Consider the following 41,688-nt stretch of genomic DNA (forward strand, 5'->3'; position numbering starts at 1 on the left):
ATAAAAGAGATGAAATAGTAAATGATTATATATATAATATCAAAAATGTAGATAACATGGTAAAAGCTATAAAAAATAATATAGAAAGTAATGAAAATTTACCATTTGATAAAAAAGATAAAGTTATTAAAATAATAGAAGAAATATACGGTATAAGCAAAGAAGATATAAATAAAAATTTAAAGTGGGATAAATTAAAAAAATATTTGATTTGGGCCACTTATAATGAATTATATATATCTATGAATATTATAGAACTAATAAACTTAGTAATTAAAACATCAAAATAAAACAGGGTTTAACACCCTGTTTTATCTACAAATATAAGAATTTACATCTACTGATTGAATTATACCTAATCCAGGTGGGTTACCTATAGCGTACACTGTATAAATTCTATTTGCTTTTAAAATTGCATTACTTGATAAAACTATATCATTAGTGCCAGTTAAAACAACGTCTATATCATATGAACCGGCAGGAACTTTTACATAATCAGTAGCTTCTTTAAATTTTAAATCCTTAAATAATATATTATTATTAGCTAATATATCTACAGCAGGAGCATTAGGTGATAAATGAACAACTCTAACTGTAGCTTCCTTAGTTGAAGGAATTTCATCTATATCATCCTCTATTAAAAATAACTCAATATTAGCTAAATTATTTATAGCTGATATAGTAAATATTCTATCATCGGGAACATCAACCATTTTACTTAATACAATAGTTTTTTCATCTCCAGCTGGATGCAAATCTATTGTATGGATGCCTTCTTCAAGATATGAATAATCGGATATATCAGAATAAGCTAAATCAGATACAGTAAGCTTACCATCTATATAAATATCAACGGGTGGCGCATCAGGAGACGCATGAAAAACTCTAACGATAGAATTACCATCCTTAGTTTTAAAACAATCCATATATATTTCCCCCTTAACAATAAAATTTAACTTATTAACACTTTATGAAAGGTGAAAACATTATGTTCTTAATTTAATACATAAATTCATGATAAAAATATTTAAAGACAAAATAAGTGGGTATAATATGAATATAATAAATATAAAAAAGATTTTAAATAGGAGGGTTATTATGTCAGAAAAAATATGTTTATGTAAAGGAATAACAAAAGATACTATAGTAGAAGCTATAAAAAATGGAGCAAATACAGTAGAAGATGTTAAAGAAGCAACAGGAGCTACAACAGGATTTTGCCATGGTGGTAGATGTAAATCTAAAATAGAATCTTTAATAGAAGAAAACAAATAAATTATATAAAAAATTAAAAAAGGATACCGTTTATTCTAAGCATTTATGAATAAATGGTATTTTTTTATGCAATTAATTGGAAATAGCATGATATAAATTTAAAATATTGGGTATAAGCATATTAAGTAATTAATTGTCGAAAAGTACAATTAAAATAAGATTTAAAATTTGACGTTATGAATTAAATCACAATGAAGGAGTAATTAACATGAAACACTTATTTACAGAAAAAGTAGTTCCAATAGAACTAGACAATCCATCGATACAAATAGACTATGATAAATGTATTAAATGTGGATTATGCAAAAGAGTTTGTGCAAATGAAATAGGAGTTAATGGTTATTTCGACTTAGAAAAAACTGGAGATATAGCAATATGTATAAATTGTGGTCAATGTGTACAAGCTTGTCCTAAAAAAGCTATAACTCAAGTAGAAGATATAGACAGAGTTAAAGAAGCTATAAATGATCCTGAAAAAATAGTTATATTTAATACTGCACCAGCTGTTCGTGTAGCACTTGGTGAAGAATTTAACATGGAAGAAGGATCTTATGTTGAAGATAAGATGGTTCAATCATTAAGAGAACTTGGTGGGGATTATGTATTTGATGTAACTTTCGGAGCAGATATGACAATAATGGAAGAAGGTAGTGAATTAGTAAGTCGTCTTTTAAGTGGAAAAGGTAAACTGCCTCAATTCACAAGTTGTTGTCCATCTTGGGTTAAATTTGCAGAAACATTTTATCCAGAATTAATACCAAATTTATCTACTACAAAAAGCCCAATAGCTATACAAGGAACTGTTGTAAAAACATACTTTGCTCAAAAGGCTAATATAGATCCAAGTAAAATAGTGAATGTTACTATAACACCTTGTACTTCTAAAAAATATGAAATAGATAGACCTGAAATGAATGCATCAGCTAAGTTTAACAATGTTGAAAATATGAAGGATAATGATATAATATTAACAACTAAAGAACTTGCTAAGTGGTTAAAAGAAGATGAAATAGATTTTGAAGCCTTAGAAGGATCAAAATTTGATAATATGTTAGGTCTTGGAAGTGGAGCAGGTGTAATCTTTGGTAATAGTGGTGGAGTTATGGAAGCTGCGGTTAGAACTGTATACAATATACTAACACATGAAAATCCACATAAAGATTTCCTACATTTCCATCCAGTTAGAGGACTTGAAGATGTTAAGGAAGCTACGGTAAATATAGAAGGTACAACTTTAAGATTAGCAGCTGTTCAAGGAACTGAAAATGCTAGAAAATTAATAGAAAAGTTAAAATCTGGCGAAGTTGAATATGATTTTGTTGAAGTTATGACTTGCAAGGGTGGATGCATAGGTGGTGCAGGACAACCTAAGATGAAAGCTAGAATTACAAATGAAATGAGATTAAAACGTATAGAAGGGTTATACGATAAAGATAAGCATATAGCTATAAAATGTAGCTATGAAAATCCAGATGTAATAAATGTTTATAAGGAATTTTTTAAAGAACCTCTATCTCATATGTCACATGAACTTTTACATACTACTTTCGAATCTAAGCATGATATGTTAGGATTAGATAAGGATGTAAATCAAAGCGAGATAGGTTAGTCATTGTTTAGCTGAAGGTTTGGGGTTATATATTTTGTTTCATTCTTATTAAAAGTTCTTCAACAAAGTATATAACCCCAGTGCCTTCAATCTAAATAATATATGTTAGAAAGAAAAAAATTGATGTTTAAATATAGCATTTAAAAAAATTTTTAAATACTATATTTGGGTATTAATTATATAATGATTAAAATCGAGGTGAATATATGGATGTTAAAGCGATTATAGAAAAACTGTATAAAACAAATGATGCAAGTAAAGAGGAGTTACTATATTTATTAGATAATATAGATGAAGAGTCAAAAGTGTTATTAATGAAAAGAGCTCATGAAACTAGAATGAGAACTTATGGTAATAAGGTTTATATGAGGGGACTTATAGAACTTACGAGTTTTTGTAAGAAAGATTGTCTATATTGTGGGCTTAGAAGACACAATAAAGATGCAGAAAGATATAGACTGACATTAGATGAAGTTTTAGAATGTGTTAGAAAAGGGGACAAGCTAGGATATAAGACTTTTGTTCTTCAAGGTGGAGAGGATTCTTACTTTACAGATGAAAAAGTTATAGAGATAATAAAAGCTGTTAAAAGTGAATTTCCAAACAACGCGATAACGTTATCCTTAGGTGAGAGAAGTTATGACTCTTATAAAAAAATGTATGATGCAGGCGCTGATAGATATTTACTAAGACATGAAAGTGCTAGCAAAGATCTTTATGAAAGTATACATCCAGGTGAACCTTTTGAAACAAGAAGAAATTGTTTGAAAAATTTAAAAGAAATAGGATATCAATCAGGTGCTGGATTTATGGTTGGAATACCTAATCAAACTAATGCAGACTTAGTTAATGACTTAAGATTTATAAAAGATTTTGAGCCTGCAATGTGTGGAATAGGTCCTTTTATACCGCATAAAGACACACCACTTAAAGATTATGAACATGGAAGCTTAGAAACGACTGTAATTTGTTTAGCTATTGTTAGATTATTACTTCCAAAAGTATTACTACCAGCAACGACTGCTTTATCTAGCATTGATTCAAATGGTAGAGAGCAAGGTTTAAGAGCTGGAGGAAATGTTATAATGCCGAACTTATCTCCTATGTCTGTTAGAAGAAAGTATTCTTTATATGACAATAAAGCATATATATTAGATGAAGATGCAGAGTATAGAACTATGATAGAGAAAAAGATAAATGAAGCAGGTTTTGAAATTGAAGTAAGTAGAGGAGATAATCCTGAATTTAGAAAATAATAAAGGAGATTAAGTTATGTTTATAAACCATGAAGAAATATATAAAATTTTAGAAGAAACTAAAAATCCATCAAATGAAGAAATAAAAGAAGTTCTAGAAAGAGCTAAAAAAAGAGAAGGATTATCATATAAAGATATAGCAATTTTACTTCAAACAGAAGATAAAAAAGATTTAGAAGAAATATATTCTTTAGCAGGAAAAATAAAAAGAGATATATATGGAAAAAGAATAGTTGTATTCGCTCCACTTTATGTAAGTGATTATTGTGTAAACAATTGTGTTTACTGTGGTTATAGAAGAGATAATGAGTTTTGTAGAAGAAGATTAACAATGGATGAAGTAGCTGAAGAAGTAAAAATATTAGAACAAATGGGACATAAGAGATTAGCACTTGAACTTGGAGAAGATCCAGTTAATGCACCTATAGATTATGCTCTAGAATGTTTAGATACTATATATAAAACTCAAAATGAAAATGGAGAAATAAGAAGGGTTAATGTAAATATAGCAGCTACAACTGTAGAAAACTATAAAGCTTTACATGAAAAAGGAATAGGAACTTATATATTATTCCAAGAAACATATAATAAGCCAACTTATGAAACTATGCATCCAAAATCACTTAAGGGAGATTATAATTACCACTTAACAGCTTTTGATAGAGCTATGGAAGCTGGTATTGATGATGTTGGGGCTGGTGTTTTATTTGGATTAGCAGATCCTAGATTTGAAGTATTAGGACTTATGATGCACAATGCTCACCTAGAAGAAAAGTTTGGAGTAGGATTCCATACTATATCAGTGCCAAGACTTCAAGAAGCAACAGGGGTTACTCTTGCAAATTATCCACACTTATTAGATGATGAAACATTTAAAAAAATAGTAGCAGTGCTTAGAATAGCAGTACCGTTTACAGGCCTTATATTATCAACTAGAGAAACTGCATCTATGAGAAAAGAGTTATTACACTATGGAGTAAGTCAAATTTCTGCTGGTTCATCAACTGGGGTTGGAGGATACAAGGAAAGAGAACAAGGAAAAGAAAGTAAACAATTTAAAACTAATGATGAAAGAAGTCCAATAGAGATATTAAAAGAATTATTAAGCGATGGATATATACCAAGTTACTGTACAGCTTGTTATAGAAAAGGAAGAACTGGAGATAGATTTATGCAACTTGCTAAATCTGGAAATATAAAATATGTTTGTGAACCAAATGCTCTTATGACATTACTTGAATTCACTCTAGATTATGGAGATAAAGAATTATACGATAAAGCACAAGAAATAATAAAAACTGAAGTTGAAAACATAGAAAGAGAAGATATAAAAGAACGTACTAAAGAAAGCATGGAAAAGATGAAAAAGGGAGAAAGAGATTTCTACTTATAGGAGGCATATATGAACATTACTCCAAATGCAAATAGAAAACATATAGGGATATATGGAAACACTAATAGTGGTAAATCATCACTTATGAACAAAATATTAAATCAAGATATATCTTTAGTATCAAGTGTTGAAGGAACAACTACCGATCCTGTTCAAAAAGCTATGGAATTAATACCTTTTGGACCAGTATTATTAATAGATACGGCAGGGCTTGAAGATAAAAGTGAGCTTGGTGAAGTAAGAATTAAAAAAAGTTATGATTATTTAAAAAGACTAGATTTTGCTATATATGTAGTTGATGGCAAAAATGTAGATATAGATACATATAAAGTTTGGAAAAAAGAAGCTAATAAATATAATGTTAAGCATATAGTTGTTGTTAACAAACTAGATATATTAAATGAAGAAGAAATTAATAATATAAATAAGCTATTTAATAATTCTATATTTATATCAGTAAAAGATAATAAAGGTATAGATACTTTAAAAGAAGAACTTGTTAAAAACTTAGAACAAGAGGAAGAAGATAAGCCTATAGTTGGAGATATACTACCTTATGGATCTAAAGTTATTTTAGTAGTTCCAATAGACTCAGAAGCTCCAAAAGGAAGAATAATACTACCTCAAGTTCAAGTTATAAGAGACTGTCTAGACCATGGTATAAAAACTTATGTAGTAAGAGACACTGAACTTACTGAAGCATTAAGTGACTTAAAAGATGTAGATTTAGTTATAACAGATTCGCAAGCTTTTAAAGAAGTAGAAGCTATGATTCCTAAAACTATGAACTTAACTAGTTTTTCTATATTATTTGCAAGACAAAAGGGTGATCTTAAAGATTTTTTAGAAGGAACTAAAAAGTTAGATTCTCTAAAGCCTAATGATAAAATACTTATATGTGAAAGTTGTACACATAATGTGTCTCATGAAGATATAGGTAGAGTTAAAATACCAAATATGTTAAGAAAAATAGCAGGTGGAAACATTAATATTGATTATAAGGTAGGCTATGATTTTAAAGAAAACATAGAAGATTATGATCTTATTATTCACTGTGGAGCATGTATGGTAAATAGAAAAAGTGTATTAAATAAAATTGATATATGTAAAGAAAAAAATGTTCCTATAACTAATTATGGTATGGTTATAGCATATTTTACAGGAATATTAGATAGATCTGTAAGTATATTTAAATAAAAAGCAACTTCCTTTGAATGAATTTATAACTATTTACATTCGAAGGAAGTTGTTTTTTTGTTGCCTAATTTTATTTTTGAAAATTAGGATTTAATGTATTTTATTTCTATATTCTAAAGGCGTTATTCCAGTTATTTTCTTAAAAACTATAGTGTAGTAATTTTGACTATTAAATCCAACAGATATAGCTATATCAAGTAGTGACATATCAGATGAAATTAATAATTTTTTGCTTTTTTCTATTCTTAAGATATTTAAAAAACTAGAAAAGGTATAATCTGTTTCTTGTTTGAATTTTTTGCAAAAATAACTTTTATTTATATTTAAGTATTCACATATAGAATCAATACTTATATTTGAATCATAATTTTCAAGACAATACTCTATTGATTTTTTTACATAAGAACTAAAATTCAAATTAGCACGACCTCTACTAAATTTATCTTCATGTATAGTATTTAATAAATTTAATAAATACTCAATAGCATACCTATCATTAGAATCATATGGTCCAAGCACATAATATCCACTATTATTATCATACTTAGACATTGTGGTAATTAAAAAACTAGTATTATTATCATAGGATAAAGTTGCCTTAGGTAAATCATGATATTCACTTTTAAATTTTGAAATGATATCAAGTTCATTAAACAATGTTTCAAATTTATTGTTATATCCCTTAGTATATATATTTTTAAAGTTTAAATCTAAAGCCTTTATAGGTAATTTAGAGCAGTTATAAAAGTCTTCTAAGACTAATTTTATTGTTTTCATAAAAATCCCCTTTAATTTTTGAAAAATTATTAAAATTATAAATTATGCCAAAATATTTATAAAAAAGCGAATATATTTTAGAAAATACATCCAATTCAAGATAATATAAATATATAAATGAAAATCACTATCAATTAATTATTCAATAAAAATGACAAAAACTCAACAATAATGAGTAATGATTAATAATGAATATCATTAACGTAAATGAAGATATAAAAAAGGGGAGAATTAAAAATGTTATTAAAAAGAAAAATGTATAAAACTACAGCTATGGCTTTAGCTGTGATATCAATATTTGGAAGTAGTCTTACACAGGTAAGTGCATATGATGGAGATACAAATATAAAGCCTATAGCTCAATTTGCAGATGGAGTATATGAACTAAATACAACTTTAAAGAATTTATCAGATGAGAATAAAGATTCTATGGCTAATGGATACTTACAATCTAGTAATCTAGAAATACGAGATGGAAAACAATATATGAGGTTGGAATTTACATCTGGAAATATGATAAAAGAAGTTACAGCAGACGTTGATGGAAGCGGAGTAGAAGTAAAAAATACTTTAAATGGAGATATAAGAACGGTAGAATTTGAAGTTGTTTCTATAGACTCTAATATAGTTTTAGGAGTTAAGATAAATCCATTTGGAGATTTTGTTGTAGATGCAAATTGTATCGTAAAGAGTGATTTTAAAACACAACCACCTGTACTACCAGAAGTTCCAGAAACACCAGAGGTACCAGAACAACCAGAAGTACCAAGCACTCCAGAGACACCAGAAAATCCAGAAGTTCCGGAAACACCAAGTAAGCCAGAAACACCAGAGAATCCAGAACAATCACAACAGCCAGAACAACCAAGCAAACCAGATAATCAGCCATCAACTGATAATCAAGATGGTAAATATAAAAATGGATTTTATGAGTTAAAAAATACTGTAAAGTGTGACAATCCTACAGGGTATGCAATGGTTAGAAATTTATTAAATGAAAATACAGTGATGGAAGTTAAAGATAATAAGACTTACATAACTTTTGAAATGTCAGGATATGACATGATGGGAGATGTGAAAATTAAAGTAGATGGAAAAAATATGAACTTTACAAAAACAGACTTGGGAAATAATAATGTTAAATTTAAAGTGGAAGTACCTAGTGTAGATTCTAATATAAGTATGAATATATTTGTAAAAGCGATGAATAAAGATGTTGAATTTGGAATAGGGTTAGAAAAATCTACTATAAAATTTGTAAGTTCAAATGAAGAACCAACTATACCTAATAATCCATCTAGTAACAATACAAACACAGGAAATAACTCAGGAAATAGTTCAAATAATAATTCAGATGATAGCTCAAATAAATCAGAAAATACAGCTGGAAATGCTACAGTTAAAGGTAAGCTATATACTATAAAAAATGAGATAATAGAAGATAACCCAACAGGAAAAGAAATGGCTAGAAAATACTTAAATGAAACTAGTAAGATAGAAGAAGAAAATGGTAAAACTTATGCTACGTTAACATTTACAGGGGTTGATCTTATGAAAGACCATAAAATATATGTAAATGGAAGTAAAGTTAATCACGAGGTAGTATCTAAAGATTCTAACAGTATAAGTATAAGATTTGAAATACCAAATGTTGATGCAGATATAAAAGTTGAATTATTCGTTATACCTATGGGTTCTAACATAGATTTTGGAGTTAAGTTACTTAAAGATACTTTAACATTTGTTAAAGACTACGAATCAAATAGTAAATTACCTCAAACAGGAAGCTTATTAAATGGTGATACTATGCTTATGGCAGGTAGTATGGCTACAATAGGTGGATTAACAATAGGTAGAAAGAAAAGAAAGTAGAGGAATAATTAATGAAAATTATAAAATCTATGTTTTCATTTATGTTAGTTAGTGTAATGCTATTAACGTCTATGATAACTGTTAGTGCAAACGAACTTGATAAACTAGAAAGTGGTATATATGAAGTTGAAAATGATGTTTATCATGAAAATGAAATAGGAATGTCAATGTCAAGAACATACCTAAAACCTACTATGAAGATAGAAAAGAGCAAGGGTAAAGTTTATTATACTGTTGGATTTACAGGTACAGATTATATGGAGAACTACAGAATAATATTAGATGGTAAAGATATAGGAGCTGAAATTGTTTCAGAAAATCCAGAAGAAAAAAGTATAGATTTAAAATTTGAAGCAAATTCGTTAGAACCTAAAATAAAGGCTAACATATATGTAGATGCTATGGGTAGAGATGTTGAATTTGACATAATAACAAAAACAGATACTTTAAAGTTAATAGAAAAGATAGACGAACCTAAAGAAGAAGTTAAAACAACTGATGAAAAGACTACTAATAAGAAAACTACTAAACAAGAAGAAAAATCTAGTGAGAATGATTCTAATAATCTGTTATTTATAGGTTTAGGGATAGCAGTTGTAGCTGGAGTTTCTACATTAATATTTAATAAATCAAATAAGAAGAGTAAGTAATATGAGAGATAAATTAACTAAATTACTTATTATAGTGGGCCTAGCTTTAATTGTAGGCTCACTATCTCTAAAAATATATTCTAAAAGCATGGAAAATAAAGCAATTAAAAATTTTGAAAATAAAATATCAAGTAAACGTAGTAGTGAGTCTATAAAAAATCCTAAACTAGGTGACGAGATAGCAATTATAAAAATACCTTCTATAAAGTTAAACACAGCAGTAGTTCATGGGATAGAAAATAAATATTTAAAGCATTATGTATGCCATTTTGAAACTAGTGCTATGCCAGGGCAAAAAGGTAACTTTTCTTTAGCAGGACATAGTAGCTATATGTATAATGAGGTTTTTAATGAACTCTATAAAGTAAAAGTAGATGATGAAATCGTTATAAAAACTGTTAATGATGAATTTACATACAAAATAACTAAAGTATTTGAAACAGATTCTAAGGATTTATCAGTTTTAGAACAAAATATGGATAAAAAAGAAATTACTTTAGTTACTTGTACAGACGATGGCAAAAATAGGCTAATAGTCAAAGGGGAATTAATAACAAAATAAAATGTAGATAAATATAGGAGATTTAGGATATGAAACTTAAAAGATATATAGCTTCTACAATAGGAGTACTAGCACTTAGTTTAATGGTTGGATGCACTAGTAGTGGTGAAGTTAAAAATAATAGCAGTGTTAAAGATGAAAATAAAGGTGAGGTAGTAGTAACTACATCAGTTGCTATTACTGAAATATTAGATAAATTAGGAGTTAAGGTAGGTGGAGTTCCAAAAACTTCATATGAATTGCCTAAAAGTACTGAAGGTGCAGTCGAAGTTGGAAATCCTATGAACCCTGACCTAGAAATAATAAAATCTTTAAATCCTAGTGTAGTTGTATCTGTAGATACATTAGGAAAAGACTATGAAGAAATGTTTATTCAAAATAATATACCAAGTGAATTTGTAAATTTAAGCTCAGTTGATGGATTAAAAGAAACTATAAAGTCATTAGGAAATAAATTCGATAAAAGCGATAAAGCAAGTGAAATCTTAAATGATTTAGAAAATAAAGAAAATGAATTAAAAGATAAGACAAAAGATAGTAAAGAAGATGTAATGATAATATTTGCAGCACCGGGGTCTATGATGATAGGAACTGATAAATCCTATGTTGGAAATTTAGTTGATATAGCTGGTGGAAATAATTTATTTAAAAGTGATAAGTCATCATTTCTACCTATAAATATAGAAGAGGTTATAAAAGCTAATCCAAAAAAAATTCTGGTTATGACTCATGCAGTACCTGAAGAATCTAAAAAGATGGTTGAAGATGAATTAAGTAAAAATACTTCTTGGCAAAGAGTTGATGCTGTAAAAAATGGAAATGTACATTATTTAGAAAACGAATACTTTGGAATGAGTGCAAATTTAAAGGCTGTAGAAGCAATAGATAAGTTAGGAGTTATACTTTATGAATAAGGCGTGTTGTAGTGAAGAAATACATTATGAAAAAAAGAGTATAAGCGAAAATAGTAAAAAATTGATGTATATAGGAGTAGGATTAATATCACTTGTATTTATAATGCTATATTCTATGAAAACAGGAAGTATAGAAATTGGGTTTCTAGAATTAATAAGTGGATTATTTTCAAGTGAAACTACTGGAAATATAGGGATTATAAAAGATCTAAGGCTACCAAGAGTATTAATTGCTGTATTTGTTGGAATCAATCTAGCTGTAACAGGAGTTCTTTTACAATCTGTAATGAGAAATCCCCTAGCAGATCCTGGTATTACAGGGATATCAGCAGGAGCTAGTTTAGTAGCCATAATAGTAATGGTGTTTTTCCCACAATTAAATGGATTTAAATCTATATTGGCTTTTGGTGGAGGTTTAATTGCAGCAATACTTGTTTATAGTGTAGCCTATGATAAAGGGTTTACACCTATTAGAATAGTTTTAGCGGGAGTTTGTATAAATGCACTTTTAAGTTCTCTAGCTTCAATAGTTACCATGATAAATGGAAATGGAGCAAATAGTATACAAATGTGGTTAAGTGGAAGTTTAGCTACTGTTTCGTGGATAGATGTAAAAACACTAGCTATATATACATTAATAGGAATAATAATGACTATACCACTTTCTAAAACTTGTAACTTAATAGTACTTGGAGATAAGACAGCTAAGAGTTTAGGTATAGATACAGATAAACAAAGGATAGTTATATCAGCAGTTGCAGTATTTTTAGCTAGTATATCAACAGGAGTTGCAGGTATTATATCATTTGTAGGACTTATAGTGCCTCATATAGCTAGATTTATAATAGGCTCAGACCATAAGTATTTAATACCTTTTAGTGGAGTTATGGGAGGTGTACTACTTCTTTTAGCAGATACACTTGGAAGAAGCTTATTAAAACCATATGAAATACCTGTAGGACTTGTTATGTCTGTAATAGGAGCTCCATTTTTTATATATCTACTTAGAAGAGGTGAAAGTAAATGTTAAGAGGAAAGAATTTAGAGTTTTCATATATTAAAGGAAAGAATTTTATAAAGGATTTAAGTTTAGATGTACCTAAGGGGAAGATAACTACTATACTTGGGCCTAATGGATGTGGAAAGTCGACACTACTTAGCTTACTTTCTTGTTACAACAAGGTTAAAAGTGGAGATGTGTTTATAGAAGATACTAAATTAAATAATATGAAATACAAAGAAATAGCAAAACGTATAGCAACAGTTCATCAACAGAATCAATCTCCAGAGGATATAACCGTGAAAACTTTAATAAGCTATGGTAGAGTACCACATAAAAATTCATCTAAAGAAGAAGATGAAAAAATTGTTAGGTGGGCAATAGATGCAACTAATTTAAATGATTTATCAGATAAATTAGTTATGAGTTTATCTGGAGGACAAAGACAAAGAGCATTTATAGCTATGGCACTTGCACAAAATACAGAAGTTTTATTACTTGATGAACCTACAACTTATCTTGATATATACCATCAAATAGAAATATTAGAAATGGTAAAAAACTTAAATAAAAAGCATAATATAACTATAATAATGGTACTTCACGATATAAACCAGGCTATAAAATATAGTGATAATATTATAATAATGAAAGATGGATCTATAATAAAACATGGTGAACCTAAGCGTATTATAAATAAAGAAATAATAAAAGATGTATATAATGTAGATGGATTTATAGGGGAAAATGATAGTGAGATGTATTTTATACCTTTAAAGGTATGTTAGGAGGAGAAAATGAAAAACTTAAAAAAAATTATGTATTTAATAGTAGCTTTAATAGCACTTACACTAGGTATAATAGGTATATTTTTACCATTACTTCCGACGACTCCCCTATTACTACTTACATCATTTTGTTTATTAAAAAGTAGTGATAGATTAAATGAAAAATTTATGAAAACTAAAGTTTATGAAAAGTATGTAAAGTCATTTAGAGAACAAGGAGGCATGACTTTAAAAGCAAAACTTTGGTTAACAATACCTGTATCTATACTATTAATATTCATGTTTATAGTTATTAATAACTCTACAATGAGAATGATAATTATTGCGATGTGGATAGTTAAGGTAGCAGTTTTTACAAAGATGAAGACAATAAAAAGGGAGGCATTATAATATGGTAAACAAAAGATTACTATCACTTAGTGAAGATTCTAAAAAGTGGGTAGGACTTACAGTTTTAATGAATTGGATATCTATAATTTGTAATATATTAATAATAGTTTATATAGGTAATATTGTAGATAAACTATATTCAAATAATTTAAATATAAACATATTAAAATCATCTGTATTTATATTTTTAGTTTTAATTATAAGATTTATATGTAATTATATATCAACTAAATTTTCTTATCATGCATCAGCTAATGTTAGAAAGAGCATAAGAGAAAAGATTTATAAAAAATTATTGGATTTAGGTGTGAATTATATAGATACAATATCAACATCATCTATAGTGCAAATAACTGTTGATGGAGTTGAAGCATTAGAAATATATTTTGGAAGATATCTTCCTCAGTTGTTTTATAGCTTATTAGCACCTATAACTTTATTTTTTATAGTATCATTTATAAGTTTTAAAGCAGCTATAGTATTACTTTTATGTGTACCATTAATACCAGTATCTATAATAGCTGTAATGAAGTTTGCGAAGAAGCTACTTAGTAAGTACTGGAATGTATATACTAATTTAGGAGATTCATTTTTAGAAAATCTTCAAGGACTTACTACACTAAAGATATTTAGTTTAGATGAGAGTAAAAATGAAGAAATGAATAAAGAAGCTGAGCACTTTAGAAAAATAACTATGAAAGTATTATCTATGCAGTTAAATTCTATAACTATAATGGATTTAGTAGCATTTGGAGGAGCTAGCTTAGGTATTATTATAGCTATATTAGAATTTAATAAAGGTAATATAACTATAGGTGGTGTTTTAATAATAATATTATTATCCTCTGAGTTTTTCATACCTCTTAGATTATTAGGTTCATATTTCCATGTTGCTATGAATGGAATAGCTGCAAGTGATAAGATATTTGATTTATTAGATAGTGAAGTTAACAAAGAACAAGACTTAACTAAAGAAGAGTTAAAATCATTAAACAATATAAATATAAAAATAGATAATGTAGACTTTAGTTATGATAAGGAAAGAAAAGTACTTAACAATATAAACATTGATATACCTAAAAATAAAATGGTAGCTTTAGTTGGTGAAAGCGGATGTGGAAAGAGTACAATAACAAACTTATTATTAAAGCAAAGAAAAGTAGATAGTGGAAGTATAAAACTAAATGGACTTAATGTAGATGATATACCATTTGAAGTATTAAATAAGAAGCTAGGATTTATAAATCATAATGCATATATATTTAATACAACTATAGAAAAAAATATAAAAATGGGTAATAAAAATACAAATGAAACTGATATTAAATTAGCCCTTAAGAAAGCAAACTTATATGATTTTGTAATGAGCCTACCTAATAAGCTTAAAACTAATGTAGGAGAAGGAGGATCTTTATTATCAGGAGGGCAGAAGCAAAGATTAGCTCTTGCTAGAACTATAATATCTAATCCTGAAATATATATATTTGATGAAGCTACATCTAATATAGATGTTGAGAGTGAAGAAAAGATATGGAAATCTATTTATGAAATATCTGATAATAAAACTGTTATAGTAATATCTCATAGATTGGCTAATGTTAAAAATGCAGATGTTATATATGTACTAGATAAAGGTAGAGTAGTTGAAAGTGGAAATCATAAAAATCTTATGGATGGTAATGGAAAGTATTATGAACTTGTTAGCCATCAAAATAATTTAGAGAGTATATATAAAGAAAAAGCATATTTGGAGGTGGCTATAAGTGAATAGAGAATCAGGATTTAGTATAATGTTAAGGCTTATAAAGGTGTTAAAGCCACTAACACCAGTAATGTGCATAACTATAACTTTTGGAGTATTAGGATTTTTAGCATCTATGGCTATAACGACTTTTGGAGCTGTAGCAATAGGCACTAGTATCGGAATAGATATGGGAATCACTTTTAAAACTTGTATAATTATAATGATTTTATGTGCTATTTTAAGAGGAGTTTTAAGATACATAGAACAATATTCAGGTCACTATATAGCATTCACTATACTTAAGGTACTTAGATATAAAGTATATAAAGCTCTTAGAAAGTTAGCACCAGCAAAACTTGAAACTAAGGAAAAAGGTAATTTAATATCTGTAATAACAAGCGATATAGAATTATTAGAAGTATTTTATGCTCATACTATAGCTCCTATAGCTATAGCAATAATTACTTCTATAGTAGTAACATTTATATTATTTAGTATAAATATATACTTTGGAATAGCAGCTTTTGAGTTTTATATAATAGTAGGATATATTATACCTGTAATATCTTCTAAGTATGGGAACGAATATGGGGTTGAATACAGAGAAGAATTTGGAAGAACTAATAGTTTTTTATTAGAGTCGTTAAAAGGTATAAAAGAGATATTATTATTTAATCAAGGTGAAGTTAGATTAAATGCTATAAATGAAAATAGTGATAAATTAAATGATAAGTTAAAAGGAATTAAAAAACATGAAGGTATAGTTAAAGCTTTTACTGATGTTACTATAATGATAGCTATATTAGTATTTTTATTCATAGGCATACATCTATATCAAATAGGAAGCATAAATATGGGTGAATTATTAGTAGCTATAGTGTTACTATCTAGCTCTTTTGGACCGGTTGTTGCACTTAGTAACTTATCTAATAATTTAGTACATACTTTTGCCTGTGCACAAAGATTATTTAATATATTAGATGAAGTACCTTCAGTTAAAGAAGTTGATGGTGAATGTGATTTAAGTTCACATGATATGAATATTAAAGATGTTGAATTTAGTTATGATAAAAGAGATGAAGTATTACTTAAAAATATAAATCTTGATATAAATAAAGGTGATAAAATAGCTATACTTGGAGAAAGTGGATGTGGTAAAAGTACACTTTTAAAACTTATGATGAGATTTTGGGATGTTAATAAAGGTAATATATCTATAGATAATAAGAATATAGAAAGTATACCTACTAAAACTTTAAGAAAATCACAATCATTAGTAACTCAAGAAACATTCTTATTTAATGATACAATAAAAAATAATATAAAAATAGGGAATATAGATGCTACTTTAGATGACGTTATAAATGCTTGTAAAAAAGCTTCTATACACGAATTTATAAAAACATTACCTAATGGATATGAAACTAATGTAGGTGAACTTGGAGGGAATTTATCTTCAGGAGAAAAACAAAGATTAGGTATAGCTAGAGCGTTTTTACATAATGCAGATATATTAATACTAGATGAACCTACAAGTAATTTAGATACATTAAATGAAGCTGAGATATTAAAAAGTATAAATAATGAATGCATAGATAAAACACTCATAATGGTTTCGCATAGAAAATCTAGTGCAGCTATATGTGACAAGAAAATTTATGTTAAAAATAATACTCTTAGTTGTAGTTAATTAGGGGGATTTTATGACTAGAATAGAAAAAGAGAAAAAAACTATCAAACTTATGATAGCTATATACTGTAAAAAAAAGCATAAGAACAAAGTTGGATTATGCTTAGAATGTGAAGAATTATTAAATTATGCAAATAAAAGGTTAGATTTTTGTAAGTTTGGTAATGATAAAAAATTTTGTAGTAAGTGTCCTATACACTGCTATAAAAAGGATATGAGAGCTAAGATAAAAGATGTGATGAAGTTTGCAGGACCAAGGCTTATAATATATAGTCCTATAGAATTTATTAAACATATATTTGAATAAATTATTTTTAAATTAAAAAACACAGTAAATTTTATTTACAGATAGGGGATCTATATTAGAATTTTATATCATAAAAAATAATATGTAATATAAAAGACTATAATTTACAATAAATTATAGTCTTTTATATTTTTAAAATAAGAATTTATTCACTGTCTTCATCAGTTTCAATATATTGTCGTATAATTCCATACTGAGATATTTTATTAAACTCAGCATATTTAGATATGAATCTAACTAAAACTGGAGTATTAAGAAGAACTGGTCTATTTTCTAAAAATTTCATATCTCCATTAACTATTGCGCTTATAGATATAGGCATTTTTTCTAAAAATTGATTATATCTAAGTTTGGAAATTTCATAAGGATAATCACCTACAAAAGCAAATAAATTAAGCTGATAAATATCATTAAAAAACCAAACCCATTGACCATAAATTATATCAGTACTCACAGTACTAAATTTAAGCATTTCAAATTCAGAACTAATTACTACATTAATAGAACTAGAATCTTCACTATGAATAACGGTATATCTTCTAAAACGTATAGGTTCAGTACTTGTATAAGGTTTAACTATCTCTACATTTACTTTAACAGAGTCTAAATTGCTCATCAAAATCACATCCTAAAATAATTATGTAATTTATTATATTTTAATCTTAAAAATTTGTGATAGATGTTTAAATTTCAAAGCAAAACCAATTATGAATTTATATTTATTATTTTGAAAAAATTTTGATATATATAACTATACTTAAGGAATATATTATTAATATCATAAATTTATAAGAGGTGATTACTATAGAATATGAAGTAATAGTTAAATATAATTCAGACGTAAAAAGGTTAGAAGATGAACTTGATGTACTTGTTGAAATATTAAGCCCTTCTTATGCAATAATAACATCAAAAAATATAGATGATATAAATAGATTAGTAGAATATCCAGAAATAGAATATGTAGAAAAACCATTTACTTTAGAATCTCAGGATATACAAAGCTTTTCAATTACAGGCATAGATACATTTAAAAAAAGAAATCAACTAACAGGAGAAGGAACATTAATTGGCATTATAGATTCAGGAATTGATTATACTCTTCCTATATTTAAAGATGAAAATGGAGAATCTAAAATATTGTATTACTGGGATCAATCTATAGATGGTAATCCACCAGAAGGTTTCAATAGTGGAACATTATATACAAAAGAAAATATAAACGAAGCTGTAATTCACACAACAAGTACACATGGTACTCATGTTTTAGGAATTTGCGCAAGTATTGCAAATAAAGCTAATATAATAGCTGTTAGAGTAGGAAGAAGACAAACAGATGTATTTTCTAAAAGTACGGAATTTATGAGAGCTATAAAGTTTATGCTAGATAAATCTTTAGAGCTTAAAATGCCTATTGCCATAAATATAAGTTATGGAAGTAATGAAGGTTCACATAAAGGACTTTCTTTATTTGAGGAGTATATAGATGAAATGAGCTTATTTTGGAAAAATAATATAGTTGTAGCAGCAGGAAACAATGCTTTAAAAGGTAGTCATAAAAGAATTAAACTTACTAATGACAAATCAAAAGAAGTTGAATTTATAGTAGGCGAGAATGAAAAATTAATAAATATAAATATATGGCCACACTATATTGATGATTTTAGTGTATATGTAAAAAGTCCATCCAACCAAAGAACCCAGATAATGAACCAAAATTCTCCAAGCATAAATAACAAATTAGAAAATACAAAAGTTATAGGATATTTTTACCAGATACCACCTTACTCTTTAGTAAGAAGAGTAACTATACAATTAAATTCAAATACGCAAATTACTCCTGGCATATGGACCTTAGTATTTACACCAATTGATATAATAGATGGAAACATAGATATGTATTTACCAACATCTGAATCATTATCAAAGGATACTAAGTTTTTAGAAGCAGATGAAATATTAACAGTTACGGTACCGGGTACTGCTAATAAAGTTTTGACAATCGGTAGTTTTAATTCTAAAACAGATACAAGATCAAGTTTTTCAGGAGAAGGAGATATTACAAACGGCATATATAAGCCAGATATATTAGCTCCAGGAGAAGATATAGTATCTTTTTTACCAGGAGGAAGTTTAGGTGCATTAACTGGAACCAGCATGGCAACTCCACATGCAACAGGAGTATGTTGCCTTTTAATGGAGTGGGGGATTATAAAAGGAAATGATCAATTTTTATATTCTCAAAAAACGAGGGCTCTTATAAATGAAAGTGCAAGGAGAAACAATGATAGGATATATCCAAATTCTTCTTATGGATATGGTTTTTTAGATTTAAATAATTTACAACTTGAAAAATTAACTAGAAAATCAAGAAAGAAAAGACAAAAAAAAATAGAAACAGATATAGCTAATGCTATTTATATAAAACATAGTATAGGATTTAATGAAGATTTAAAAAATTTAAAAGTACCATATGAAATCATAAGACTCAGTGAAACGAGTACGTTAATGTTCTTTGATGCATTAAGTAGAAAAAATATAGAAGCAATTTTAAATCTAGAATCTGTTCAAATTATTGAAAATGTAATAAAGGTTACGCCTTTAGGTGAAATAACAAGAGGTATTGACAATGGGGTAACAGGTCAAGAAGACATAGGCGTTAATTTTTTTAAAAATAATCCTAATATACAGTTAACAGGCCAAGGAACTATAATAGCTGTTATAGATACAGGCATTGATTATTTGCATGAAGACTTTATATATCCAGATGGAACTAGTAAAATTCGTTATTTATGGGACCAAACAAAAGATGGAAATCCACCTAAGGGATTTTTCTTAGGAACTGAATATACAAAAGAAGATATAAACAAAGCTATAAAAGATAATGATAAAAGCTTATCAACTGATGAAGACGGAAATGGAACTATGATTAGTGGAATTTGTGCAGGTCTTGGAAATATAAATAAAGCATATGAAGGAGTAGCACCAGGAGCGGAACTTATAATTATAAAGGTTGCAAAAATAAATGGGGTATATAATAGTGCGATGTTATCTGTAGCATCACAGTATGTAAACCTTAAATCAGAAGAATTAGATATACCAACAGTATTAAATGTATCAATGGGAAGTAATGGTTTAGCAGGATATGCAAGTAGAGTAAATAGTAGAGAAACTTATTTTTCAAATGGCAGATGTATAGTAACTGGAGCAGGAAATGAAGGAGATACCAGTACTCATACCTCTGGGACATTAAAAAGAGATGGAGATACTGTTGATATAGAAATACAAATACAAGAAGAAGAACCAAATTTAAGGATAGAGATATGGTTAAGTAAACCAGACAGAGTAAATTTGTTTATAATATCTCCAAGTGGGGAAGAAACTAAAGCTATAGATTTGTCAAACTATGATTTGGTAAGTGGAATACTAGATTTAGAAAATACAGAGTATTCTATTAGATATTTTTTCCCAACAACATATTCAGGTCAAGAACATACTATAGTATATTTAAAAAGGGCAAAACCAGGTATATGGAAACTACGATTAGAAGGTGCATATATAACTGGTGGGCAGTATAATGTTTATCTTCAAAATAGAGTATTTATAAATAATGGAACCAAGTTTAAAGAATCTACTCCGAATTATACAATAAATTATCCAGGGGTTCAACAGGATGTACTTACTATAGGAACTTATAACTCTATTACTAGAAGTGTATGGGCATCTTCATCGAGAGGTCCAAATTTAATAAATACAATAAAGCCAGATGTTATAGCACCTGGAGTAAATATAATAGCTCCATATTTAAACAATAGTTATGCAAAGATAACAGGAAGTGCAGCAGCTGCAGCACATGTATCAGGAGCATTAGCTCTATACTTTGAATATACCATAGTTGGAGATAGATATCCTAATAAAGGATTTGTTCAAAAAATAAGAACTTTTATGCAAGGTGGAGCAAATAGACTTGGAGATATAGTATATCCAAATAATATATGGGGATATGGAGTTTTTAATTTTAAAGGAATGTTTGAGCAATTTAAATAGGAGGTAAGATATTGTATAAAAATGAAAAATCTTTTTATTTATTATATAGAGGTAATATAATAGACGCTTTTAAAAAAAATAATATAAATCAATATGTTATATTAAACGATAAGCTTGCCTCCATATATGTACCTATGAATTTTGATGAAAGTGTATTAGATAATATTAAAGAAGTTAAATGGTGGAGTGGTTCAGATCCTATGAGCTCTTTAATAAACATTACAAATAATGTTGAAAATGGAGAGTCAGCTGCAGATGCTGCAGGAGCAAATTATATATATACAAATCCATATATAAATGTTTCTGGAAAAGGAATACTAATTGCTGTAATAGATTCAGGGGTTGATTATTTACACAAAGACTTAATGAATAACGATAATAGCAGCAAGATAATATACTTATGGGATCAAGAAAATGATACGAAAACACCACCAAAAGGAATGATATTTGGAAGTGAATTTAATAGATCAGAAATAAATCAAGCTATATTAGAAAATAATTCCAATTTAAGTGTTGATACCACAGGAACTGGAACTACAGTTTGTGGGATTTTAGTAGGGGAAGGAAAGGTAAATAAAGAATACAAAGGTATTGCACCGGATGCTGATATAGTAGTTGTAAAATTGAGAAGTTATAATGGTATTTATTACCCAGGAAAAATAAGTTATACAGCATCAGACTTTTTAGCTGCTATAACATATGTAACTGAAATAGCCAGAAAAGAAAATAGACCTATGATAATCAATTTGACAGTAGGAACAAAGGCAGATATAAGTATAGAAGCATCTATACTAGAAACATATGCAGCATTTGAAGTATCAGGCAATATCTTGGTAAGTGGAGCAGGTAATGAAGGAAATACAGATATACACTATCATAATAATATTAAACTTGTAAAAGATTATGTAGATGTTGTTTTTCAAAATGGGGAAAATAACAATTTAGATGTGATTTTTAGTGGTTCAGGACCTGATAAAATAGGAATACAAATAATATCACCATCTGGGGATGTAAGTCAAAATGTTATATATAGTCCAGATGATCAGATATATACTGGAAAGTTTTATATAGAAAAAACATTGTATAGAATAGTAAATAGATTTCCTTGGTTAGAAACAGCAGAGCAGTCAGTTGAGATAAATTTAAAAGATATAAAACCAGGAATTTGGACTCTTAGGCTAAGACCAGAATTTATAATAAATGGAAACTATGATGTATATCTTCCTAATAAAGTTTTGATATCTAAAGATACTAGATTTTTAGATCCTAAATCTACAGGTACAATAACTCAATTAGCTTTATCTAGAAAAGTAATAACTGTTGGAGGCTACGATGGAAAGACTAATGGATTATGGATAGGATCTTCTAAAGGAAGTTTAAATGGAAATAGAATAGCTCCAGATATATTAGCACCTGCAGTTGATATTATATCTACCTATATAAACGGAGGGTATAATACGTCAACTGGAACTGGAGTTAGTTCTAGTATAGTATGTGGAGCGATTGCATTAATAATGGAATACTTAGAAAAAGAAAGTAGTTTGCCTAAGTTATCTTTATTTACGGATGTTTTAAGGACATATTTAATGTTAGGAGCAGCTAGAAATGATATATATACATATCCAAATATATCTCAAGGATATGGAGTATTGAATTTAAAAAATACTTTTAGGCAAATTGCTAGAAATTTATAAAAAAAATATTTAAAAAAATAAATAATGGGTAATAGTAATATATAGTTATAATAAGTGCATAATAATTGAAATAAGAAAATAAGCGAGGCAAAAAATATGAAAAAACAACATGAGAGCAATTCACCAATTGAAAGTAATTCATATGAGGAATTATTTATACCTAAAAAAAGAGGATACGAAGAATTATTTAAAGGTGGGTCTATAGAAGAATTATCAGATGATACTCCATATTCTTTTATTCATCCAAATAAATATGAAATAGATGAGCTTTTAGAAAAAAATAGAAAAGACAAGTAAAATAAGCCATGAACAAAACCTATCGCAAATTAATATAATGAATATTAATTATATTTATAATTTGTGAAGGAGAATTAATATGAAAATAAGTTATAAAACATCAGGTTGTTGTTGCAGCAGAATAAATTTAGAAATAGATGAAAATAATATAATAAAAGATGTTGAATTTATTGGCGGTTGTGCTGGAAATCAGTTAGGAATAAAATCATTAGTTATAGGAAAAAAAGCTGATGAAGTAGCACAAATATTAGAAGGTATAACTTGTGGAACAAAATCTACATCTTGCCCAGATCAATTATCAAGAGCTATAAAATCAAGAAAAAAATAATTTTACAAAAGACAGGTTAAGAATGCTTAACCTGTCTTTTATTGTCGAAAATATAGACTATTTTAAATAATGGTGATATAGTTTGTAGTAATAATTAATAGGGGAGAGAATTATGGTGGAATTAAAGCGGGCAAAGAAATTTGAAGTTAACAATAGACTAGCTACTAAGTTAACTATAGGAATATCAGTTTTCTTAGTTTTATTATACATATTTAGCTTAGTATTTATATTGAAATTTAAATTAAGTATGAGTATTAAGCCAGAGGATTTTATAAGAGTATTTAATATAATGCTTTCATTTTTAGCAATTGTGAGTTGCTTGCTTTGTTATAGCAGCACTAAAAAAGAAGAGTTATTTATAATTTCTTTGATGTATATGATATTTTTTATAGATATATTATTAGGTGTATTTGATAATTTAACATTAGAAAATACTATTATAAGCATGAAGGGTTATATTGCTATATCTACATCTCTAATGAGAATAGTGATTATTTTGATAGCAGCATTTCCATTAAAAAAAGTAAGATTATATATTATGGAACATAAATTTAAAGCTATAGGATTAGTTTTAATATTAGCTGTAATAGTTGGATATTTAGAGAGGGAAAGTATATTATTTCCTATGAATAAAGATACTTCATTTTTTAGGATGTATAATTTAGCATTAATACTTACTTATACACTAACTAGTATAATATTTTTTAGAAAAAGTATTAAGGAAAATGATTATACATATTCAGTTATAGGTGCTAGTATATTGATGCTTTGGATTAAAGCAATATATGCGATTGTGGGTTCTGACATGCCTGTAATGGATATTAAATTTATCTCAATATCAATAACTTATATGGCATTTATTGTACTTATAATAGGTTTGTTTTTAGAACTTATTATAATTGTTAAGAAAAATAGGGAATTAAAAGAAGAAGTAAAAGTATTTTATAATTTAGTTGAAGAAAATAAGCATAGTTGTATATATATTAGTAATTTAGATGGGCAAATAATATATGCAAATAAAAAAATGAAAAGTCAATTTTTTGAAAATGAAGAAATCACTGAAGAAATGTTGACTAAAAAAATTAAAGAAATATTAAAAACCGGAGATGAAGAAGTAATAAATGAAATAAAAGAACACATTTTAAAAGATGGTTGTTGGAATGGAAAAATAAACTTAAATTATGGAAATTTAATAATTGATTGTAGTATACAAACTATTATGGATTCTAAACTTTCAAATATAGATAGTCAAGGAAAGTACATAAATTTTGTAGTTACATTTACAGATATAACAGAAAAATATAGGATGGAAAGTCATATGATGGAGTATGAAAAAATGAAAAATCATGAAAAGGTTAAAAGTGAATTTTTCGCAAATATAAGTCATGAACTTAGAACTCCTTTAAATATATTTTATTCAACTGTTCAATTATTAGATATTAAGATAAATAATACAGAATTAGATTTTAGAGAGTCATACAATAGTTATAGATCAAGCTTAAGATTAAATTGTCAAAGAATGCTAAGACTTATAAACAATATAGTGGATATAACAAAGATAGATGTAGGATATACGAAACCCAATTTTAAAAATTGCGATATAGTTAGATTAGTAGAAGAAATAACTATGTCAGTTATAAGTTATGCTAAGCAAAAGGGTATAAATATTGTATTTGATACAGATGTAGAAGAGCTTATAATTAAATGTGACCCTGAAATGATTGAAAGGGTAATGTTAAATTTATTATCGAATGCTATTAAATTTACAAATCCAAATGGAAATGTTTTTGTAGATATACACATAAATAAAGAATGGGTTCAAATAATAGTTGAAGATAATGGAGTAGGTATTCCAATTAGTATGCAAGATTTAGTATTTGAGAGATTTGTACAAGCAGATAAATCTTTAAATAGAATGAATGAGGGTAGTGGAATAGGACTTAGTATAGTTAAATCTATAATAGAACTAAATGAAGGAGAAATATATTTAGAAAGCGATGGTAAAAATGGTACAGAATTTGAAATTTTACTACCAAATAAAAAATTATTAGGCGATATTATGGAAGATGAAATTAAAGAGTATAAAATAGATGTTCAAAAAATAGAATTAGAGCTTTCAGATATATATGAGTTGCATTAAATAAATCAAAAATTTTGAAAATATTGTTAAAATTTGGGAATTGCTATATAATATTAGTATAAATTTTATTTATTTCTTTGAAAGGAAAGTATATGGGGAAAATCAATTTATTTAATAGAGTTAGTATGTTTATTTTAATTAATATTGTTGTTTTTGCATACTATGGAATAGGTGTATATGCAGAAGCTAGAAGGATAACCTTTAATAACTTAAATATAGAACAAGGAATTAGTCAATCTACAATAGATGTAATCTTTCAAGACAGCAAAGGGTATATATGGTTAGGTACTAACGATGGATTAAATAAATATAATGGGTATGAATTTAAGGTATATGATTATCAAGATGGTGAAAATAGTATTAGCAATAGTCATATAACAGATATAGCTGAAGATAGACAAGGGAATATTTGGATAACGACAATTGACGGAGTTAATAAGTTAAATCCAGATACAGATGAGATTAAAAATTATACAAAAGAAGACAAATTGATAAACAGTAACAATACAACTGAGGTAATAAACACTAAAGATAATAAGATATTAGTATCAACAGATGAAGGGTTAAGTTTATATGACGAGAAAAGCGATAAATTTAACAAGGTATTAGGATTAAATGATGGATTAGAATGTCAATTTATATATTCTATAGATGAAGATAATGAAGGTAATATATGGGTTGGAACTAAACGTGGAATTTTTAAAGTATCTAAGGACTTCAAACTTTTAAAAACGTTTTCAGCTGGTGATGCAGAAAGTTCTTTAGGTGAAGGAGATATATACACTGTTTGCTATGATAATGATGGATATATTTGGGGTGGAAGTTCTAATTCTGGACTATATAAAATAAATATTGAAAATGATGAAGTGACTAACTATAAACCAGATTTATTAAATTCAAAATCTATACCAAACTCTAATATAGAAGCAATAACAAAAGATAGTAAAAATAACATGTGGATTGGAACTTCAGATGGACTTGCCAGGTATAATAAACAAAAGGATAATTTTGATGTATACCAACATAAAATATATGATAAAAATAGTTTAGTTAATAATAATATAAAAAGCTTGATGGAAGATAGTACAGGCCTTATTTGGGTAGGTACTTATTCTGGAATAAGTATATTCGATACAGAAAGTAAAATAAATCATTATAAAGCTGGATTGGATAAAGAGTACTTATTAAATGAAAATATAGTACATGGAATTTATGAGGATGAAGAGGGATACTTGTGGGTAGGTACAAACTCAAATGGAGTAAATATAATAGATAGAAAAAATAATATATCTAAATATTTAAATTCAAGTACAGACAAAGAATTTAAAAGTAATTCTGTAAATGATGTAATAGGAAAAGGAAATATTATCTATATAGCTACAGATGATGGACTTATAAAAGTTGATAAATCAAATAAGACATTGAAAAATTATAATATAGAAGATGGATTAATAGATGAAAAGGTAAAAGATATTTTTATAGATAGTAAGGGATATTTATGGATTGGAACGTCTGATGGACTTAGTATATTAGACATTAAAACAGACAAAATTGTAGATATAAATAAATATATAAACAATGGTAAATTTCAAAATAAATATGTAAAACATATATATGAAGATAGCGAAGGTAACTATTTCTTAGGATTTTTAAAGCAAGAAGGATTATGTATGATTAATCCAAAAGAAAAAACTATAAAAAATTATAAATATAATAAAGAAGATAAAAATAGTTTAAGCAATAATCATGTAAGATTTATAAATGGAGATAGTAAAGGAAATATATGGATTGGAACTAGCTATGGATTAAATAAATTTGACAAGAAAACAGAAACCTTTGAAAGATATACTACTAAAGATGGTATAGCTAATAATACTATATACGGAGTATTAGTAGATGATAAAGATAATGTATGGGTAAGTTCTAATAAGGGAATAGCCAAATTAGATATTAATAAAAATAAAATAGTAAATTTAAGTATAACAGATGGATTACAAGGTAATGAATTTAATGGAAATGCTGCATATAAAAATACCAAAGGGGAATTTTTCTTTGGTGGAGTAAATGGGCTAAATTCATTTTATCCAGAAAAAATAATAAAATCAGGAGAAAAACCGGAATTGTTATTTGATAAATTTACTATAGATAATAAAGAGTATTTAAGTATAGAAAATATGAAAATTAATGAAAGTACAGATACAATAACTATTAAATTTTTCACACCAAATTATTCAAGCTATAAAAATACTATATATGAGTATATACTAGAAGGAACAAGTGGAGATTATGTGAAAACTAAGGATAATTATGTTACATACAATGATTTACCTCCAGGTAAATATACGTTTAAGGTAAGGGCTATAGATACAAGTGGAAATATAAGTGATGAAAATAAAGTAAACTTTACTATAAAACCACCATATTGGCTAAGTGGATATGCATGTTTTATATATATATTAATAATAATAGCATTTATAATAAATCATAAATATAAAGTTAAAAAGTTAGATAAATTAGTACAAAAGAAAACATTAAGGTTAAGAGAAGAAATGGAAAGAAATACTGTATTATTAAATAAAAATATAAAGTTAGAAAAAAATAAAAACAGTTATTTTGTAAATTTATCTCATGAATTAAGAACACCATTAAATGTTATAAGTAGTACTAATCAATTAATAGTAGGATTAATGAAAAAAGATGGAAAAATAAAAGAAGAAAGCTTAAGTCACTATATAGATGTATCACAACGAAATTGTAAAAGATTATTAAATTTAATAAACAATATAGTTGATAGCACTAAGTTAGAAAATGATATGTATGTAATTTCATTAAAAGAGGTAGATATAGTTTATTTAGTAGAAGAAACTGCATTAACATTAATAGACTATGTAAGTACAAAAGGAATAGAGTTAATAATAGATCCTGAGATAGAAGAAAAAAATATAATGTGTGATGGATATGAAATTGAAAGATGTATAGTTAACTTAGTTGGAAATGCAGCTAAATTTACCCCTGATGGAGGAACAATAACTATCACTATTAAAGATTTAAATGATAAAGTTATGATTAGTGTGTTAGATACGGGTGTTGGAATAGATGAAAAACATCATAAAATAATATTTGATAGATTTAGCCAAGTTGTAGATTTGAATAATGAAGTTAAAGGTGGTAGTGGATTGGGCCTTACTATAACAAATCATATAATTAAGCTACATAAAGGTGAAATATATGTAGAAAGTAAAGTGGGAGAAGGTAGTAATTTTGTTATAATACTTCCAGTTAATCCTAATATAGAAAGTAAATGCATAGAAGCTAATGTAGAACGAATTTAATAAATTATAAATAAAAGCAATAATAATAATGGCTAAGATATATATAAGTTTTAACTTATGTATTTATTCTTAGCCATTTATTAAAAAATATTTACAAAATACACTAATATATGGTATATTATTTATATAAGATTGTGAAATACGGAGAGGTGTCCGAGTGGTTTAAGGAGCTGGTCTTGAAAACCAGTGATTCCGAAAGGGACCGTGGGTTCGAATCCCACCCTCTCCGCCAGTTTAAGAAGTACCTATGATTTAGGTGCTTTTTTTATATCAAATTTTATATCAGCTACATAATATTAACAATAAAATGTAAACTAATAATAAAATATATTGGTAATATGAAAGGAAGATATATATGAATAATAAAAACAAAAGCCAAAAAGATGATGAGGCTGTAGAAGAAGCTATATATGATAATATAGCTTTTAGTAATTTAGATAATGTAAGTGGAGAGATGGATAGTTCATTTGAAAACTTATATCTAAGTTTGAACTTAGAGGAATTAAAGGATAATATAAAAAAAGATAAAAAAACAAATAAAAAATAAGGCCTGTAATATACAGGTCTTTATATTTTTAAAATAAAGCAGGTGAAAAAATTGAAAATAAGTGAAGTTAAAAATATTATTGAAACAAATACTGACAAAAACAGATATAATACAGGTGTTGTAATGTATAAAAATAATTTAGTTAGCAATGCTTATGTAAAAAAGGATACTAACAATGTGAATTTTTATGCAACTGTATCTAATGAACATTATAATGAATTAAACACAACTTTAATTATTATAAATGATAAAACACACAGACTTGTAAGCACTAGTTGTGATTGTAATGATTGGTTAAGTAAAAGTGGTGAAAATCACACATTTATATGTAAGCATATGGTAGCTACAATCTTTAAATGTATAGATGAGTTAAGCAAGAAAAAATCTCAAAAGAGTACTTCTATAAAGCCTTTAAACAATAATGAAATATCTTATGCAAAGTTAAAAGTAGTAGCTAATATAGATGTTAATGAAAACAACCAAATGAATTTTAATTTTAAAATAGGAAATTTAAATAAATCTAGATATAAAGAAATATATAATACATATAAGGAAAATAAACGTTTATATAAATTAAAAGATTCAATATATTTAGATTTACATGATAAGGAAATAAGAGCCTTACTTGAACTAATAGATATTATTGGAGTATCAGATGAAGTAGATAATATTAAACTTGAAAACAATAAAGCTCTATATATAGATAACTATATAAAAGAAAATAAGATAAATTTTGTAACTGGAAAGCAACATATACAAAATATAACAGACAGATTTGTTAATGAAGAAAATTATGAAAGTATAATACCTAAAGATTTAGAAAATATTTTAAGAGATTATCAAAAAGATGGTGTTAATTGGTTTAATAATATAAGTTATTATAAATTTGGTGGAATATTGGCTGATGAGATGGGACTTGGAAAAACTATACAAACTATAGCCTTTACTATGAATAATAAAGGGGCTAAAAATATGATAATAACACCAACATCACTTATACACAACTGGAAAAGTGAATTTGATAAATTTGCACCTAATATAAATGTTGGAATAGTTCATGGAGATAAAAAAAATAGAGAAAAGATAATAGAAAATACAAGTGAATATGATGTTTTATTAACAACATATTCAACAATAAGAAATGATTTAGATAAATATAAGGATAAAATATTTGATTGCTTAATTATAGATGAAGCTCAAAATATTAAAAATCCTGATGCAATAAGCACAAAGTCAGTTAAAAGTATTAATTCTAATGTAAGATTTGCACTTACAGGAACTCCTATAGAAAATAATTTAATTGAGTTATGGTCCATATTTGATTTTATTATGCCTGGATATCTTTATGATAGAGTATATTTTCAAAATAAATTTTTAAATAAGGACAGTAATAAAGAATTAAAATCCTTAATAAAACCATTTATATTAAGAAGAACTAAAAAACAAGTTATAAAAGAGTTACCTGATAAAATAGAGAAAAAATTCATTGTAGAATTAAATAAAGAACAAAAAAAATTATATGATATTTACAATAAAAGTATTTTAGAAAAATTAGAAAACAATAGTGTTGAAAATGATAAGATAACTATTTTTTCATACTTAACAAAGTTAAGACAATTATGTTTACATCCAGGGACTATATTAAAAGATTATAAAGGTAAGAGTTCTAAAGTTGATGTGTGTATGGATATTTTAAAAGAAGCAATTGAAAGTAAAAGAAAAATATTATTATTCTCTCAATTTACTAGTGTTTTAAAACTTATACAAAATGAAATAGAAAAAGAAAATATAAAATTTGTGTACTTAGATGGAAAAACTAAAGCAGAAAATAGAGTTGAATTAGTAAATGAGTTTAATGAAAATAATGAAATAAGTGTATTTTTAATATCATTAAAAGCAGGTGGAACAGGATTGAATTTAACTAGTGCAGATATGGTAATTCATTTTGATCCATGGTGGAATATAGCTGTTGAAAATCAAGCAAGTGATAGAGCTCATAGATTAGGTCAAAAAAATGTAGTTGAAGTTATAAAGTTAATTTCAAAAGATACAATAGAGGAAAAGATTATTGATTTACAAGAAAATAAAAGAGAGCTTATAGAAAATATAATTGATGATAAACTATCAAACTCAAAAACACTAAATAAATTGAGTAAAGAAGAATTAATAGAATTGTTTAAGTAAAAACTAAGCACCTGTAACAAAACCACAAAATAGCACATATTATTATATAAGTAGACATGTCTACTTATATAATAATATTGGAGATGAATATTATAATGGGAAGTAAAAAATTAGAAAAAGGTATTAAAAAAGTTACAAAGCCTGTAACAGATGTAGGGAAAGAAGTTTTAAATGGAGCTGGTAATATAGGGAAAGAAACTATAAATACTGGTGTAAATGTAGGTAAAGATGTTTTAAATGGTGTAGGAAATATTGCAAAAGAAACTATAAATACTGGCGTAAATGTAGGTAAAAAAGTTAAAAAAAATATTAAGGGGAAGTAAATATTTAAAAGGGAGCATTTATGCTCCCTGTTTTTAGTTATTTGTGTAAATGTTGGAATACTCCATAAAAAGCTTAAATTTCGAATAAAATACGTTATAATATTCAAGAAACATATATTTTGATAGGAGAGTACAACAATGGGGAATAAAATAGAAATATTACAGGAATCATACAAATTACTTTTAAAGGCAGAGGATGAACTGAAAAATAACTTTGACTATGAATCTAATATTAAAAACAGCTTTTTAGATAAAGAAAATGAAGTCATAGTTATAGAAGATAAATTAGGAAGTTACATACAATATGATGTTTGTGATTGTTATACAGCATTGATAAAAATAAGAAAACTTTACAATAATTTTGAAATACATAGAATATCTAATAAGTTAAAAAAAATAAGTATAGAAGTTGATATGATACAGTAATAAATTAAAATAAAAAGCAATTTTGATTTTCCTAATTAAACTAGGTAAAAATCAAAGTTGCTTTTTATATTTTAAAATAAATTAAGCAATATAATTTATCCTAAAAAGGAATATGGACAATAGTCTGTTATAATATATAATAAAAGTAAATATAAAATATATAATTTAAAAAATAAAAAGGAACGTTTAAAATGATGAAAGTTACTATAAAAGATGTAGCAAAAGAAGCAGGGGTAGCAACGTCTACAGTATCAAGGGTATTATCTAATAATTCAAAGATAAGTGATGAAACTAAAGATAGAGTTAATGAGGCAATAAAAAAATTGAATTATAAACCAAATGCTATAGCTAGAAGTCTAGCAAATAATAAAACAAGAATACTTGGAGTTATATTGCCTAATGAAGCACAGGATCTTCTTACTAATTCATTTTTTATAAATGCAATGAAAGGTATAAGTATTTATGCTCAAAGCAAAGACTATTACATAACTTATGTATTTACTAAAGAAAATAAAACGGAATTAGATAGTATTAAAGATATAGTAGGTGCAAATTTAATAGATGGTATAATTTTATTAAGAGCTAAAGAAAATGATAAAGGTATAAGCTATTTAAAAGAAATTAAATTTCCTTTTTCAGTTATAGGTAGACCAGAAGATTCAAGCGATGTTTTATGGGTAGATAACGATAATTTTCAAGCTACGTATAATGTTGTAAATAAATTTATACAAAATGGACATAAGACAATTGGATTTATAGGAGCTATTGAAAGTTTAAACATGTCTAAAGATAGATTAAAAGGGTATAAAATGGCATTAGAAATAAATGGAATAGAAATATGTAAAGATCTAATTTTACATGGAAAAGATTTTAATGAGCTTGAAGGATATAATTGTATGAATGAATTAGCAAATCATAATGTAAGTGCAGTTATAACAACCGATGATTTACTTGCATTTGGTGTTAGAAAATTATTAGTAAATAAAAATTTAAATAACATATCATTAGTAGGATTTAATGATACACAGCTTGATAAATATCAAGAACCTCCATTAGCATCTGTAAATATTAATGCAGATGAACTTGGATATTATGCAACTAAACTACTAATAGAAAAATTAGAAGACAAAAATCTTGAAAATAAACACTATATAGTAAAAACAGAGTTTATTGAAAGAGAATCATTTATATAATAAAAAACTATGTATTTTATATAGTTTTTTATTATATATGCAAGCGATTGCTTTATGATTTAGAAAAAAATTAAAAAAATAAATAAAAATATTGAAAACATTTTCATGAGGTGTTATACTAAACACATAAATTGAAAGTTTTAAATAAAAGCGTTATATTTTTTTACATAATAATGCAATCGGTTGCATAATAAAAAGAAAGAGGGAATTAATATGAGCAATAAAACTAAATTAATATCTTTTGATTTTTGGCAAAAGTTAGGGAAGGCACTTTTAGTAGTTATAGCAGTTATGCCAGCAGCAGGACTTATGGTTTCTATAGGAAAGCTTATAGGAATGTCATCAGATGCACAATTAATAATGACTATAGCAAAAGTTGTAGAAGATATAGGTTGGGGAATAATTGGAAACTTACATATATTATTTGCTGTAGCAATAGGTGGTTCTTGGGCAAAAGAACGAGCAGGTGGAGCTTTTGCAGCTGTAATTGCATTTATATTAATAAATCGTATAACTGGAGTTATACTTGGAGTAACACCAGATATGTTACTAGATCCGCAAGCAACAGTAACATCATTAACAGGGTCTACACTTTTAGTTAAAGATTACTTTACATCTATACTAGGTGCACCGGCACTTAACATGGGAGTATTTGTAGGTATAATATCAGGATTTATGGGAGCTATGTTATACAATAAGTTTTATAACTTTGATAAGCTTCCTAAAGCATTAGCATTTTTCAACGGAAAACGTTTTGTACCATTTGTGGTTATACTAGGTTCTGTTGTAGGAGCTATTGTATTGGCTATAGTTTGGCCATTTGCACAAGGAGCATTAAATGCTTTTGGTATGTGGATAGCATCTTCTAAAGATACAGCACCAGTATTAGCACCTTTTGTATATGGAACACTTGAAAGATTATTATTACCATTTGGACTTCATCATATGATAACAGTTCCGATGAACTATACAGAATTAGGTGGAGTTTATCAAATAGCTACAGGAGCAGCAGCCGGAACTACAGTTGCAGGGCAAGATCCATTATGGCTTGCATGGATTACAGATTTAATAAATTTAAAAGCAGCAGGAGATACTTCAGCATATAATCATTTATTAACAAGTATAACACCAGCACGTTTTAAGGCAGGTCAAGTTATATTATCAACAGCTTCACTTGCTGGAATATCTTTAGCAATGTATAAAAATGTTGATAAAGATAAAGCAAAAAATTATAAACCTATATTTATATCTGCTATGTTAGCTTGTTTCTTAACAGGAGTTACAGAGCCTATAGAATTTATGTTTATGTTTATATCACCAATTTTATATTTAGTATATGCATTACTTACAGGATTTGCATTTGCACTTGCAGATTTAATAAACTTAAGAGTTCATGCATTTGGATTTATAGAGTTTTTAACTCGTACACCAATGCTTATAAAAGCAGGACTTACTATGGATTTAGTTAACTTCTTTATATCATGTGTAGTATTTTTCTTATTAAACTTTACAGTATTTAACTTCTTAATTAAGAAATTTAATATTGCAACACCTGGGCGTAGAGGTAACTATATAGAAGAAGGTACTGAAGATGAAAATAATAAAGTAAATAACAATACTAATGTCTCTCAAGATGTATTATCAAGTAAGATAATTAACTTACTTGGTGGGGCTAATAATATAGAAGATGTAGATGCGTGTATGACACGACTTAGAGTTACAGTTAAAGATGTTAGCTTAGTTGGAAGTGAGAAGGAATGGAAATCACTAGGTGCACTTGGACTTATTGTTAAAGATAGAGGTGTTCAAGCTATATACGGACCTAAAGCTGATGTTTTAAAATCAAACATACTAGACATGCTGGAGGCGTAGCAAAATTGAAACTTTTAACATTAAATTGCCATTCATGGCAAGAAGAAAATCAAATAGAAAAAATCAAATATATAGCTAAAATAATAAATGAAAAAAGTTATGACACAATAGCTTTACAAGAAGTTAGCCAATTAATAGATAAAGAAATAGTATATAACAATATTAAAATTGATAATTTTGTATTATTACTAAAAGAAGAGTTGGGGAAATTAGGAAATAGTGATTATGAGTTTTATTGGGATATGGCTCATATAGGATATAATATCTATGAGGAGGGGCTTTGTCTTATGACAAAGCTTCCTATAGTTAATAAAGAAAGTTTTTATATATCTGAAAGTGAAGATCTAAATTTTTGGAAAACTAGAAAGATAGTAAAGCTAGATGCTTTATATAACAATAAGCAAATTAGTTTTTACTCTTGCCATCTTGGATGGTGGGAAGATGAGGAAGAGCCATTTATACAACAAGCAAATAAGCTTATACAAAAAGTTCAAGGTGATAAATTAGCATTTATAATGGGGGATTTTAATAATAATGCTAATGTAAACTCTGAAGGTTATGATTACCTGTGTTCTAAGTTCTTAGATACATATAATTTATCTAAAAATAAAGACTTAGGGGTAACTGTAAAAGGTAAAATCGCTGGTTGGGATAAAAATAAAGAAGATTTAAGATTAGATTTAATATTTACCAATAAAGAAGTTGAAGTTATAAGTTCTAATGTGATATTTAATGGAATAAATAAAAACGTAGTATCAGACCACTATGGGGTAGAAATAGATGTAGAGATTTAATTCGTTTAGTGAAAATAAAAATAAAATTGGAAGTTATGGAGGTTGACATATATGAAAAAAGTTTGGTGGAAAGAAGCTGTAGCTTATCAGGTTTATCCAAGAAGCTTTAATGATTCTAATAATGATGGAATTGGTGACTTAAGAGGAATTATAGAAAAGTTGGATTATATAAAAAATCTAGGGATTGATGTTATATGGGTTTCTCCTTTTTATAAATCTCCAAATGATGACAATGGATACGATATAAGTGATTACAAAGCTATTATGGATGAGTTTGGAACTATGAATGATTTTGATGAGCTATTAAATGAAGTGCATAAAAAAGATATGAAATTAATAGTTGATTTAGTTATTAACCATACTAGTGATGAACATCCATGGTTTGTAGAATCTAGAGAATCAAAAGAAAGTACAAAGAGGAATTGGTATATATGGAGAGATGGTAAAAATGATAAAGAACCAAATAACTGGGAGAGTATATTTGGCGGATCTGCATGGGTTAAAGATGATAAAACAGATCAATATTATCTTCATTTGTTTACTAAAAAACAACCAGACTTAAACTGGGAAAGTGAAGATATGAGACTTGCTATATACGATATGATGAATTGGTGGTTAGATAAAGGAATAGATGGATTTAGAGTAGATGCTATAAGCCATATAAATAAAGAAAAAGGACTTTTAGATATGCCTAATCCTAATAATTTAAAATATGTTTCATCTTTTGATAAGCACATGAATGTAGATGGAATCCATAAATACTTAAAAGAGATAAAGGAAAATACTTATGGTAAGTATGATGTAATGACAGTTGGAGAAGCAAATGGTGTAACTCCAGAAGATGCTCATCTTTGGGTTTCACAAGATGAAGGCAAGTTTGATATGGTATTTCAATTTGAACATTTAGATTTATGGAACAACAATATGGACAAAAGTCTTGATTTAGTTAAATTTAAAAAAGTATTATCTAAATGGCAATATAATTTACATAATATAGGATGGAATGCGCTATTTATAGAAAATCATGATATTCCAAGAATTGTATCTATGTTAGGGAATGACACTAAATATTGGTATGAAAGTGCAACTTGCTTAGGACTTATGTATTTTATGCAAGAGGGAACACCTTTCATATATCAAGGTCAAGAAATTGGTATGACAAATGTTGAATTTGAAAAAATAGAAGATTATGATGATGTGAAAACTAAAAATAATTACTATTTAGGATTAGACGCTGGAGAAACTCATGAAGAACTAATAAAAAGAGCTTGGAGATTATCAAGAGATAACTCAAGGACTCCAATGCAGTGGGATGATAGCGATTATGGAGGTTTTAGTAAGAATAAGCCTTGGATAAATATAAATCCTAATTATACAACTATAAATGTGAAAAAACAATTAAATGATGAAAATTCGATTCTTAATTTTTATAAAAACATGATAAAGGCAAGGAAATCAAATGAAGCATTGATATATGGAGAATATAAGTTAATATTAGAAGCAGATGAAAAAATATATGCATATAAAAGAATTTTAGAAAATGATGAGTTTTTAGTAATTACAAATATTTCAAATGATAGTGTTATATATAATTATGAAAATCTAAAATTGAAGTATGATAACTTAATAATATCTAATTTAAAAGTAGAAAAGCATGCATCAATAAACAAATTTGAATTGAAGCCATGGGAATGTAGAATGTATAAAATTTAATTGGAAGGTAGGTCACCTATGAGTGAAAAAGAAAAAATGTTAAATGGAAAAGCTTATATAGCCTCAGATAAGGAACTTGTTGAGGATAGAAAACGTGCTCGTAAGTTAACTAGATTATTTAATCAAACTATAGAAACAGATGAAAAAGAGAGAAGCATCTTATTAAAAGAATTATTTGGATCTACGGGGGAAAATATTTATATAGAGCCGAATTTTAGATGCGACTATGGAACTAATATTCATGTTGGAGACAATTTTTATGCTAACTTTGACTGCATAATGCTAGATGTTTGTGAAATTAAAATTGGGGAAAATGCTATGTTAGCACCAAATGTTCAAATTTATACTGCATATCATCCAGTAGATGCAACTCTTAGAAATTCTGGTATTGAATATGGGGCACCAGTAAATATAGGAGATAATGTATGGATAGGTGGAGGCGCTATAATAAACCCAGGCATAACTATAGGCAATAATGTAGTTATAGGTTCTGGGAGTGTTGTAACTAAAGATATACCATCTAATTGTGTAGCTGTAGGAAATCCTTGTAATGTTATGAAAAATTTATAAAAAATAGTATATTTAACTAGTTGGAGAAACAGTTAAATATACTATTTTTTTATAATAAGATAATTTATTAAAATATAGAAAAAATAATAAAACTAGTAATAAAGTTTGACTTAGCACATATAAAAACTAATAAAGATTTTTATATGTGGAGGAGCTATGGAAAATTTATTATCTAAAATAGATGAAATGAAAAGTAACTTAATTTTAAAAAATATAGAGTCTATAAAAAAAAATAAATACAAGACTATATCCACAAAAGATATTAATAATGAAAATAAAGATGTTGTTAATACATACAACTATTATGTGAAATTAATTAAGAAAGTAAAAAAATATTTAAACACAGAAGAAGAAGTGATGTTTGAAGTAAAAAAACATGTAAATAGAAAATTGGTTTGTTTGATGACTAAATTAAATAAAAATGAAATCGAAATTTTTATGAAAATAGATATAAGAATATTAACAGGAAATACAAAAGATACATATATGAACTGTACTTATTACAATATAAAAGATGAAGGGATGTTATATATTAATGAATTTTCATCAGGAAAACCTAACAATGGATATGGAAAGATTATACTTGAAAACTTAGAGTATATAGTCAACAATATAAACAGAAAGTTAGATTCATACAATCATTATTTTGAAGACTATACATTTAAATATATAAATAGAATAGAAGGAATAGCTATACCTTATAAACCTATAATCAGCCAAGAATCACTAAATAAAATATATAGAAAATACAACTTTGAAGTAGATGAAAAAAATAATATGAAAATAATTAAATATATAAACTGTAAAGAATTGATGTGTAATTAGAATATGAATTTGGATTTTGGATAAATTAAATATGAAATTAATTAAGCATCAAGGAGGTTTATTATGAAAAATAATAAAAATAGACATAAAGATAGACCAAAGAGCAATGCAGAAAAAAGAAAGATGTTATTTGAACATGGTTCTGAAATTGGAATAGAAGATGGCAAAAAAATAGGTGCTAGAAATTCCGGTTCAACAAAAACTAGGGATGAAAAACTATATGACAAGATAGAAAAAAAAGGAACATATTAATCTGAAAATAGGTGTGATAATGAAAATATCACACCTATTTTTATTTTTTATATTACTTTTAATTAACCAATAAACATAAAAATCATAGTATATATAGAATGGATTTTATTGGAGGTGAAATGTATGGATATGAGCTTTTATGATAGAGATAAAGACAAGGATAAAGATAAGAAGAAAGTTAAAATAAAATCAGTTTATACAGATGAATTTGTTGTAGTTGGAGAAGGTAAATATCTTTATGCAACAGGAGAAAATTCAAATAAAAAAGGAATATTTATATTAACTATAAATGAAAATGGTAATGTGAAATTAATGTTAGAAAATGGGAGTTATATACGATTAGACAATAAAAACTTTTTAATAGCAGATACAGATAAAGAAGGTGCTACTAAATTTAAAGCATATAAAGTGGATAATAAGGAGTATGTATTAAAAGCCCCAAACGGATATTACGTAAAAGTAAGAGATGATGATGAAAAATTAGCAGCTAAGGCAGAAGATACAGGACAAAAAACTAAATTTAAATTTAAAGAAGTAGAATAGTTATTTATTAGGAGGTACTTAGATGAAATATACAAGTTATAGGATTGGGAATATAGTAGATATAGCTGATATTGAGGGGCAACCTTATAAATTTATAACGATAGCTACCAATCCTAGTGATATATACACATTTACAAAATTAATTTATAGCGATCAAACTTTAATACTTAATTGTGAGTATAAAGAAATAACACTAGCTGATTTAAGTATTGGTGATAAAGTTGTAGCATACCATTCTAACGCAATGACTATGAGTATACCACCGCAAACACAAGTATATATAATAGAAGTAAAATAACATTTATAAAATAAGCGCTGCAATAATTAAATTATTGTAGCGCTTATTTTATATACTTTGATATACTAATTTTATAGCAACACCTAAAGCCATTATTAAAAATATTGGTTTTATTAAGGCTGATCCTTTTTTTATAGCAACTTTAGCACCTACATATCCGCCAATCATCATGGATAGTGCATAAAATATAGCAACTTTATAAAGAATTTGGCCACTAAACATAAATAATAAAAGTGCTGTGAAGTTACTTGTTAAATTTAATATTTTAGTATTTGCTGATGCATGTAAAAAATCAAACCTATAAATTTTAATAAGAGCAAAGGCTAGAAAGGTTCCAGTTCCAGGACCAAAAAAACCATCATAAAACCCAAGGCAAAAGGCCATAACCATACCAAGCTTAATGTTTTTGTCAGTTAGTCCATCAAATTTATCTTCAGTACCTAAGTCTTTTTTAGTGTATGTATATATTGCAACTACTAATATCATTACAAAAACTAAGATATTTAAAATTGTATCGCTTATAGATAAAACACACTTAACCCCTAAAATACATCCTATAATTGTAAATGGAATAAGTTTCTTTAATAATTGATTATTGGTTTTTCCAGATTTAAAATAATGATAAGCACTAGAAAAACATCCAAAAGATCCCGCAAATTTATTAGTTCCAAGAGCCAAATGAGTAGGAATACCAGCCATTAAAAGTACAGGCATACTTATTAGACCACCGCCGCCAGCTATAGAGTCAACAAAAGCAGCTATAAATCCTCCAAGACAAAGAAAAATAATAGTAACCATAAATCCTCCAAATATATATTTTATATAAATTAATTATAATATATTTAAAGTTTAAATGTAATTATTAGATTTAATAATAAAAGGTAAT

At 26.9% G+C, this 41,688-nt stretch carries 39 protein-coding genes and 1 tRNA gene; 36 read left to right on the top strand and 4 right to left on the bottom strand.

Annotated elements, in window-relative coordinates; translation table 11 throughout:
• The coding region (locus ACRCYC_RS09840; protein WP_438618975.1) for a hypothetical protein at positions 1-290 on the top strand (290 nt) is incomplete at its 5' end.
• A 21-nt stretch (positions 291-311) separates the two neighbouring features.
• On the opposite strand, the gene ACRCYC_RS09845 is transcribed toward ACRCYC_RS09840, so the two are convergent.
• Complete coding sequence (locus tag ACRCYC_RS09845; RefSeq protein ID WP_438618976.1) at positions 312-926, bottom strand: DUF4397 domain-containing protein; 615 nt, start codon at positions 924-926, stop codon at positions 312-314.
• 172 nt (positions 927-1,098) lie between these two features.
• On the opposite strand from ACRCYC_RS09845, the gene ACRCYC_RS09850 reads away from it, so the two are divergent.
• The 5 genes from ACRCYC_RS09850 to hydF all read left to right on the top strand — a co-directional run bounded on the left by ACRCYC_RS09850 (position 1,099) and on the right by hydF (position 6,730).
• Positions 1,099-1,275: a (2Fe-2S)-binding protein gene (locus tag ACRCYC_RS09850; RefSeq protein ID WP_438618977.1), complete on the top strand. Its 177-nt coding sequence runs from the start codon at positions 1,099-1,101 to the stop codon at positions 1,273-1,275.
• 208 nt (positions 1,276-1,483) lie between these two features.
• Positions 1,484-2,884 carry a [FeFe] hydrogenase, group A gene (locus ACRCYC_RS09855; RefSeq protein WP_438618978.1) on the top strand — a complete coding sequence of 467 codons (1,401 nt, stop codon included), beginning with the start codon at positions 1,484-1,486 and terminating at the stop codon, positions 2,882-2,884.
• Positions 2,885-3,090: 206 nt separating this feature from the next.
• Positions 3,091-4,140, top strand: a complete 1,050-nt coding sequence (hydE, locus tag ACRCYC_RS09860) for a [FeFe] hydrogenase H-cluster radical SAM maturase HydE (RefSeq protein WP_438618979.1) — start codon at positions 3,091-3,093, stop codon at positions 4,138-4,140.
• A gap of 16 nt (positions 4,141-4,156) precedes the next feature.
• Positions 4,157-5,533: a [FeFe] hydrogenase H-cluster radical SAM maturase HydG gene (gene hydG, locus ACRCYC_RS09865; RefSeq protein ID WP_438618980.1), complete on the top strand. Its 1,377-nt coding sequence runs from the start codon at positions 4,157-4,159 to the stop codon at positions 5,531-5,533.
• Positions 5,534-5,542: 9 nt separating this feature from the next.
• Positions 5,543-6,730, top strand: a complete 1,188-nt coding sequence (gene hydF, locus ACRCYC_RS09870) for a [FeFe] hydrogenase H-cluster maturation GTPase HydF (RefSeq protein WP_438618981.1) — start codon at positions 5,543-5,545, stop codon at positions 6,728-6,730.
• A 90-nt stretch (positions 6,731-6,820) separates the two neighbouring features.
• On the opposite strand, the gene ACRCYC_RS09875 is transcribed toward hydF, so the two are convergent.
• The gene (locus ACRCYC_RS09875) at positions 6,821-7,507 is read right to left on the bottom strand and encodes a helix-turn-helix transcriptional regulator (RefSeq protein ID WP_438618982.1); all 687 of its coding nucleotides are present in this window, start codon (positions 7,505-7,507) and stop codon (positions 6,821-6,823) included.
• Between the two features lie 237 nt (positions 7,508-7,744).
• Here ACRCYC_RS09875 and ACRCYC_RS09880 point away from each other — a divergent pair, with 237 nt between their 5' ends.
• The 10 genes from ACRCYC_RS09880 to ACRCYC_RS09925 are packed head-to-tail and all read left to right on the top strand — an operon-like array spanning position 7,745 to position 17,424.
• On the top strand, positions 7,745-9,379 hold the full coding sequence (locus ACRCYC_RS09880; RefSeq protein WP_438618983.1) for an NEAT domain-containing protein: 1,635 nt from the start codon (positions 7,745-7,747) through the stop codon (positions 9,377-9,379).
• 11 nt (positions 9,380-9,390) lie between these two features.
• Complete coding sequence (locus ACRCYC_RS09885) at positions 9,391-10,029, top strand: NEAT domain-containing protein (RefSeq protein ID WP_438618984.1); 639 nt, start codon at positions 9,391-9,393, stop codon at positions 10,027-10,029.
• A gap of 1 nt (position 10,030) precedes the next feature.
• Positions 10,031-10,591 carry a class D sortase gene (locus tag ACRCYC_RS09890; RefSeq protein WP_438618985.1) on the top strand — a complete coding sequence of 187 codons (561 nt, stop codon included), beginning with the start codon at positions 10,031-10,033 and terminating at the stop codon, positions 10,589-10,591.
• A gap of 29 nt (positions 10,592-10,620) precedes the next feature.
• Positions 10,621-11,505 carry a heme ABC transporter substrate-binding protein IsdE gene (gene isdE, locus ACRCYC_RS09895; RefSeq protein ID WP_438618986.1) on the top strand — a complete coding sequence of 295 codons (885 nt, stop codon included), beginning with the start codon at positions 10,621-10,623 and terminating at the stop codon, positions 11,503-11,505.
• Complete coding sequence (locus ACRCYC_RS09900) at positions 11,498-12,535, top strand: FecCD family ABC transporter permease (RefSeq protein WP_438618987.1); 1,038 nt, start codon at positions 11,498-11,500, stop codon at positions 12,533-12,535. The genes isdE and ACRCYC_RS09900 overlap by 8 nt, the downstream gene beginning before the upstream one ends.
• Positions 12,529-13,293, top strand: a complete 765-nt coding sequence (locus ACRCYC_RS09905) for an ABC transporter ATP-binding protein (protein ID WP_438618988.1) — start codon at positions 12,529-12,531, stop codon at positions 13,291-13,293. The genes ACRCYC_RS09900 and ACRCYC_RS09905 overlap by 7 nt, the downstream gene beginning before the upstream one ends.
• A 9-nt stretch (positions 13,294-13,302) precedes the next feature.
• A complete protein-coding gene (locus ACRCYC_RS09910) occupies positions 13,303-13,683 on the top strand; it encodes a YbaN family protein (RefSeq protein WP_438618989.1) in 381 nt (126 codons plus the stop codon).
• Position 13,684: 1 nt separating this feature from the next.
• Entirely contained in the window at positions 13,685-15,454 is a 1,770-nt protein-coding gene (locus tag ACRCYC_RS09915; RefSeq protein ID WP_438618990.1) for an ABC transporter ATP-binding protein/permease, read from the top strand.
• Positions 15,447-17,117 (top strand): ABC transporter ATP-binding protein, encoded by a 1,671-nt coding sequence (locus ACRCYC_RS09920; protein ID WP_438618991.1) that lies wholly within the window; start codon positions 15,447-15,449, stop codon positions 17,115-17,117. Before ACRCYC_RS09915 ends, ACRCYC_RS09920 begins: the two co-directional genes overlap by 8 nt.
• A 13-nt stretch (positions 17,118-17,130) precedes the next feature.
• Positions 17,131-17,424 (top strand): nitrous oxide-stimulated promoter family protein, encoded by a 294-nt coding sequence (locus tag ACRCYC_RS09925; RefSeq protein ID WP_438618992.1) that lies wholly within the window; start codon positions 17,131-17,133, stop codon positions 17,422-17,424.
• Between the two features lie 145 nt (positions 17,425-17,569).
• Here ACRCYC_RS09925 and ACRCYC_RS09930 read toward each other — a convergent pair whose 3' ends face one another.
• Positions 17,570-18,040, bottom strand: coding sequence for a staygreen family protein (locus tag ACRCYC_RS09930; RefSeq protein WP_438618993.1), 471 nt, complete (start codon positions 18,038-18,040; stop codon positions 17,570-17,572).
• 179 nt (positions 18,041-18,219) lie between these two features.
• On the opposite strand from ACRCYC_RS09930, the gene cspBA reads away from it, so the two are divergent.
• The 20 genes from cspBA (at position 18,220) to ACRCYC_RS10030 (ending at position 40,802) form a co-directional block, all read left to right on the top strand.
• Complete coding sequence (gene cspBA, locus ACRCYC_RS09935) at positions 18,220-21,471, top strand: bifunctional germination protease/germinant receptor pseudoprotease CspBA (protein ID WP_438618994.1); 3,252 nt, start codon at positions 18,220-18,222, stop codon at positions 21,469-21,471.
• An 11-nt stretch (positions 21,472-21,482) separates the two neighbouring features.
• Positions 21,483-23,165 (top strand): bile acid germinant receptor pseudoprotease CspC, encoded by a 1,683-nt coding sequence (cspC, locus tag ACRCYC_RS09940; RefSeq protein ID WP_438618995.1) that lies wholly within the window; start codon positions 21,483-21,485, stop codon positions 23,163-23,165.
• A gap of 96 nt (positions 23,166-23,261) precedes the next feature.
• Positions 23,262-23,462, top strand: a complete 201-nt coding sequence (locus tag ACRCYC_RS09945; RefSeq protein ID WP_438618996.1) for a hypothetical protein — start codon at positions 23,262-23,264, stop codon at positions 23,460-23,462.
• 79 nt (positions 23,463-23,541) lie between these two features.
• Positions 23,542-23,790 (top strand): TIGR03905 family TSCPD domain-containing protein, encoded by a 249-nt coding sequence (locus tag ACRCYC_RS09950; RefSeq protein ID WP_438618997.1) that lies wholly within the window; start codon positions 23,542-23,544, stop codon positions 23,788-23,790.
• Between the two features lie 112 nt (positions 23,791-23,902).
• On the top strand, positions 23,903-25,930 hold the full coding sequence (locus ACRCYC_RS09955; protein WP_438618998.1) for an ATP-binding protein: 2,028 nt from the start codon (positions 23,903-23,905) through the stop codon (positions 25,928-25,930).
• Between the two features lie 125 nt (positions 25,931-26,055).
• Positions 26,056-29,262 (top strand): ligand-binding sensor domain-containing protein, encoded by a 3,207-nt coding sequence (locus ACRCYC_RS09960; protein WP_438618999.1) that lies wholly within the window; start codon positions 26,056-26,058, stop codon positions 29,260-29,262.
• Between the two features lie 143 nt (positions 29,263-29,405).
• Positions 29,406-29,494, top strand: a tRNA-Ser gene (locus tag ACRCYC_RS09965).
• Positions 29,495-29,617: 123 nt separating this feature from the next.
• Entirely contained in the window at positions 29,618-29,809 is a 192-nt protein-coding gene (locus ACRCYC_RS09970; RefSeq protein ID WP_438619000.1) for a hypothetical protein, read from the top strand.
• 42 nt (positions 29,810-29,851) lie between these two features.
• Positions 29,852-31,993, top strand: a complete 2,142-nt coding sequence (locus ACRCYC_RS09975) for an SNF2-related protein (RefSeq protein ID WP_438619001.1) — start codon at positions 29,852-29,854, stop codon at positions 31,991-31,993.
• A gap of 83 nt (positions 31,994-32,076) precedes the next feature.
• Positions 32,077-32,316, top strand: coding sequence for a hypothetical protein (locus tag ACRCYC_RS09980; protein ID WP_438619002.1), 240 nt, complete (start codon positions 32,077-32,079; stop codon positions 32,314-32,316).
• 138 nt (positions 32,317-32,454) lie between these two features.
• Positions 32,455-32,742 (top strand): hypothetical protein, encoded by a 288-nt coding sequence (locus ACRCYC_RS09985; protein ID WP_438619003.1) that lies wholly within the window; start codon positions 32,455-32,457, stop codon positions 32,740-32,742.
• A 191-nt stretch (positions 32,743-32,933) separates the two neighbouring features.
• Complete coding sequence (locus ACRCYC_RS09990) at positions 32,934-33,935, top strand: LacI family DNA-binding transcriptional regulator (RefSeq protein ID WP_438619004.1); 1,002 nt, start codon at positions 32,934-32,936, stop codon at positions 33,933-33,935.
• Positions 33,936-34,148: 213 nt separating this feature from the next.
• Positions 34,149-35,807: a PTS transporter subunit IIBC gene (locus tag ACRCYC_RS09995; RefSeq protein WP_438619005.1), complete on the top strand. Its 1,659-nt coding sequence runs from the start codon at positions 34,149-34,151 to the stop codon at positions 35,805-35,807.
• Between the two features lie 5 nt (positions 35,808-35,812).
• Positions 35,813-36,601, top strand: a complete 789-nt coding sequence (locus tag ACRCYC_RS10000) for an endonuclease/exonuclease/phosphatase family protein (RefSeq protein ID WP_438619006.1) — start codon at positions 35,813-35,815, stop codon at positions 36,599-36,601.
• A 51-nt stretch (positions 36,602-36,652) separates the two neighbouring features.
• The gene (locus tag ACRCYC_RS10005) at positions 36,653-38,314 is read left to right on the top strand and encodes a glycoside hydrolase family 13 protein (RefSeq protein ID WP_438619007.1); all 1,662 of its coding nucleotides are present in this window, start codon (positions 36,653-36,655) and stop codon (positions 38,312-38,314) included.
• Between the two features lie 18 nt (positions 38,315-38,332).
• Entirely contained in the window at positions 38,333-38,884 is a 552-nt protein-coding gene (locus ACRCYC_RS10010) for a sugar O-acetyltransferase (RefSeq protein ID WP_438619008.1), read from the top strand.
• 156 nt (positions 38,885-39,040) lie between these two features.
• Positions 39,041-39,709: a hypothetical protein gene (locus ACRCYC_RS10015; RefSeq protein WP_438619009.1), complete on the top strand. Its 669-nt coding sequence runs from the start codon at positions 39,041-39,043 to the stop codon at positions 39,707-39,709.
• A gap of 63 nt (positions 39,710-39,772) precedes the next feature.
• Positions 39,773-39,961, top strand: coding sequence for a hypothetical protein (locus ACRCYC_RS10020; protein WP_438619010.1), 189 nt, complete (start codon positions 39,773-39,775; stop codon positions 39,959-39,961).
• A 123-nt stretch (positions 39,962-40,084) separates the two neighbouring features.
• A complete protein-coding gene (locus tag ACRCYC_RS10025; RefSeq protein ID WP_438619011.1) occupies positions 40,085-40,504 on the top strand; it encodes a fascin domain-containing protein in 420 nt (139 codons plus the stop codon).
• Between the two features lie 22 nt (positions 40,505-40,526).
• Entirely contained in the window at positions 40,527-40,802 is a 276-nt protein-coding gene (locus ACRCYC_RS10030; RefSeq protein ID WP_438619012.1) for a hypothetical protein, read from the top strand.
• A gap of 48 nt (positions 40,803-40,850) precedes the next feature.
• Here the strand turns inward: ACRCYC_RS10030 and ACRCYC_RS10035 are convergent, their stop codons facing one another.
• Complete coding sequence (locus ACRCYC_RS10035) at positions 40,851-41,600, bottom strand: sulfite exporter TauE/SafE family protein (protein ID WP_438619013.1); 750 nt, start codon at positions 41,598-41,600, stop codon at positions 40,851-40,853.
• Between the last annotated feature and the right edge of the window lie 88 nt (positions 41,601-41,688).

The organism is Paraclostridium sp. (assembly GCF_051657365.1).
In the GTDB taxonomy this organism is placed as follows: domain Bacteria; phylum Bacillota; class Clostridia; order Peptostreptococcales; family Peptostreptococcaceae; genus Paraclostridium.

What these genes read in the sequence shown, in the direction of transcription:
- ACRCYC_RS10030 (WP_438619012.1), top strand. Translation starts at nt 40,527, where the DNA reads ATGAAATATACAAGTTATAGGATTGGGAATATAGTAGATATAGCTGAT.
- ACRCYC_RS09995 (WP_438619005.1), top strand. Translation starts at nt 34,149, where the DNA reads ATGAGCAATAAAACTAAATTAATATCTTTTGATTTTTGGCAAAAGTTA.
- ACRCYC_RS09885 (WP_438618984.1), top strand. Translation starts at nt 9,391, where the DNA reads ATGAAAATTATAAAATCTATGTTTTCATTTATGTTAGTTAGTGTAATG.
- ACRCYC_RS09880 (WP_438618983.1), top strand. Translation starts at nt 7,745, where the DNA reads ATGTTATTAAAAAGAAAAATGTATAAAACTACAGCTATGGCTTTAGCT.
- ACRCYC_RS10010 (WP_438619008.1), top strand. Translation starts at nt 38,333, where the DNA reads ATGAGTGAAAAAGAAAAAATGTTAAATGGAAAAGCTTATATAGCCTCA.
- hydG (WP_438618980.1), top strand. Translation starts at nt 4,157, where the DNA reads ATGTTTATAAACCATGAAGAAATATATAAAATTTTAGAAGAAACTAAA.
- ACRCYC_RS09960 (WP_438618999.1), top strand. Translation starts at nt 26,056, where the DNA reads ATGTTTATTTTAATTAATATTGTTGTTTTTGCATACTATGGAATAGGT.
- ACRCYC_RS09890 (WP_438618985.1), top strand. Translation starts at nt 10,031, where the DNA reads ATGAGAGATAAATTAACTAAATTACTTATTATAGTGGGCCTAGCTTTA.
- ACRCYC_RS09985 (WP_438619003.1), top strand. Translation starts at nt 32,455, where the DNA reads ATGGGGAATAAAATAGAAATATTACAGGAATCATACAAATTACTTTTA.
- ACRCYC_RS09980 (WP_438619002.1), top strand. Translation starts at nt 32,077, where the DNA reads ATGAATATTATAATGGGAAGTAAAAAATTAGAAAAAGGTATTAAAAAA.
- ACRCYC_RS09855 (WP_438618978.1), top strand. Translation starts at nt 1,484, where the DNA reads ATGAAACACTTATTTACAGAAAAAGTAGTTCCAATAGAACTAGACAAT.
- ACRCYC_RS09990 (WP_438619004.1), top strand. Translation starts at nt 32,934, where the DNA reads ATGATGAAAGTTACTATAAAAGATGTAGCAAAAGAAGCAGGGGTAGCA.
- ACRCYC_RS10020 (WP_438619010.1), top strand. Translation starts at nt 39,773, where the DNA reads ATGAAAAATAATAAAAATAGACATAAAGATAGACCAAAGAGCAATGCA.
- ACRCYC_RS10035 (WP_438619013.1), bottom strand. Translation starts at nt 41,600, where the DNA reads ATGGTTACTATTATTTTTCTTTGTCTTGGAGGATTTATAGCTGCTTTT.
- ACRCYC_RS09950 (WP_438618997.1), top strand. Translation starts at nt 23,542, where the DNA reads ATGAAAATAAGTTATAAAACATCAGGTTGTTGTTGCAGCAGAATAAAT.
- ACRCYC_RS09875 (WP_438618982.1), bottom strand. Translation starts at nt 7,507, where the DNA reads ATGAAAACAATAAAATTAGTCTTAGAAGACTTTTATAACTGCTCTAAA.
- hydF (WP_438618981.1), top strand. Translation starts at nt 5,543, where the DNA reads ATGAACATTACTCCAAATGCAAATAGAAAACATATAGGGATATATGGA.
- isdE (WP_438618986.1), top strand. Translation starts at nt 10,621, where the DNA reads ATGAAACTTAAAAGATATATAGCTTCTACAATAGGAGTACTAGCACTT.
- ACRCYC_RS09945 (WP_438618996.1), top strand. Translation starts at nt 23,262, where the DNA reads ATGAAAAAACAACATGAGAGCAATTCACCAATTGAAAGTAATTCATAT.
- ACRCYC_RS09970 (WP_438619000.1), top strand. Translation starts at nt 29,618, where the DNA reads ATGAATAATAAAAACAAAAGCCAAAAAGATGATGAGGCTGTAGAAGAA.
- ACRCYC_RS09915 (WP_438618990.1), top strand. Translation starts at nt 13,685, where the DNA reads ATGGTAAACAAAAGATTACTATCACTTAGTGAAGATTCTAAAAAGTGG.
- hydE (WP_438618979.1), top strand. Translation starts at nt 3,091, where the DNA reads ATGGATGTTAAAGCGATTATAGAAAAACTGTATAAAACAAATGATGCA.
- ACRCYC_RS09930 (WP_438618993.1), bottom strand. Translation starts at nt 18,040, where the DNA reads ATGAGCAATTTAGACTCTGTTAAAGTAAATGTAGAGATAGTTAAACCT.
- ACRCYC_RS09910 (WP_438618989.1), top strand. Translation starts at nt 13,303, where the DNA reads ATGAAAAACTTAAAAAAAATTATGTATTTAATAGTAGCTTTAATAGCA.
- ACRCYC_RS09850 (WP_438618977.1), top strand. Translation starts at nt 1,099, where the DNA reads ATGTCAGAAAAAATATGTTTATGTAAAGGAATAACAAAAGATACTATA.
- ACRCYC_RS09925 (WP_438618992.1), top strand. Translation starts at nt 17,131, where the DNA reads ATGACTAGAATAGAAAAAGAGAAAAAAACTATCAAACTTATGATAGCT.
- ACRCYC_RS10025 (WP_438619011.1), top strand. Translation starts at nt 40,085, where the DNA reads ATGGATATGAGCTTTTATGATAGAGATAAAGACAAGGATAAAGATAAG.
- ACRCYC_RS09905 (WP_438618988.1), top strand. Translation starts at nt 12,529, where the DNA reads ATGTTAAGAGGAAAGAATTTAGAGTTTTCATATATTAAAGGAAAGAAT.
- ACRCYC_RS09845 (WP_438618976.1), bottom strand. Translation starts at nt 926, where the DNA reads ATGGATTGTTTTAAAACTAAGGATGGTAATTCTATCGTTAGAGTTTTT.
- ACRCYC_RS10015 (WP_438619009.1), top strand. Translation starts at nt 39,041, where the DNA reads ATGGAAAATTTATTATCTAAAATAGATGAAATGAAAAGTAACTTAATT.
- ACRCYC_RS09900 (WP_438618987.1), top strand. Translation starts at nt 11,498, where the DNA reads ATGAATAAGGCGTGTTGTAGTGAAGAAATACATTATGAAAAAAAGAGT.
- ACRCYC_RS10005 (WP_438619007.1), top strand. Translation starts at nt 36,653, where the DNA reads ATGAAAAAAGTTTGGTGGAAAGAAGCTGTAGCTTATCAGGTTTATCCA.
- ACRCYC_RS09955 (WP_438618998.1), top strand. Translation starts at nt 23,903, where the DNA reads ATGGTGGAATTAAAGCGGGCAAAGAAATTTGAAGTTAACAATAGACTA.